The following is a 57,671-nucleotide window of genomic DNA, read 5'->3' on the forward strand; positions in this document are numbered from 1 at the left end:
TTGAGTGACCACGATGCACCTGTTGATTTAAACGGTCAAGTGATTTACCACTGTGGCCCGGTTATGCTGAAGGATGAAGACGGCGTATGGCACGTGAAAGCTGCCGGCCCAACAACAAGTATCCGTGAGGAGCCTTACCAAGGCGACATTATGAAGAAGTTTGGCATCCGCGCTGTTATCGGAAAAGGCGGAATGGGTCCTAAGACATTGGCCGCTTTGGCCGAGCATGGCGGAGTTTATTTGAACGCCATTGGCGGCGCTGCCCAGTACTATGCTGACTGTATCAAGGGCGTCGAGGGCGTTGATTTAATGCAATTTGGTATTCCTGAAGCGATGTGGCATCTACGTGTCGAAGGCTTCAAAGCGGTTGTTACGATGGATTCCCACGGCAACAGCTTACATGCTGATGTTGACAAATCTTCATTGGAGAAATTGGCGCAGTTTAAGGAGCCGGTTTTTAAATAAGATCTTTGGGATTGGGATAGATTCGCTTATGCGGATCTATCTTTTTTTGTGGGTGCTGAGAGGGGAATTGTAGATATGTTCCGGAAATTGTAGAAATCCTCGGAAATTTTGTAGATATATTTGAAAAATTGTAGATATCATCCGAATTTTTGTAGTTATCCTTTCAAGTGACAAGTTTCGGTTAAAAAATCGGTGTAATTAGTACCAGGATTTTCCTCCGAAAAGGGTCCTTGGGGACGATTTGTAGATATGTTCCGGTAATTTGTAGATATCCTTAATAATTTGGTAGATAAAATTACGAAATTGTAGATATCTCTCCAAAATTTGTAGATATATTTTCAACCACAAAAATAAAATACACAATTACAAAAATTCAGCAGGGATATTGACGTTTTCTGTCGAAAATATCGGGGATAACTTTTAAGGAGGGAACATTTTGTTTGAATTAGAGCTTTATAAACCTATTCCACTGGAACAAACAGAAGCACTAATAAGAAGAATAACGCAAAATCATCCTAAAAAGCCTAAAATTGAGACAGAAATAAGAAATTTAAATTCTGGCTACCATGGTGAAAAAAACTTCGCTATTTTCTTGGATTAATTCCTGACAAAAAATATCACATTTTTCATGGCCTTCGTCTCCCTATTGGAAATACTTACTTTCAAATAGATGCACTTCTTCTTTCCCCTAAACTAACTCTTATTATTGAATCCAAAAACTATGCAGGGACACTTACAATTGAAAAGGACCAATTAATACAGGAGGTGAATGAATCAAAAGAGGTATATGATAATCCGTTAGCACAGGCAATACGTCATAAAATCCTTTTACAATACCTGCTCGAAAAATACCAATTACCAGCAGCTCCAGTTGAGGTTTTAGCTGTAATGACAAGGTCCTCAAGTATAATCAAGATTGCACCAGGATACCATGAAGCAGAAAAAAAGATATTAAAAGTAGGCAATCTTTTAAGAAAGATCGAAGAACTGGAGATCCGTTACACCGCAGAAAGAATTGATCAGAAAACAATTGGAAAAATAAAAAGGCTGGTTTTAAGTAAACACACTCCACTTAAAATTGATGTATTACGAAAATTCGATATTGGAATAAAGGAAATTATTCCGGGAGTTTGTTGTCCACGATGCTTACATATCCCGATGCAATATCGAAGGCAGAAATGGTATTGCCCAGTTTGCGAGCTGCTTTCTCAGGATGCCTACATCGAAGCAATCAATGACCATTTTTTAATTATAAAAAATTCGATAACAAATAGAGAATTACGTGAATTTCTACATATTCCTTCTTCAAGGCAGGCTACCTATTTCTTAAACCTTAAAAAACTCCCATCCACCGGATCTAATAAAGGCCGCATCTACTACCAACCAAAATAAACCCATTTTCCTTTATATGTTAATTATGTTTTCCCCCCGGGAACAAACACTATAAAAAACAATATTGGGGGAAACTTGGATGAAAAAATTATTGTGCTTACTTAGCATAATGGTCCTATTGTTACCGACTCTTACATATGCAGCGCTGCCGAATCGACCGATCCATTGGGGATTTAAAAAAGCAGTCGATGAAGTGCCGCCGGAGGCAGGGGCAGAATATGACGAAATTCTTGCCAAATACGGGGCAGTTTACAAAGGCGACCCGAATAAAAAAATCATCTATCTGACCTTTGACAGCGGCTATGAAAATGGGCACCTTCCTAAGATTCTTAAGGTCCTAAAAAAAGAAAAAGTGCCGGCGACATTTTTTGTGACTGGGCATTTCCTGCTGTCACAGCCGGAACTCTCTAAACAAATTGTCGATGAAGGGCACATCATCGGGAATCATTCCTGGCACCATCCTGACTTTACCCGCGTTAGTGACGAAAGGGTCCGTACAGAACTGCGAAAAGTAAGGGACAAAACCAAGGAGATTACTGGTCAAAAAGAAATGCACTATCTGCGCCCGCCGCGCGGTGTTTTTAGTGAAAGAACAATGCAAATTGCAAAAGAAGAGGGCTTCACGCATATTTTTTGGTCCCTGGCTTTCGTCGATTGGAACGTAAACAGCCAAAAGGGCTGGCATTACTCATACAACAATATGATGAGGCAAGTTCATCCAGGTGCAATCATTCTTTTACATTCCGTTTCGAAAGACAACGCGGATGCTCTAGAAAAAACCATCCAAGATATGAAAAAGAAAGGATACAAATTCAAAAGTCTTGACCATTTGATGATGAAACCGAAGGAGAAGAAGAAGAAAGTGAAAAAGAAGTAACCGAATTTCATTGAAATTCGGTTTTTTTCTGTTTCATGCTATAATACGGGGAAAATACTAAAGGATGGAGCCCATATGTGGCAAGAAGCCATACGTATTGACGGTCCTTATAATTTTGACCGTGTATTGGAAAGGCATGCGCCGGATCCTTTGAAGGTACTCGACTTAGCCAAACGTACAATTCAAATCCCGATAGTAATCGGGAGCAGCTCCCATGCAGTACAGGTAACGGCAATTGGAACAATCCACGAACCGTCGTTCATCGTTTCAGGAAAAAGTGATGCCGACAAAGATGCAATCATCCAGCGCACAGGGGAAATTTTTCAATGGAATGTTTCTTTAGCGAAAGTCCATGACCACTTTGAAAAAACAGACTTAAAGGAAATATTTGATGCTTTCGTTGGCACCCCGCTGGTTCTAGATTTCGATTTGTTTGGGTCGCTATTAAAATGCATTATCCACCAGCAGATTAATATGAAGTTTGCCTATACGCTGACCGAGCGATTTGTGAAAACGTTCGGCTATGAGATAGATGGAGTGTGGTTTTTCCCCCAGCCGGAAGCAACCGCTAGGTTAACGGTGGAAGAATTAAGACCACTGCAAATCAGCGGCAGGAAGGCTGAATACATGATTGGGATTGCAAGAGAAATTGTTGAAAATGGTCTCGACCTCGATAATCTAAAAAAGCAGCCGGATGAGGAAATTTTCGAAAGGCTGATGAAAATTCGAGGCGTTGGCAGGTGGACGGTGGAGAATTTTCTCCTTTTCGGACTAGGCCGACCTAATCTTTTTCCAATGGCTGACATTGGTATTCAAAATGCCATCAAAAAACTATACCAGCTTGAAAAAAAGCCGACTTATGAAGAAATGGAACAATACAAACAAGGCTGGGTACCGTATCTAAGCTACGCTTCCCTATACTTATGGAGAAGCATTGAATAATTTGGAGTGAACTTTATGAAAACAGAACAAAATATCAAAATACAACCAAAGCAGACCTTCCCACTGACCATCAAAAGGCTCGGCATCAATGGAGAAGGTGTCGGTTATTTTAAAAAGCAAGTCGTGTTTGTGCCAGGGGCGCTGCCAGGAGAAGAAGTTGTAGTGGAGGCAACAAAAATTCACCCGAAACATGCTGAAGCCAAGATTAAGAAAATTCGCATCAAATCGCCTCACCGTGTGCAACCGCTTTGTCCTGTGTACGACCTTTGCGGTGGCTGCCAGTTGCAGCATTTGGACTATAATCAGCAGCTTAAGGAAAAGCGCGATATCGTAATTCAATCGCTTGAGCGCCATACAAAGCTCAACATTGAAAAATTGGATATCCGCGAAACGAGTGGAATGGAAAATCCTTGGGGTTACCGCAATAAAGGCAGCTTTCAGGTCGGAGAAAAACAAGGCAAAGTCTTGGCAGGGTTATATGGCCTAAATTCCCATCAGTTAATCAACATCGACCAATGTGCGGTCCAGCACTCACAGACAAACGAAGCAACCGCCAAAGTGAAGCAAATTTTAGAGAGCTTACAAATACCTATCTATAATGAAAAAACAAGAAAAGGGATCGTCAGGACAATCGTTACCCGGGTGGGTGTGCAGACAGGCGAACTTCAAGTTGTTCTTATTACTTCACAAAAGGAACTGCCAAAGAAAGAGCTCGTCCTTCAAGAAATCCAAAAACAGATTCCTAATGTGAAATCGATTGTCCAGAACATTAACGGTGAAAATACTTCGCTTATTTTTGGAGAAGAAACGCTATCGCTTGCTGGCGAAGATTTTATTCAAGAGACTTTGGGTGACCTGCAATTCGAACTTTCCGCTAGAACATTTTTCCAGCTGAATCCGACCCAAACTGTGAGGTTATATGATGAAGTTAAAAAAGCAGCAGCACTAACGGGGAAAGAAAAGGTTGTTGACGCCTATTGTGGTGTAGGCACCATTGGCCTGTGGTTAGCAGACCAAGCAGCGGAAGTCCGTGGTATGGACGTGATTCCTGAATCTATAGAGGATGCTAAGAAAAACGCTAAACGCCATGGATTTACTAACACGAAATACGTCCCAGGAAAAGCGGAGGAAGTTCTTCCGAAATGGGTCAAAAAGGGCTGGAAACCAGATGTTATCGTTGTCGATCCGCCAAGAACCGGTCTTGATAAGCAGCTAATTCAAACAATTCTCCAAGTTGAAGCCAAGAAACTTATCTATGTATCTTGCAATCCATCGACCTTGGCAAAAGACATTCAAACATTAAGTTCCAAATATGATGTAAAATATATACAGCCGGTGGACATGTTCCCGCAGACGGCACATGTGGAGTGTGTGGTTAAGCTTATTTTAAATTAGTTAAAACTTGCCCAGTCTTAAGACTGGGTTTATTTTTATTTGGGAAATTGAACCATCGCCTGAAAGGAACATTTTGTGTTTGATAATAAGTAATAAAGCATGATATAAGTGTAAAAGAAGTGGAACATTTGGCTTTATATTTTTTGGCCGAGTACTGAATATATCCATAATGAGAGGATTTGAGTTTGAATTGATAGAAAATTTTTGGCGTGATTTACCACGACCATTTTTTATACTTGCACCAATGGAAGATGTGACAGATGTTGTTTTTCGTCACGTAGTAAGTGAAGCCGGTCGACCGGATGTATTTTTCACAGAGTTTACAAACTCGGATAGCTATTGTCATCCAGAGGGCATGAAAAGTGTGCGTGGCCGTTTGATTTTTACAGAAGATGAACAGCCAATGGTGGCACATATTTGGGGGGATAATCCCGAATATTTCCGCCAAATGAGTATTGGCATGGCAGAGCTAGGATTTAAAGGCATCGATATTAATATGGGCTGCCCTGTACCGAATGTGGCATCGAGGGGGAAAGGTAGTGGCCTTATTCTGCGTCCAGACGTTGCGGCAGAACTTATTCAAGCAGCAAAGGCGGGCGGACTGCCTGTCAGCGTGAAAACACGACTTGGCTATAAGGAGGTTCAGGAGTGGGAGGAGTGGCTAACGCATATTTTAAAACAGGATATTGCGAACCTTTCTATTCATTTACGTACACGAAAGGAAATGAGCCAAGTAGATGCGCATTGGGAGCTAATTCCGGAAATCAAAAAATTACGTGACCGTATCGCACCGAATACGCTACTAACAATCAATGGAGACATTCCTGACCGTCAAACTGGGCTGCAACTTGCTGAACAATATGGTATTGATGGCGTTATGATCGGGCGAGGTATTTTTAAAAATCCTTTTGCTTTTGAAAAAGAGCCAAAAGAGCATAGCAGTAAAGAATACCTTGATCTTTTAAGACTGCAGCTTGATCTTCAAGATCGATATGCGGAAGTACTGCCGCGTTCAATCACAGGGCTTCATCGCTTTTTCAAAATTTATGTCAAAGGATTCCGTGGAGCTGGTGAATTAAGAAATCAATTAATGAACACGAAATCAACAGATGAAGTGCGTGCATTGCTTGATCACTTTGAGAACAATATTGATGGGACGGGGACAGTGAATGAATCCTAAGGTTGATAAATATTTAATTGATGGTTGTATGCGTTGTCCGCTGGGGGCTACTCCCGACTGTAAAGTCAACAAATGGCCGGAAGAATTAGCGAAATTAAGGAAGATTGTTCTTGACTGCGGGTTGACAGAAGAATTGAAATGGGGAGTTCCTTGTTACACATTTCAGCAAAGTAATGTACTGATATTAAGTGCTTTTAAAGAATACTGTTCACTTAGTTTTTTTAAAGGTGCTCTGTTAAAAGATGCCCATCGGATTCTAGAAAAGCCCGGGGAAAATACGCAGGCGGGACGCCTGGTAAAGTTCACCAATGTTAAGCAAATAGTTGAGCTCGAACTAGTCTTAAAAGAGTATATTTATGAAGCCATTGAAGCGGAAAAAGCCGGTTTGAAAGTGAATACTAAAACGAATCCAGAGCAAATTCCTGAAGAACTTCAAAATAAATTTGATGAAATCCCTGCCTTGAAAACTGCTTTTGATGCATTGACGCCGGGGCGGAAAAGAGCATACATTCTTCATTTTTCAGCACCCAAACAATCCAAAACTCGGGTGTCAAGGATTGAAAAATGTATGGAGAAAATTCTCGATGGAAAGGGATTAAACGATTAGTATATTCGATGAAAAAAAGCCTTTCCAAATGGATGGAAGGGCTTTGTCTTTTATTTAATCCGAAATAATTCATATCCATTCCCTTTGGTAATCCATTTTCGTTTTTTATCTTTATCGCTTAATGCTTGATGAAGCTTAAATAGCGCTAAGTTTTTAGCTGTTTCATGTGTACTGCCATAACAATCATGAACGGTTATTTCGCCATTCGTTACAGAGATAATGTATCTATCTTCGTCAAGCCAAATACGATATCTAACTTTCCCGTGCCGATACCAAATCCCATTCCGAATTTTCTTTATCAACCAAGGCATTAAATTCACCCCACTTTCTCTACTTTTAAAATTCAACAATTGTTATGTGCTTCCTATTGAATGATTTGGATATATTGTGACGTTTTCAAAAAATCTAAAAAGTGAGCCCATAGCCTAAAATAGAAGGCAGCTAACCAATAATGGGTACTGCCTGTTTTCATTTCCCGAAAGGAATTTACAAAACTATATTTGTTATATATAAATAACAAAATCTGAAATTGGTAAAATAAAAGATAATGGAATACTTGAAAAATATTCAATTTACCAAAAACTAATAGTTTTATATGTTTTTTAGGTATGATATATTAATAAAGTGTTAATGTTATTTATATTAAAAATAATCTAAAAAGGGGTACATTGAATGAAAAAGATTGGTTTATTTAGTTTATTTTTAATCCTTACGATCTTTATCGCAGCATGTGGAAGCAAGGAAACATCGGGGGAGAAAACTAGTAGTGAAAAAGTATATAAGGTTGGCGTGGATACCACATATCCTCCATTCGAATATAAAGATGGAAATGATTATAAGGGTATCGATATCGATTTGATTAATGCAATCGCGAAAAATCAGGGCATTAAAATTGAGCTTAATCCAATGGATTTTGGTGGAATTATTCCAGCTATGCAAGCTAACCAGCTTGATGTAGCCATTGCCGGAATGAGTATTACAGATGAAAGAAAAAAGGTAGTAGATTTTTCAACTCCGTATTTTGATGCAGGTTTAACAGTTGTTGTTAAAAAAGACAATTCAACTATTAAATCAGTTAATGACCTTAAAGGAAAAACTGTTGCTGTTAAAAAAGGAACAACAGGTGCTAAATATGCAGAAGATAATGCATCAAAACTAGAAATTAAAGTGGTTCAATTCAACGATAGCCCGGCAATGTTCCAGGAAGTTTCTAATGGAAATGCAGACGCGCTTATCGAAGACTATCCTGTAATTTCTTATGCTATTGCCCAAAAAGACCTTGGATTGAAAATCGTTGGTGACCGCTTAAATGGCGACCAATATGGAATTGCTGTTCTAAAAGGACAAAATCAGGATGTATTAAAGAAGATTAATAAAGGCCTTGAAGAACTCAAAAAAGACGGAACATACGATAAAATTGTAGAAACATACCTTGGCAAAAAATAAATATCAAATATAGGGCGCGCTCACAGCGCGCTTTTTCTTCTAGAAAGGGGATGAAAAAGAGTGGATATTATAACGGCAGCATTACCAATATTATTAAAAGGACTTGAAGTCACGCTTTATATATTTGTTATTGCTATTATTCTAGGGTTTTTAATTGGTTTATTAATGGCCATGTTACGGCTTGCACCTATTAAAATCTTGCAATGGATTGCGAAGGTGTATGTTGACGCCATTCGCGGAACACCATTTATCGTGCAGTTATTTTTTATTTATTTTGGAATAAATTCACTGCATTTGGTTTCCCTAAACAATACGACAGCGGGTATCATCACTGTTGCGATCAATGCGGGGGCATATTTTGCAGAGATTATCAGAGCGGGTATTCAATCAATTGATAAGGGGCAAACAGAGGCAGCTAGGTCAATTGGTTTTACGTCTGCACAAACGATGCGTTTCATTATCCTGCCTCAGGCGTTTAGAAGAATGCTTCCTACTATTACGAACCAATCCATTATTAGTTTAAAGGACACCTCTCTTTTATCCGTTATCGGTATTGCTGACTTAACACAACAGGGTCAAATACAGGCAGCTGCAACCTTTGAAGCCTTTAAAATTTGGCTGACTGTAGGTGTCATTTATTTTATCATTATTTATCTATTAACCATACTTGCTAACTTTATAGAAAGGAGGATCGAGGTGCGATGAGCATTATTACTGTAAAAAACTTAAGAAAGTCCTTCGGGAACCTAGAGGTATTAAAAGATATTAATGCTGAAGTGCAAGAAAAAGAAGTTATCTGTGTAATCGGTCCTTCTGGATCGGGAAAGAGTACATTCCTTCGCTGTCTAAATCGCTTGGAGGAAATCTCAGGCGGCGAAGTGGTGATTAACGGACATAATATCACTGATCCGAAAATTAATATCAATAAAGTCAGACAAGAAGTTGGAATGGTTTTCCAACAATTTAATCTGTTCCCTCATAAAACTGTTTTAGAAAATATCACGTTAGGGCCGATTAAGATTCTTTCTAAAGATAAAGCGGAAGCTGAAAAAAAGGCTCTTGAGTTACTTAATAAGGTAGGACTTAAAGAAAAAGCAGGCAGTTATCCGGGAGAACTGTCCGGCGGACAAAAACAGCGGGTTGCCATCGCAAGGGCATTGGCCATGAATCCAAAAATCATGCTTTTTGACGAACCGACTTCTGCACTTGACCCGGAAATGGTCGGAGATGTTTTAGAAGTTATGAAACAGCTTGCCAAAGAAGGTATGACGATGGTGGTTGTGACGCATGAAATGGGATTTGCCCGAGAAGTTGGAGATCGTGTCATTTTCATGGATGGTGGGTATATTGTCGAAGAAAATGAACCGAATCAGTTATTCGGCAACCCACAGCATGATAGAACGAAGGCTTTCTTAAGCAAGGTGTTATAAACAAAAATAGTGAGCGAATAAGTGGCGAAACCTTAAAAGAAAAATGGGGGTTCGCCCTTTTTGTGTGATCATTACTTTTGAAGCTTAATCCTATATACTTGATGATAGGAGAATAAAACAAATACCATTTGTCAAAAATGAAAAATTAATGGCAGAAATATCATTAGATTTTCAGTTTACAAGTTCTATTAATAAGTAATGGAACGAATTAACAGATTCGGTCGATAAAGACCTTAATACGAGTAAAGGAAGTTATTTTATGACCCAAGAATATATAGAAATCCGTGGCGCTCGGGAAAATAACCTTAAAGATGTGTCTTTACGTATTCCCAAGCGCAAAATCACTATCTTTACTGGAGTATCCGGTTCTGGCAAATCGTCAATCGTTTTCGATACCGTTGCCGCCGAATCCCAGCGTCTGCTGAACGAAAACTTCAGTACATTCGTCCGTACCTTTCTGCCGAGTTTTCCGCAACCGGATGCAGACGCCATTGAAAATCTTAGCATGGCGGTTGTCGTCGACCAGAAACGGTTGGGTGGAGGTTCCCATTCTACAATGGGCACGATTACCGATATCTCGCCTCTTCTCCGTCTTCTCTTCTCGCGAGTGGGTCAGCCTTATGTAGGAAGTGCGTCGAGTTTCTCGTTTAACGATCCGCTAGGTATGTGTCCAGTTTGCAACGGGATTGGCCGCAGTATGTCCGTCGACATAAGTAAGGCACTGGACATGTCAAAATCGTTGAATGAAGGGGCCATCATGCTGCCGGGCTATTCGGTGGACAGCATGGAATGGAACATGATCCTGCAGTCGGGGTCATTCGATCCCGACAAGAAGCTCCAGTGTTATTCGGAGGAGGAGCTGAAACAACTTCTGTACAGCAAGGCGAGGAAAGTGCCGACACAGTTTGGCGGGAAGACCGTTAATATTACAGTGGAAGGCGTCATCGAGAAGTTCACCAACAAGTACATCAAAAAGGATTTAAAGACGTATTCCGAGCGCACACAACAAGCAGTTGCACCGTACATCTCCGAGGGGATTTGTCCCAGCTGCCACGGTGCGAGACTCAGTCAGGCCGCGCTGGACTGCAGGATCAATGGACTTAACATAGCTGAAATGTCTTCTATGGAGGTCGGGCAGCTGATCCGCATCCTTAAAGAGATTAATGCTCCTGCAGCCGCTCCGGTCGTCAAATCACTAAAGGAGCGGCTGCAGCATCTGGTGGATATCGGACTAGACTACTTGACGCTGGACCGTGTGACTGATACATTGTCCGGCGGAGAGTCGCAGCGAGTCAAGATGGTGAAGCATCTGAGCGGCAGTCTGGTGGATGTCACTTACATCTTCGATGAGCCCAGCGTTGGCTTACACCCCCGTGATGTACACCGGTTAAATGGGTTGCTTCAGAAGCTTCGCGACAAGGGCAATACCGTTCTTGTTGTCGAGCATGATCCCGATGTAATTAAGGTGGCAGATCATATCGTCGACGTCGGGCCTCACGCTGGCAGCCACGGCGGTACCATCGTGTATGAAGGAAGCTTCCCAGGACTGCTGGAGTCAGGCACACTGACAGGCACCCATATGAAGCGGCCGCTCCAGCTAAAGCAGACCTCACGGCAGCCATCAGGCAAGCTGTCTATCAAGGATGCCACACTGCACAATCTAAGGAACGTGAGTGTAGATATTCCAACCGGAGTGCTGACAGTCGTTACGGGTGTCGCCGGCTCAGGCAAGAGTACGCTGATTAACGACGTATTCCTTAGCCAGCATCCGGATGCAATCGTCATCGACCAATCATCGATTGGAGTATCAACACGCTCGAATCCCGCGACCTACACAGGCATCATGGATGACGTGCGCAAGGCGTTTGCTTCTGCGAACAAAGTTAACCAAGGATTGTTCAGCTTCAATTCCAAGGGGGCTTGCGAGAACTGTCAAGGACTGGGTGTTGTGTATAAGGACCTTTCATACTTCGACAGTGTAAAGCTGCCATGTGAAGTATGCGAAGGTAGGCGGTTTAAGGAAGAGGTACTCGAGTACAAGCTGAACGGCAAATCAATTGCAGATGTGTTGGAGCTGACCGTGGAGCAGGCGTTGGATTTTTTTCAGCTAAAAGAGGTTGTGAAAAAGCTTCAGGCGATGAGTGATGTGGGGCTGAACTATCTTACACTCGGTCAGCCGCTTAGCACGCTCTCTGGCGGGGAATGTCAGCGGATCAAGCTTGCAAGCGAGCTGCATAAAAAGGGAAGCATTTACGTGATGGACGAGCCGACGACCGGCCTGCATATGTCAGATATCGGTCACCTTTTAGGAATCATGAACCGCCTTGTGGATACCGGCAATACCGTGATTGTCATCGAGCACAACCTCGACGTAATCAGCCAAGCGGATTGGATCATTGATATGGGACCGGACGGAGGCAGCAAGGGCGGCCAGATTGTTGTCGAGGGTACACCATCAAAGATCATCAATTCAGAGCATTCGATCACGGGAAGATACTTGTTGGAACATATTAAAAGTTAAACTTACGTATGGTTAAGGATAATATTCATCATTAAAAAGGAGATAGCCATTTGTTGACTATCTCCTTCTTTACATCATTAAATCCTACCAAAAAAATAATTTTTTCAATAATTTTAAAATTATTTACCAGTGTGTGTTAAACCACACATCTGATATGATAGTGGTATGTTATCTTAGATATATATTACTTTTGGAGGTAATGGAGAATGCAACTTACTTTAGAAAATACTAAAAATACCAAAAGTGACATCCAGCCATTTTCAAGGACTAATCCTTTTCAGGCAAAGGTTCTAAAAAATATTAATTTAAATGGGTCAGGCTCTAGTAAAGAAACAAGGCATATTGAGTTATCATTAAAAGGTTCTGGTCTTTCTTACAATCCAGGTGATGCACTTGGCGTTGTCCCTGCAAATGACCCGGAACTTGTGGCTGCCCTTCTTGAGGAAATGACCTGGGACGAAGAAGCGGAAGTAACGGTTGGCAAGCAGGGTGAGACACTGTCACTTAAGGAAGCGCTGACAAGCTACTTTGAAATTACACTGCTATCGAAGAAAATTTTACAACAGGCAGCAACATTCACAGAAAACGAAGATCTGCAAAAGCTTATTTTGGTTGAAAATGCTGCTCAGTTAAAGGAATATTGCTATGGGCGAGATCTGCTTGATATGTTACGTGATTTTGGCCCATGGAAGGCTTCTGCACAGGAGATCGTTTCTTTATTAAGAAAAATGACGCCGCGACTCTATTCTATTGCAAGCAGTATTGCTGCTAATCCGGATGAAGTTCATCTAACTATTGGTGCTGTTCGCTACACATCACATGGACGTGAGCGAAAAGGAGTTTGCTCTGTTTTGTGTGCGGAACGTGTTCAAGAGGGAGATACTTTACCAGTCTTTGTTCAGGCAAATAAACACTTCCATTTGCCGGAGTCCGCTGATACAGATATTATTATGGTCGGCCCGGGGACTGGCATTGCACCGTTCCGGTCTTTTATCCAGGAACGTGCCGTTAATAAAGCAGCTGGCCGCACATGGTTATTCTTTGGGGACCAGCATGCAGCTTCAGATTTCCTATACCAAGCAGAGTTGGAAACCTATCAAAAAGATGGGGTTCTGACAAAGCTTGATACTGCCTTCTCCCGTGATTCAGATCAAAAAGTTTATGTACAGCATAAAATGCTTGAACATGGCAAAGAATTATTTGAATGGCTGGAAAAAGGCGCTTACTTCTTCGTTTGTGGAGATAAGGAACATATGGCGAAAGACGTCAACGATGCGCTAATTACTGTGATAGAAAAAGAAGGTGCGCTTGACCGTGAGGCAGCCGAGGCATATCTGAAGGAGTTGCAGAAGCAAGGACGTTACCTGCGCGATGTTTATTAGAATAAAATGATGTTAAATACATTTAGAAAGGAACCTTTCGTTCATTGGACGAGGTTCCTTTTTTACTTAATGATAATAAATTGAGGTAAAATAATGATATGAACAAATGAAAGGATTGTGGAAAGTGGCTAATAACGAAGAAGATGTCAAAAAACAAATGGAAGCCTCTGGTCAAAATTATTCCGATGATAAGTTCTGGGATAAATTAAAGAAATTTGCCAAAAAGGCGGGTTCATCCGTTGTATATGCAGTTTTGCTCTTATATTATACACTTCAAAAGCCGGAAGTACCGGCTAAAGCAAAAACCATCATTATAGGCGCTTTGGGATATTTCATCCTGCCATTAGATTTAATTCCTGATGTTGCAGTTGGAGTCGGGTACACGGATGACTTGGGAGCGTTAGGAGTCGCGCTATTACAAGTTGCTATGTATATTGATGAGGATATAAAAAATAAAGCAAAAGAAAAGCTTAAAGATTGGTTTGGCGATCACGTTGACACGTCAGATATTGACAAAAAGCTTGTTTAAAGAGATTTTTAGTGGGAAATTGGGAGGAATTATAGGATGAATCAAAAAGCAGTTGTTGCTGGGGCGACCGGCTTGGTAGGAAAGGAGCTTGTACATCTTTTACTAATCAATCCGGCATACACAGCTGTAACGCTTATTGTCCGGCGGCCAACAGGGATTGCCCATCCAAAACTGCAGGAGAAGATCGTCGATTTCAACCGATTGGAGCAGTCGGATGTAGATTTAGCGGGAGCGGATGTGTTTTGCGCTCTTGGAACGACGATTAAAAAAGCAGGCAGCCAAAAGGCTTTCCGCTTGGTAGACTATGAATATCCGCTGGCACTTGGCCGAATGGCAAAAGCCCAGGGTGCGAAGCAGTTCCTCATTATAACATCAATGGGAGCAAATCCCGCGTCCCGGACATTTTACATTCGCGTAAAGGGAGAGGTTGAGAAGGAATTGCTTGGACTTGGCCTTTCCGCACTACACATTTTCCGGCCATCGCTTTTACTTGGTAACCGGGAGGAGTTTCGATTCGGAGAACGCATTTCGGCAGTCCTTTCTAGTATACTGTCCCCTCTCTTCTTAGGAACACTGAAAAAGTACAAGCCTGTACATGCAGAAACGGTAGCTGGTGCAATGATTCGTATTGCGCAAAAAGGCACTTCAGGAATCCACGTCTACGAATCAAACCAAATTGTACAAGCATAGCTAGGATAGAGGTTTCCGAATATTTTTTTAGACAGTATAATCAGGGATGGGAGATGAGACAAATGAATAAAAAAGACATTGCTAATATCCGCAAGGAATTTAAATTGGACAATTATCGGATGAACATTCATGAAATCTTCAATGTTTATGTAAAGAAAGAATCAGGCGAGATCTACCATCAAGTCAGCCAGCCATTTCAAATGTTAGAACAGGAAACGCAGGAATTGTTTTTGAAAAACTTTAAAAAGGTTTTGACAGGCCATCTTGATGCCAAATTGTTTGAGCTGAAGTTCAGGCGTGATGTGGAAGACAGCACACAATCATTCCTCTACGAAGGATTGCAGGCAGACTCGGAAGACTGGCAGGAATACATGCTGGAAATCGTCACAAAAATGTTTGCGCGTGGGGCTTATGAATTTGATACAGTTGTAACATTTATTCGGGCAGAATACCGAAAACAGACGAAGAAGCGGAACCAGGAGTCCGAAGAAGGCGGGGATGATGAGGTTTATTCCAGCGGAATTATCCTTTGCAGCCTAAATAAAACCGATCAACCGAAAAAGGCATTAATGTTTGATTATATCGAGAAAGAATTCAAATCCTATAATTTTGTGGATCCTATTATTAATTTAGACTCTCCATTATCGGGTTTTCTGTTCCCAGCATTTAATGACAATGCAGCAGATGTGAACCATATTCTTTACTGTGCGGGGAAAGCAAATCAACCTGATTTCACATTTATTGAAGAGGTTCTCAATTGTGAAGACATCATTACCGCTCAGGAAGATAAGGACAGTTTTGATCAGGTCTTAAAAGAAGTAATAGGAGACGAAGTAGATTCCGCGGTTATTTCAAATGTTTACGAGGAAATCGACAGGGTAGTACAAGAGAATATAGAAAACGAGGAAAGTGAAATCCCTACATTAGACTATCGGGACATCGAACGGATTTTGACAGTCAGCGGTGTCGAAAATATCGATACGGCCAAAGTGGAACATGCTTTCAAAAGTGTCGTAGCGGACGAAAAACATGAATTCAAAGCGAGCAGTTTAGTTCCAAAAACGATAAAAATCAGCACCAAGGTTGCTGAGGTAACCATCAACCCGAAAGACTTGAAAAATGTCAAATATATCACCTTCGAAGGAAAACGATGCTTACTGCTCGAAGTTGATGAAGAGGTGGTCGTGGAAGGATTTCGATTGGAATCGACGACACTCTAGTTGGATTGGATAGATTATACACAATAAAAAAACTGCTGGGAGAAGAATCCCAGCAGTTTTTGAAAATTATGTATATCTCGATGAAGATGAAGGTTACAAAGGGGCATTATAGCCCTTTTTCTTTTCATTTGACATGAAACGGGTTTCATAATTTAGACTTATAAATGAATTGAAGCAAACGGTTGTGAATACAAATATTTGGGAATGTTACAAAGAAACGAACTTTTTAAATATTATACTTTGAAAGTGGGACAGAATGTGAAACAAAGCGTGATTTTTTTCGATATAGACGGAACGTTGCTTGACTCAAAAAAAGAGCTTCCTGCAGCGACAAAAGAGGCAGTTTTTAAATTAAAGGAACTGGGACATGTTGTCGCAATTGCTACCGGAAGGGCTCCTTTTATGTTTGAAGATTTGCGAGAAGAATTGGATATAAATACATATGTAAGCTACAACGGTCAATATGTTGTGTTAAACGGGGAAGTTTTATATACCAATCCACTGAATACGATTTCGTTGGAAAAACTAACTGAAACGGCGCTTTTAAATAATCATCCTGTTGTCTTCATGGACCATGAGGATATGAAAGCCAATGTGCCGGACCATGCCTACATTAATGAAAGCATTGGAACATTAAAAATCGATCGAACTCCTACGCACGACCCGCACTATTACAAAGGGCGAGATTTGTTTCAAACGCTCCTGTTTTGTACGGAAGGTGAAGAAAAACAATACGAACGGGATTTCCATGACTTTGATTATATAAGATGGCATCCCCTCGCTGTTGATGTTCTTCCAAAGGGAGGGTCAAAAGCAAAAGGAATTGAAAGAATAGCTGAAAAACTAGGAATTCCTCCGGAACGGCAATATGCCTTTGGCGATGCACTGAATGATATGGAAATGCTCACAACCGTAGAGAATAGTGTGGCAATGGGGAATGCAGAAGAAAAGGTGAAAAAAGCCGCAAAATATGTAACCAAATCCGTTGATGACAATGGAATTTTCCACGGCCTGAAAATGGTCGGGTTACTATAAGGAATGTCAATCTAAAGAAAAGAAACAGTTTCTAAACTAGCGATTAGAAATTGTTTCTTTTTTTATTTAGCAAAAAGCATAAATTCAACTACGCCTCATGAACCGTCCTAACGGACTCGCCAATCGGCGAGTTTTCATTTAATGTAACCTCCTGTTCACCGTCTGTTCACACAGCGATTATAAACTAAGGATGTCATTAAGGAATTGGAGGTATGAACATGAACATTGCTTGGAAAGAAATGAAGAAAAATAAAGCACGGTTTTTGATATTAGGTTCGATCGTTTTTCTCGTCAGTTTTCTCACGTTTATTATATCTGGCTTGGCCAATGGATTATCACAAGATAATGCAGCGTTAATAAAAAAACTGCCCGATGGAACATTTTATATGACCAAAGAAGCAGATAAAAACTACAACCTTTCAAGAATAAATCACAGAGTCCAAGAAAAAGTTTTAAACAAGCAAAAAAACGCTGCAGCAATTTCCATTCAAATGGGATTTTTGAATGACAGTGAGGGGAAGCAGCGGAGCGTAGCCTTTGTTACATCAACCGATTCAATGCTGTTTAAAAATGTGAAAAAGGGAGAAATCATCCTGGACAAGTCGATGAAAGAAGAGGGTATTAAAATAGGCGATACTTTTACAAACAATCAGTATAATGGAAAGTTTGTTGTTAAAGGCTTTGTGGATAACCAAAAATTCAGCCATGCACCAGTTGCCTTTATCAATATGGAGGACTACAAAGAAATGTACCGGGTTAACGATATGCAATTGATTTTTATACCAGGAGGGGATGGAGCACCATCATTCGCAGGCTTACAAGCTTTTTCGAACAATCAGTTTCTAAGTACTATTTCGAGTTATAAAGCGGAACAGATGTCACTTAATATGATCATCTGGTTTTTGGTAGTCATTAGTGGAATGTTGTTTGCCATCTTTTTCTACATGATGAACGTTCAAAAAATTGGATTGTACGGTATTCTTAAAGCAATTGGTGTCAAAACGAGTGCGTTGTTTAAAATGATGTGGACTCAAATGGTTTTTATAACAGCCATTTCGCTTAGTTTATCTGTTGCCCTAAGCCAAATATTTAATATTGCAGCACCTAAAGGATTGCCTTTTCATCTACCCCTTGTAACAACAGTACAATTGTCCGTCATTTTCCTATTGATTGGCTTTATTGGGGCTACACTATCTGGCATTCAAATAAAAAAAGTCGAGCCATTGCAGGCGATTCAACAAGGAGAGGTATAATATGACTATATTTACAATTGATGAAGTACGGAAAACTTTTTCAATCGGTGAAATTAACGAGGAAATCCTAAAGGGAATTAACCTTTCTTTAAAAGAAGGTGAGGTAACCGCCTTAGTGGGTGCTTCGGGCTCCGGGAAAAGCACACTGCTTACGATAGCGGCAGGACTCCAGCCGGCATCAGACGGGCAAGTGATATTTGAAGGGCAAAATATTACTACGATGAGTTCAGAACAGGTGCGAAAAATCCGAGCTAATAATTTCGGGTTCGTCTTTCAATTTGCCCATCTGGTACCTTTTCTGACCGTAGAAGAGCAGTTGATGCTAATGTTGGATGTATCTGAATCTAAACTAAAGAAACGTGAGCAAAAAAAGGAAATTGATAAAATCCTAAAATTAGTCGAAATGGAACATCGGAAAAATGCCTACCCGGCTTCCTTATCCGGAGGAGAAAGGCAGCGAGTTGCCATTGCCCGCGCCATAATCCATAAACCAAAAGTCCTCTTTGCGGATGAACCCACTGCCAGTTTAGATTCAAAAAGGTCTAAAGATGTGATGACGTTAATCAGCAATTTAACAAAAACGCTAAACATAACGACATTAATGGTGACTCACGATGAGGAAATGCTGTCATTTGCTGACCGTATTATTAAAATGAGTGATGGCCAGATTTTGCCAAGTGCAGTTTAATTTTTTAGGATATAGAAAAATAGGAGAACCATGAATGCCAAATATTTTAATTGTTGACGATGATATCAATATATTAAGGCTATTAAATATTCACTTAACTGAACAAGGCTATACGGTATTCCAGGCGAAGAACGGAATGGACGCATTGGAGATGCTGAAAAAGGATGCTTGTGATATAGCAGTAGTGGATGTAATGATGCCATTCATGGATGGCTATCAATTGACAAAAGAGATTCGTAGAGATTACGACATTCCAGTTATTCTTTTGACGGCAAAAAATCAAATCGAAGATAAAGAGCAGGGATTTAAAGCAGGAACAGATGATTATCTCGTTAAGCCCTTTGAACCCAGGGAGTTAACATACCGTATTAAAGCTTTGTTAAGGCGATATGATCATCAAATAGATGAATCGATCGTAAGAGTTGGCAGTACAACAATCAACAAAAAGAGCTATGAAGTTCAGAGTGGAAACCGAACATTACTCTTGCCTTTAAAGGAATTTGAACTTTTATATTATCTCGCATCTAATCCTAAGCAAGTTTTTTCCAGAGAACACCTTATTGAACAAATCTGGGGCTTGGATTATGAAGGGGATGCGCGAACAGTAGATGTTCATATAAAAAGATTGCGAGAACGGTTTTCTAAGCTGACGCATGACTTCCAAATAAAAACAATCCGTGGTATCGGATATCTATTGGAGGTCCAACATTAGTGAAAACACTTTATGTGAAATTTATCGTGATTACGATTGGAATGATGTTGATAAGCTTTATCTTAGCTTTTGTCATATCCAATATCTATTACCAGCAAAAATTGAAGCCTTATAATGACGATAAAAACACAAAGGTGGCATTAGATATTGCTGCCTTTGCTGAGGCGCATCCTGAGATTAGCCTGACAGAGTATCTAAAAAGCATCACTAAAGTCGGTTATCAAATTTACCTTGTAGATAAGGATGGAAACCGAACCTTTTTTGGTGATCCGTTTCGGGATAAAAGTCTTCCAGTTTCCACTCAACAGGATGTATTAAAGGGCGATATTTTTCACGGGATGCTTCATTTTCCACAGGAAACATTTGTTACAGGCTTTTTTGCTGATGAACTAAAGAATACTATCGGTGTTCCATTGCAACATAAAGGAAGAAGCTATGCTCTTTTTATTAGGCCGGATATCAAGTTCCTTTTCAACGAGATGCACATTTTATTTGGTTGGATCCTTGTACTAGCAATTACTTTGACCATCGTAATGGTCCTGATTAATACAAAATATTTGGTGAAGCCAATTTCTAACCTGACAAAAGCCACAAAATCACTGGCAAATGGTGATTTTAATGTGGAATTGGATAGTACCCGCCATGATGAGTTAGGAGAACTATCCGATAGTTTTTCGCGGATGGCGAGAAAATTAGCACAAATGGAAGACATGAGAAAGGAATTTATCTCGAATATTTCTCATGATATCCAGTCGCCGCTTTCCAATATTAAAGGATATACGAACCTATTAGAAAATCAATCGTTAAGTAAAGAAGAAAGAGAACAATATTTATCCATCATTAATGGTGAAATTAGCAGGCTTTCCACCTTAACAAAGCAATTATTGCTTCTCGCCTCGCTAGATCGAAATGAGGATATTTTAAGGAAAAATCCATTTAATGTCGGTGCGCAAATAAAGGAATTGGTGCGAAATCATCAATGGGCAATAAATGAAAAAGAGATAATGCTAAGCTATTCCCTGCCGGATATCGAGATTGTCGGGGACCCCTCCATGCTGAATACGGTCTGGGATAACCTTCTGTCCAATGCCATGAAATATAATAGACCAAATGGGACTATTGATATTTCCATTGAAAAAAGAGGGCAATCCGTATACGTGACTTTTGATGATACAGGAATAGGGATGAATAATTTGGAATTAGACAGGATCTTTGACCGCTTTTATCGGGCAGACAAGGCACGAACAAGAACTATTGAAGGTACAGGGCTCGGTTTGTCAATAGTCAAAACGATCATAGATTTGCATAGCGGCCACATTCAAGTAAGCAGTAAGGAAAATGAAGGGACTACTTTTATAGTTGAATTACCGGTTTGATAATGTTTGATTTAAAACGAGGATAGCTGAATAAAAGCAGCTATCCTCTAAATGTTAGAATGTGTGAATAATCTTTCTTGCTGAATCTATTCCGTTTTCAATGCAATCAGGGATTCCCACGCCATAGTAAGAACAACCGGCAAGGATAACCCCTGGGTAAGCGGCTGCCATTTTGCTTTCTAGTGCTTCGACACTTTTAGGATGGGAAATCAAATAATTCGGCATTTGCTCGGTCCATTTGGTGATTTCACTGTCAGCAGGCTTGGCGGTAATGCCAAGGGCTTTGTTAATATCGCTAAGCGCAACATTGAGTAGTTCTTCTTGGTCCATTTCCTTTAATGAAGCGAAGGATGGGTGGCTGCTTTTATAAAACAATCTGACAAGCAGGTTCCCTGACTTTGATGTATGCTCCCATTTCCGGCTTGTCCAAGTACAGGCGTTGCAGGACAACTCATCTGTATTCGCGGCGATAAACCCTGTTCCATCAGCAGGAAGGACACTGTCAGGCACGTCAAAACCAACATACACACTTATCAATGAACTGTTTTTCAACCCAGCGAAATCTTTTGACAGGTCCGGGTCAGTGATTAAGGATTCAGCAGCCGTATGCGGAATACTAAGGATAACGTAATCCGCTTCGATGATTTCCAGATTGTTTAGAACCACTAGGTAATTACTGCCTTCTTTTTCTATTTTCGTGACATTTGAATTAAGTAAAATTTCCACTTCATCAAGCTTTTCCTCAAACGCATCTATAAGCGAGCCTAAGCCATTTTGGAAAGAAAGAAACTTCCTTTCTCCGCCTGTAAATTTCTGCTTATTGGCTTCGAGGCCTTTGATGATACTTCCGTATTTTTCTTTATAATCAATTAAATATGGAAGGGTGGAGGCGATAGTTAAGTCACTAAGTTTTCCGGAATAGACGCCGGAAAGGACAGGGGCAATTTGTTTTTCAACCAATTCCTTTCCAAGAAAATGCTCCAGAAAGGAACCGATAGAGTCATTCTTGGTGAATGTTTCATTTTTTGAATAAAAATCCTTCAGTGCAGCCACTTTTCCTTCAGCTGAAACGAGCGTGCTTTTTGCCAGCGATTCAATGCTTGCTGGAATTCCGAACACTGCATCCACCGGAATGGGCTTCAATTCTCCATCTGCATAAATAAACGAACGGCCTGTTGCATTGTAGACAATTTCTTTCTCCAGACCAAGTTCCTCTAAGATAGGCATGGACTCCATTTTACGGGCCACGATGGAATCTGCTCCTGCCTCCATGATAAAGCCATCTTGTTTGACAGTACGGATTTTTCCGCCCAACTGATTGGACGCTTCAACCAGAACAAGCTTCATATCTGCTTGATTCGCCTTTTTCCATTTTTGCAATTCATACATGGCTGATAGCCCCGTAATACCGCCGCCAATTACTACGACTGTTTTCACTGCTGCCACCTCTTAATTATTTCAAACTTCTTCACTTTTTAAGTGTACCATACCTGGGTAGGGGGAAAAATAGCTCAGGTAACTTTCTCCCTTATGGCTGCAAGCACTCAGAATATATAAAAAAGAGTAAATTTCAAAAATCTAGAAATAATGATTGGTAATGATTTTAAAACATTATTTCTTCTTAAAAAGGGGCCCAACATAATGGTGGAGTTTTTTCAGGAATTCAATCCTATAATGCAAGCTTTCATAGCTACTCTATTTACTTGGGGAATGACTGCAATTGGGGCTGCCCTGGTTTTTGCCACGAAAGCAATCAACCAAAGATTAATGGATAGTATGTTAGGATTTGCGGGCGGTGTCATGATTGCGGCCAGCTATTGGTCATTACTGGCTCCGGCCATCGAAATGTCGGGAAATCATCCTATAGGAACTTGGTTTCCGGCAGCCTTTGGATTTTTAATAGGAGGCATTTTTTTATGGGGTATTGATAAAATTTTACCCCATCTTCATCCGAATGCGCCGATTGGTAAAGCGGAGGGTTATCATCCGAAAGGAAGAAAAAGGAGTACACTGTTGGTACTCGCGATCACATTGCATAATATCCCAGAGGGGCTGGCTGTCGGGATTGCCTTTGGTGCGCTTGCAAATGGGGGTACAGAAGCCTCTTTAGCGGGAGCTTTGACGCTGGCCCTTGGGATCGGTATTCAAAACTTTCCAGAAGGCGTTGCGGTTTCCATGCCATTAAGAAGAGAGGGAATGTCTCGAAGAAAGAGCTTCTTGTACGGGCAATTCTCGGGCATGGTCGAACCGATTGCTGCTCTCCTTGGTGCATTTGCTGTCTCATTTATTGAAACATTATTACCCTATGCATTAAGTTTTGCGGCTGGGGCCATGATCTTTGTGGTGACGGAAGAAGTGATTCCAGGTTCACAAGAAAATGGCAATAAAGATTTGGCTTCGATGAGTTTAATGGTTGGTTTCGTGCTGATGATGATTCTAGATGTGGCATTAGGTTAGCACTTATACAACAACAGCCGCAGCATATTTCTGAAGCTTGGAACATGAATGATAATTGGATATTTTTCCAAAAATTCCACGATAATATAGAGGGAATTACAAGATGACAGACGAATAGATTTAAAGGAAAATTTTTTATAATATTAGGAGGTTTATCATGGGAAGATTAGTTCATTTTGAAATTCATGTGAATGATATGGAACGGGCAAAGATGTTTTATGGAGAGGTATTCGGATGGACATTCCAAGATTGGAGTGACTATGCTGGAATGCCTTACTTTGGAGCAGTGACAGGGAATGAAGACGAACCTGGAATTAATGGTGCCTTGATGCAACGCCAAAGTGCTCCGCCGGAAACAAACCAAGCTTTAAATGCTTTTGCTTGTACAATGGGAGTGGAAAATTACGACGTAACCGAAGCTAAAATTCTTGAGCATGGCGGCAAGGTTGCTATGCCCAAATATGCCCTGCCTGGGATGGCCTGGCAAGGATACTATCTGGATACCGAAGGGAATATTTTTGGGATTCATCAACCGGATGTGAATGCAAAATAGGTTGCAATGAATAGATGTCAAGCAAGTTGACATTTTATAACGGAATTTTGTATAGTAAGTGGCGAAGATGATGATTGGAGTGAATCGTTTGAATTCCGCCTCTGGATTACAAAATTTAGACCTTATAGATTTATTAAGCGAGCGTCATACTTTGGTCAGAAGAATTTCGGAGAAAGCATGGAATGACCAAAGTGATATATATATTTCAAATTCTGAGTGGTATATCATGGCCAGGATTTATAAAAAGAGACCTACCATCTCGTATGTTACGAAAAATGTAGAAATTTCCCGCCAGGCGACCCATAAATTTATGAAAAACCTTGCTGCAAAAGGATTAGTGGAGATTAGCAATGCAGAAAACAACAAGAAAGAGAAGTGTATCCAGTTAACAGTCTTAGGGGAAGAATGCTACGAAAAAAACGCGGCTCTTAAAGAACAGTTTGAGAATAAAATTGCAGAAAAAATAGGTGCTGAACAAGTGAAAATCCTTAAGGAGCTATTAAAGTTAGATTGGGGAATAGAATAAACATTGCTAGGTTAAATAGAAACCTCCTCTTGTGATAAACAAGAGGAGGTTTTTATTACGTTAAAAACACTTTTTTATTTATTTTCAGTTATCAAATCAATGATCATTTCATTTATCTCACCAGAAGTGGTATTCAACGAAATAGCTAATTCTTTAAATAAGATGCTTTGTACAGTGTCCAAAAGTTTGCGGTCTTGTTCGTAAAGTTTTCTTCCGAGTAGATCGACTTCAATTTTTTGCCTCATAAGCGTATTTACCAATTTAGCAATTTCTTTTCGTTCACCTGTATTTACAATGTTGGAATATAACTGGTGCCGTACGTTAGGTTTGTCATTCCATTTTACCCCCGGATATTTAAAGGACTCAATTATTTCATTTGCTTCCTCTCTATCAGGAAGTTCGTGCATAACTACTTTACTATTATGAACTGGAGTACTAATTGTTAAATGATTATTGCCTTCCGTAGGATGTAATACATAATACAGGCTTGTTTTACCCGATACTGTTTTTTCACAAATATCATCAATTTTGCATATGCCATGTACGGAATAGATGACCATATCTCCAATACTAAACATTTAATCACTTCCAATTCAAATTGATGTCAACTAAGTTGATAATACCATATTAACATTAAAAAAAATTTTTGTCAACTTGGTTGACGTTAGAAAAAATTTTTTGATATAGTTAGCTGGTCCGTTGGTATGTGGGGGTGTGCAACGGGAATGGAACACAAGCTGATTGGAATGATTGAAAATAATCAGCTGAATTTGGGTGAAAAAGATACAATTACTGGCCCGTGAATCACTAACAATTATTTCCGGGTTTTACAAGATTGGTCTTATTAATTTACGAAGGAGAGTTTTATGAAAACGCAAATACAAGTAAAAAGTCCTAAGGTCATGGCAGCGATCTTAATGCTAGGTGCCTTTATTGGATTATTTGGTGAAACAGCCTTAAATATGGCATTAACAAATGTCATGGATCAATTTGCTGTTAAAGCGGCTACTGCACAGTGGCTGACAACAGGATATTTATTAACATTAGCTATATTAGTGCCTATTTCAGCCCTTTTAATGAAATGGTTTAGTACTCGTAAATTAGTTATTGGGGGAATTGTTATTTCGCTAGTAGGAGCGATTCTAGCAGCCATTTCTCCAAGTTTTGCAATTTTAGAAACTGGCCGTATCGTTCAAGCAATCGGCACAGGTATTATCATGCCGGTCATGGTAAGTGTACTTTTAGTGATTTTCCCTATTCATAAACGCGGAGTAGTCATGGGAATTATGGGTCTGGTGATTACATTAGGTCCAGCTTTAGGACCAACACTTTCAGGGGTCGTTATTAGCACTTTAGGCTGGCATTATATTTTCTGGATTAGCGCCGCTTTTTATGTACTACTGACTCTTACTGCTGTAGCGAAAATAGAAAATGTAGGGGAAATTACGAAACCTAAAATCGATGCGTTATCCATTGTTTTATCCACAATCGGTTTTGGCGGATTAATCTATGGTCTGGCTTCTATGGCAGGTGCACCTTTTACTGCTCCATTAGTATGGGCACCTTTACTAGTAGGGATTATTGCCCTTGTATTATTTGGAATTCGTCAAAATACAATGGATAAGCCGATGATTAATTTAGGGGTATTCAAGTATCCCATGTTCACATTAGGAACAGCGATGATGTTCCTAAGTATTTTAGTCATTTTATCAACATCTATTTTATTGCCAATGTATTTAAAGGGATCTTTATTATTTAGTGCTGCAGTGGCTGGTCTATTATTACTGCCAGGTAATGCTGTCAATGTTATTCTGTCACCGATTGTTGGAACGATGTTTGATAAAATTGGACCGCGTAAATTAGCATTAGTAGGATCCATTATTGTATTGATTGGTAATATTATTTTCGCTGCTTCTATTTCAGCGACAACACCTGCTTGGCAAATTGTCATAGCATTTATGGTTTTATTCTTTGGGTTAACGATGGTAACGATCCCATCACAAACAAATGGACTTAATGCATTGCCGCGTGAGTTTTATGCAGATGGCTCAGCTGCTATGAATACATTGAACCAAGTTGCTGGTGCATCAGGTACAGCGATTGCCATTACTTTGCTTACTGCAGGTCAAACTAGCTTTGCCAGCGATGTTCCCGCTGCCTCGCAAGCAGAAATATTAGCGGCAGGTGTAAAATATGCCTTCTACTTTGTTACAGGAATTTCAGTCTTTTTGTTCATCTGTTCATTATTTGTCAACAAACCAAGTGAAGAAAACGTACAATCTCAAGTTTTGGTGTGCTCAACAGAAACCGTACGCAACTAGCAAAAGCTAAAATTTTTTAGAAACCATTCGTAAAAGTGTTCTTTACGAATGGTTTTATTTTTTATAGGCAAAGTTAAGGATGATTTTATTAGAAAGAGTAATTATAAGAAGAAGTACCCGCTGTAAAGTTCTTACTATAGGAACAATTGATAACGTAAATTTCAATCAAGGAGATCATAAATGTGAACGCGATTAATACTTCGAGAGATGTTGCTGAAGAAAAACAAGAAACGGTCATGAATAAAATATTAGGAGTAATCAGTGGAAGTTTCGCGCCTATTCTAGGGGTTCTTGCTGGATCCGGATTAATTTCAGCGTTATTATCAATTTTAATGACATTAGGGTGGATATCTCCTAAAAGCGGAACCTTTGCCATTCTTTCTGCAGCTGGACATGCTATTTTTTACTTCTTCCCAGTTTTTCTCGGCATCACATTAGCCACAAAACTTGGAGCTAATGGCTACGTTGGTGGTGCGATCGGTGCTGCACTATTGGAACCCCATTATACGGATTTAGTTGCATCAAAAGCTCAAAACGTAGATTTCTTAGGGATTCCGGTTATATTGGCGAACTATTCCTCAACCGTTTTTCCTATATTAATTGCTGTTTCCATTTATGCCGTTTTAGATAAGTTTTTGAAAAAAGTGATATATAAAGACTTACAAATGTTTTTGAATCCTCTTATTTCATTAGCTATTATTGTTCCCTTGACCGTACTTGTTTTTGGCCCTTTTGGTACATATGTGGGAGGGGGCTTAGCATTGGTGATCAAATTTCTAAGTGCAAAAAGCGGCATTCTGACTGGAGCAGTGCTGGGGGCTGGATGGTCATTCTTGACCATATTAGGTCTTCACTGGGCAGTTGTTCCAATCATGATTGCGAATTTAGCAACTGGCGGTGACCCGATTAGCCCGATGGTAGCTGCTGCTCCATTTGCGCAAATTGGGATGGGCCTTGGGGTTCTCTTAAAAACTAGGGATAGGGACTTGAAAACACTCGCTGGATCTGGGCTTATTCCTAGTGCCTTAGCTGGGACAACTGAAATCATTACATATGGTATCCTTGTACGGTACAAACGAACGATGGTAATTGTGGCAATAGCCGGAGCAATTGGTGGAGCTATTAATGGGGCATTTGGAGTAAAAGGGACTGCCTTTGCTCTCCCGAGTTTCTTGTCTATTCCTGTCTTTACACCAATCGGACTCTATTTAATTGGGACTATTGCAGCGTTAATACTTGCACTGGTTCTTACATTAGTGATTGGCTATGAAGGAAAAAATAACGCTGAATCGGCTAAAACGATTAAAGAATTTGGACTAGCGGGTGTAAAACGAGAAACCATTTTTAGCCCATTAAGCGGAGGAATTATTCCTTTAACCAAAATTGAAGATCCGTTATTTTCAACTGAAGTGGTAGGAAAAGGCATTGTCATTGATCCATCCAAGGGAGAAGTGGTTTCTCCGGTGGATGGTATGGTTACCACTCTTTTTCCAACTGATCACGCTATTGGTATTACATCAGAAGATGGGGCTGAAATCTTAATTTATGTTGGGGTAGATACCATTAATCTGAACGGTCAATTTTTTACTGCGCATGTTAAACAATGGGATACCGTTAAAAAGGGAGACTTGCTGATTCAATTTGACATTGAAAGAATTAAAGCAGCAGGCTACGATGTTAAAACTCCGGTAGTCATTACCAATTCCGGTCAATATTTAGATGTGATTCCAAGCAAAGATGTGAGTGTCGAAATGAAAGATGAATTAATTAGACTTATTGTATAAAGTAAAAGGTGAGGGAAAGTTCCTCACCTTTGTCATTAGGATTAAATAATCTTCTTCGAAATATTATCATTAATGTCTCCTCCAACAAGATTGGAAGAAAACAACATATAATCCAGCAAAAGCTTGATTTGAATTTCTACAATAATCAAGTCATTGATTACCGTTTGTACCTTGCCAAAGACCAAACAGGAAAATGGCTATGTACTGGTTGGGTGGCAAAAAACGGCGTGCCGGGGAGCATTGTTAGTAATCATAGTAATGGCGGTACCGTTCAACCGGCTTTTTATACTTTACAGGAAAGCTTAGGATTGACATCGGAAACAACTGAGGACCTGAAACAGCAATTCTTCACTGTTGCCTGTCGTGCGGCTGAATGTTTAGAGAAGCAATCAGGGAAGCTGTTTGGCGATTTAGGAGTGGATATGGCTGTTGATAAAAATAAACATATTTGGATTATTGAGTTGAGTCATCGCTTTGTGGATGATACCCTTCCCCCTTGGTATAAATGATACGAAGTTGTACAGAGATATTCAAAATTCGTATTATCTCTGCTTAAAGCACCTGGCTGGATTTTAAAAAGGGGATTTTTCCTGAGGGATTAGTAAATATTCTTTAACACAATCTCAAGCAGCTCCTATTAGCTTTCTAAATTCCACCCGAATAAATAGATTTATTTGGGTTTTTTTTGTCTTTAAAAAGTAAAAAACAGGGGGATGTCGAAATTTTTGTAATATTTTTCTACATAAAATTACAATTACATTACAAATCCGACAGTTTCATTGTTTTTAGTCTAATGGGAATATAAACTAATAATAGATTAAGAATTTGAAATAATAATAGGTAGTTAGAGGAGATTTGTGATGATAAAAAAATTTTTTACATATACAGTATCGGCTGTCGTCCTCGCATCTTTGATACAAGCAACACCTGCTTTTGCAGAACCAGGACAAGTCACACAAAGTCAAATAAATGCGACTCAAGGGCATGTCGATGACCTTGAAACACAAGTTCAACAATTAGATAACCGAATTAACTTAGCGATAGAGAAAAGTCAAAAATTGAACGACCAAATTCAAACTCAACAAGGGGAAATCGAAAAATCCAAGGTTGAAATTGAAACAGCAAAAAATGACTTGGAAGCTTACAAACAGGCTTATACCGAGCGGTTAAAAAGTATTCAGTCAGAGGGTAAAATCTCGGTCGCCGCTTACGCAGAGGTTTTGCTTTCTTCTAATAATCTATCTGAGTTTTTAACACGCTTTTCAGCGATTTCGCAAATTATTCAAAATGACACTGATAAACTAAACGGGTTAAAGGAAAAACAACAAGCATTAACAGATGCAGAAGATAAACTTCAAAATGAGCTAGCTAATTTAAAAAAGAGCCAGGTAGAATTAGCTGCTGAACAGAAACAGATTGAAGAAGATAAGGCTTCAGTTGGGCAGGCATTGGCGGCAGCTCAAACCCAATTACAAGGCCAACAGGACCAATTCGCTGCTCAACAAGAGGCTGAGCGTCAGGCTCAAATAGCAGCAAGGGAAGAGGCAGAGCGCCAAGCTCGTTTGGCCCAGCAGCAACAGCCAGCGCAGGTGCAGCAGTCTTCTGTCAAAACTGCTTCAAACCCAGCGCCAGCACCAACGGTTGCAGCTGCTAATCCATCTGACCCTGATGCGGCAAATAAGGTTATTTCTTATGCAAAACAATTCTTAGGTGTTCCTTACGTTTGGGGCGGTTCAACGCCGAGTGGATTTGATTGTTCTGGATTTACTTCGTACGTGTTCAGAAATGCAGTTGGGATCAATCTTCCACGAGTGTCCAGTTCCCAGCAAGGTGTTGGAACAAGAATTTCACCAAGCCAAGTGCAGCCAGGAGATTTAGTATTTAGGGGTAGCCCTGCTTATCATGTCGGTATTTATATTGGCGGCGGTCAGTATATCCATGCGCCGCAAACGGGTGATGTGGTGAAGATTGCATCTTATGACCCATCCAAATTCTCAAGTGCAGCGAGAGTATTGCGGTAAAAGAAGTATACAATAGTAACGGTGAAAATATGGAGAAAAAACGCTTAGAGTAATTCTGCTCTAGGCGTTTTTTTGTTCATTACAATATATTCGGAAAATTTGTTTGTTTACTGAATAAATTATTGATTTGATAAAAAAGGATATGCTAGGATAGAAGTAAACCTGCAAACGATTCCAATATACTGAAGGTTTAATATTCCGGCTAATAAGAAGTATAAACTTTCTGCCGAAAGCTTTATACTTTCTTAATGCATAAGTGCAACTACGCCTCATGAACCGCCCTTAGGGGCTCGCCAATCGGCGAGTTTTCTTTAGAAAAAGCTTTTAATGGACAAGGATGCTGACTACTCGGCATCCTTTCTCTAATAAACTATTAGGAAAGCCCTTTGATGATTATAGGGTGACTATCAAACGGTGTAGCAGGAGGGAAAAAAACAACAGGGATTACAGTTCATGTTGCCGGTGTTTTATGGCCTACTTTGGTGTTTAATTCTAAAATATAAAGGATGATTTGAAATGAAAAAGGTTCGTTGGGGTATTTTAAGTACTGCAAAAATTGCCCAAAGAGAGTTAATCCCCGCATTTGGCCGAGCGCAAAATGCGGAAGTGGCCGCTATCGCCAGCGGAAGCGGAAAAGCGGAGGAAGTAGCGGCGAAGTTTGACATTCCCAAATGCTACGGCAGCTACGAAGAACTTCTTCAAGACCCCGAGATAGATGCCGTCTATATACCGCTGCCAAATCATTTACATAAACAATGGACGATGGAAGCGGCAAAGCATGGCAAGCATGTTCTTTGCGAAAAACCAGCGTCGATGACTCCTGATGAAACACGGGAAATGGCGGAGTTTTGCCGGGAGAAAAACGTGAAATTTATGGAAGCATTTATGTATCAGTTTCATCCGCAGCATGATCGGGTCCGAGAAATTATTGCCTCAGGTGAAATCGGTGAAGTGAAATACATGCGCGCCAGTTTTTCATTCTCACTCGCCCAGCGGGAAGGGAATATCAAAATGGATAAGCAAAAAGGCGGCGGAAGTATTTATGACGTGGGTTGCTACTGTGTCCATGCGATTCGCAATGTATTGCAAACAGAACCTGTCGAAGTCCATGTTCATGCCAACATCGACCCGGATCATCAGGTGGATACTTCAGCCTTTGTCTACATGAAACTAGAAAATGGAATGGCTGGTTATTTTGATTGCAGCTTTGATATGACATTTAGAGCTGAGTATGAAATTATCGGAACGGAAGGAAAAATTCAAGTCCCACGAGCATTCCGCCCAGACCATCAAGGCGGGGAAGGCCTAGTCATTGTTCAGAAGGAATTCGTTAAAAGAGAAGAAAAAATTACCGGCGATATTTATAAATTAGAGGTCGAACATATTTCAAATGTCATTTTAGAGGATGGGGAACCATCCTACACCGCAGAAAGTTCAATCAATAACACAAGGGCTATTCAGGCTTGCTATGAATCCATTCGAACTGGAATGCTTGTACGGCTGGATTCTTAGGATTGATGGTACGAAGAAATATAAAAGACTTGTCATCCATTGACATAAAAAAAGTCGAGACTGATCTCGGCTTTTTTTATTTAAATACGATGGATCTAAATTTAAACTTTATAATACCGGCGAAGTAAATAGGAGATCCATTTACAATGGGGATGATTCCGAATATTCTCTAGCAGCCCCTTCACAATTGCCTGACTAAAGGTCGGCTCTACAAGCTGCTGCTTTAACAGAATCAACGATTCTTTCTCAATTGGCTCTTCTATTTCTGCTATTTTTTGTTCTAGAGTGTCAAGTATTTGTTCCTTCGTTATTTCTACATTCATAGGCTGCATCATATGGTGAAGCTCCACAGAAACAAATGGCATGGTGGCGTTGTTAGCCAGCAGATTTGTTTTTTCCTCAAGGGAGTTAGCAAGTAACTTCAAATCTACTGGAATACTGTAGAATACAAATAAATGAGAATACATATTCATAAAGCTTTTTATTGAATACATTAAGTCATACTTTATCTCTTGCACTCTATCTCCGTATAAACGTTCAATCATCGATAGGATAATGTTCTCTAATAATTTGTCATAATATCTCATCTTTTGAATGAGTTCTTTATTCAGTGTTTGCGAATGCTCCTTCATGAGGACCTTGGCAAAGTCTGAATGCTTGTGAAAAGACTGATAAATAGAATAATAAAATTCATATAAAAGCTGCTCATCACAAGTATCTCTGACTATGCGGTCAATGTCAGTAACAACCTGCATCATAAATTGGTCGATTAAAGCAATAATCAATTCGTCCTTTGACTTAAAAGACAGGTAAAAAGCTCCTTTAGATATTCCGCAATGCTCCGTAATTTGCTGTACCGAAGTGGCCTCAAACCCTTGCTCCGCAAAAAGCTCCAGCGCTTTTTCCATAATTAATTGTTTTTTAATCATCTATTGACCTCGCTCCTATGGTCTTTAATTGACAAATGACTGATTGGTCATTATTATAAGGAATTGAGTTCATTAAGTCAATTTAGGGCAGGTGTAATAGTGAAAGGGTTAGTCAATTTTGTCTTGAGAAATAAATTAGCAGTTTGGTTATTGACTATCATCATTACGGTATCGGGTATATATTCGGGATTACGAATGAAAACCGAGATGATTCCCGATATTTCCATTCCGTATTTAATGGTAACGGACGTTTATCCTGGTGCCACCCCAGAACAGGTCATGAACGACATCTCCATGCCAATTGAAAAAGCGGCGGAGGGCCTTGACCACGTAAAAGCCGTTTATTCCAATTCCTATTCAAATATGGCGAGCATCCAGGTGGAATACGAATATGGTATCGATATGGATGAGGCGAAGCGTGAATTAAAATCGGCATTGGATTCCTTGAAATTGCCGGAAGGGGCGCAGAAACCAACGACAACGGCGATCAGCATGAACATGATGCCTGTCGTTGCACTAAGTGTCAGCAGTTCAAAAGAGGATATTGTTGAGCTTACGTCAACCGTTGAGGAAAGCTTGGTTCCTAAAATCGAGAAACTCGATGGTGTAGCATCTGCAACCATTACCGGTCAGCATATTGACGAAGTAGACCTTACGTACAATAAGGCCAAAATGGCTGAGTTAGGTTTAACTGAAGATAAAGTAAAGCAAATGATTCAAGCAAGCAACATGGCCGTTTCCTTAGGACTTTACCAGTTTAAAGAAGGGGAGCAGGCTGTTGCGATTGATGGAAAGTTCATGACGGTGGATGAATTAAATAATATGCTAATTCCTGTTACACCATCAGCAGCTAATCCATCACCTATTGTGAAACTTGGCGATATTGCTGAGGTTAAGACAATTGGTAAGGTGCAATCAATTTCCCGAACAAACGGCAAAGACGCGATTGCTATTCAAATTGTCAAAGCCCAGCAGGCTAATACTGTTGATGTCGTTAATAAGGTAAAGAAACTAATAAAAGATGAAAAGGCCAAATATGAGGGGCTTACTATCGATGTAACCCTTGACCAGGGAAAACCAATTCAGGAATCTGTGAACACGATGGTAGAAAAGGCCGTGTTTGGCGGTTTGATAGCCGTTTTAATCATTCTTTTGTTCTTACGTGATTTTAAATCGACGATTATTTCTATCATATCGATTCCAGTGTCAATTCTTATGGCCCTGCTGATTCTGAACTGGATGGATATAACCTTGAATATCATGACGCTCGGCGCGGTAACAGTCGCGATCGGCCGGGTTATCGATGACTCAATAGTAGTCGTGGAAAATATTTATCGACGCCTGCATCTAAAGGAAGAGAAGTTAACTGGGCGCGCCTTGGTCCGCGAAGCGACCATTGAAATGTTCAAACCGATTATGTCCTCGACATTGGTAACGGTCGCCGTTTTTGCACCGCTGATCTTCGTAGGCGGTATGGTTGGTGAATTGTTCACACCGTTTGCCTTAACGATGGCATTTTCACTCGGGGCTTCCTTACTCATAGCAATTACCATCGTGCCAGCTCTTTCGCATTTCCTATTTAGGAAAAAATTATACAGCGAGAAGACGGCCATTCGTCATAAAGATGCCGGGGAGCTCGCCGAATGGTATAAATGGTTTTTGGAAAAAGCACTTAACCACAAAGTCATCGCTTCTATTTTGGCTGTACTGTTATTAGCCGGCAGCTTAGCATTAACGCCATTAATTGGTTTCAGCTTTATGGGGAGCGAAGAAGATAAGGTCATGTACTTAACCTACACACCAAAAGCTGGCGAACTTCACGAGCAGACATTGGAAAATGTTAAAGCGGTTGAAGAAAAAATGATGAAACGTAAAGATATTGATATTGTTCAAATATCCATTACAGAAGAAGGCGACCCGCAGCGGGCGATGATGGGCGGCGGCTCCAAAGGAGGATTAATGTACCTGATTTTTGATCCGGATACGAAGAACTTCCCTTCCGTTAAGGAGAAGATTGAAAAGTATGTAACAGGTATTGGCCAATCAGGAACATGGAAGAGCCAGAACTTCTCGTCCATGTCGGGATCGACCAATGAAGTAAGCTATACGTTCTACAGTGAAAATTTAAACAAATTAAACGATTCGGTGAAAAAAGTCGAGTCAGTACTGAAGAAACATAAAGATTTAAAAGATGTGACTTCAACTGCCGAGGATGCTTATGTCGAATATACCTTCCGGGTTGAACAAGCCCATCTGCTAAAGTATGGATTAACAACAGGCCAGCTTGTGATGATGTTAAATCCGCAGAAAACGAAGGATGTTTTAACAACTGTTGAAAAAGACGGGAAGGCTTTAGATGTCATTGTTCAACAGGAACAAACGGCCCAGCCGGAATCTATCGATGAGATGCTTTCTAAACAGGTACCGACGGCAGTGGGGGCGAATGTGCCGCTTTCTGAGTTAGTTACTGTTAAGAAGGGGACCACGATGAATACGTTGGCGCGTAGTAAAGGTGAATACTTTGCGACCGTTTCAGCCACAATCAAAGGCGAGGATATTTCGAAAGTAACCGCTAAGATTGGTAAAGAAGTAGATAAATTGGATCTCCCTAAAGGAGTGACAGTTGGCGTTGCCGGTGTCCAAGCGGATATGACGGAAACCTTCACCCAGCTTGGAGCGGCCATGGCTGCAGCGATTGCTATCGTCTACTTCATCCTTGTTGTTACTTTCCGTGAAGGTGTTGCACCGTTTGCAATCCTATTCTCGCTTCCGTTTGCAGTAATTGGTTCCTTTGTAGGTTTGTTAATTGCTGGGGAAACCATTTCCGTTTCAGTCATGATGGGGCTGCTGATGCTGATTGGTATTGTTGTTACGAACGCCATCGTCTTGGTGGACCGGATTATTCATATGGAACGCGATGGCTTGAGTATGAGGAAAGCTGTTTTGGAGGCCGGAGCGACACGTCTTCGTCCAATCCTCATGACCGCTATTGCTACCATTGGAGCGTTAATCCCATTGGCACTTGGTGAAGGCGGTGGAGGATTAATCTCGAAAGGTCTTGCCATTACTGTTATCGGCGGCTTAGCAAGTTCAACGCTATTAACCTTAATCGTTGTTCCAATCGTGTATGAAGTATTATCGAAGATGTTCAAGAAAAACCGAAGAGAAATAGAAGAAAATTAAAAATCCGGCCTTTGCTGGATGTCATCCAAGATCTTAAGAAGGAATAGAAATACGCAAAGACAAATACCCAAGATCCTGGTAGACAAAATATAAAAAAGCCGAGAGCATTCTCGGCTTTTTTTATTTGGGCTGTTCTTATTGAACAGTTGTCGTAGAGAACTCGGCTGCCGCTTTTAAATCTTTATCAGAAATGCTGACATCAGCCTTTTTGAACTCGTCTTTTAACACTTTAACAATCTGGTCCTGTGTGACTTTTGATTGCTTTACCTGTTCGGTAAGGGTTTTTTTCATTTCCTCGAATGATTTTTTCTCCTTTTTATCTGTTACCTGGATGATATGGTATCCGTAAGAGGTTTTAATCGGGTCGCTGATTTGATTTTTTTCTAAAGCATAGGCTGCTTTTTCAAAATCAGGGTCCATGACGCCGGTGCCAAACCAGCCAAGGTCGCCGCCTTTGGAGGCAGTGGCGGTATCCTCTGATTCCTTCGCTAAATCTTCAAACTTAGCTCCAGACTTAAGTTTCGCAGCAATTTCATTTGCTTTTGCTTCGTCGCTCACTAAAATATGACGGGCACGAATTTCCGGTGTGTAATCATCGTATGCCTGCTTCAGTTCTTTATCCGTTACCTTAATGGTTTTAAACACTGCCTTTTGTTCCAGCAGATTTAGTTTTACAGAGCTTCGGTAGTCGTTTTCGTCTTTAAAGCCATATTGCTGAAGGGTGGAGAGAAATGAATCACCAATCTGCTCCTTTGTTTTATTCACTTGGGCGTCCACTTCAGACTTAGAAACGGAATAGTTTTTTGCCAGCACTTTTTCCACTGCAAGCTGCTGAAGGGTTTGTGTTCCATATTTGTCTTTCATCGCTTGATATAATTCATCCTGAGAGATATTTCCTGCATCGGATTTCATGATGGCACCGCTGCTACAGCCTGCCAAAGCCAAAGCGCCAACCATTAATCCTGAAAGAATCCATTTTTTCAATTATTTCACTCCTAAATTTTTAGCTAATAAGAAAGTATAAATTCAACTACGCCTCTGTCTTCGTCCTAACGGACTCGCCAATCGGCGAGTTTTCATTTATAAAATCTATGGTACAGAATGAATATGAATAAAAAATGAACAAGCTAAGAACAATTGTAGAAAAAATGGAAAGCGGCCGGAAGAAACGATAAAATATATTTTATTTCCGCTAATTAAGAAAGGATGTCACATGTGTCAATTTTGTCTTCAATTCTTTATACGCTAATAGTCGGCGCCATTTTCGTGTATGTATTCATTTTTTTATATGATGTGTTTTATGGAGAAAAACAAGAGAAGCAGGAAAAGAAAATACGGAAATATTATAAAAACGAACAAATCCAAAAAATTGATTTGGTTGAACAGCAGCCGCGTAAATATACGATTTATCAACTTAAAACAGATAAGGAAACAAGGAGGGTTAAATTAAAGCCTGGGTATAAAGTGGTGAAATTAGTACCGAAGAAAAAAGGAGAATAGTCAAAAAAGGACCGGCTCAGGAAGAGCCAGTCCTAATTTTTTTGCTTTTAAATTAAGAAGCGATGGAAGTTTTTTGAGATTTTGTTTGGGTTACACCACTTGGGTTAAATTCTTTTTCCGTTTTTGAAATAACGACTGTAGCGACACCATTACCGATTAGGTTTGTAATGGCACGTGCTTCTGACATAAAGCGGTCTACCCCAAGAATAAGTGCCATTCCTTCTACCGGAATCATTGGGAAAGCTGCTAAAGTTGCTGCTAAAGTGATAAATCCTGAACCAGTAACACCAGCAGCCCCTTTAGAAGTAAGCATTAATACGCCAAGCAGGGTTACTAGCTGCCAAATGGTTAATTCGACTCCATAGGCTTGGGCAATAAAGACTGCAGCCATGGATAGGTAGATGGAGGTTCCATCAAGATTGAAAGAATAACCTGTTGGAACAACAAGACCTACAACTGATTTTGAACAGCCATACTTTTCTAGTCTCTCCATCATCTTTGGAAGAGCAGATTCTGAAGATGATGTTCCTAAAACAAGCAGGATTTCTTCTTTAATATATTTTAAGAAACTAAAGATATTGAAGTTATAGAATTTAGCAATAGTGCCAAGAACGAACACGATAAACAGGAACATCGTAATATAAACGGAACCCATTAATTTACCTAATGAGATAAGAGAGCCAATACCGAAGTTACCGATGGTAAAAGCCATTGCGCCGAATGCTGCAATTGGAGATACCTTCATGACCATATTTACAATAGCGAAGAAAATTTCCGAAACCTTTTCAAGGAATGAAATGACTGGTGCTGCTTTTTCCCCCAAAGAAGCAGCGGCAATTCCGAATATCACTGCAAAGAATAGAACCGGCAGTAAAGTTCCACCAGATAGAGCTGCCAGCGCATTATCAGGAACGATTCCTAAGATAAAGTCCATCACACCATGGCTAGTTTCGGCAGCAGCCTTTGTGTACTGTGAAACGTCTGCCCCTTCAGCAGCTTTCGTGTTAAAGCCATGCCCTGGTTTAATAATAGAAACTACTAGAATACCAATCGCTAAGGCAAATGTAGTGACAATTTCAAAATAAAGCAGTGCCTTACCGCCGATACGGCCAACCTTCTTTAAATCTCCCATATTTCCAATACCGATGACGATAGTAAAGAAGATGATTGGTGCGATGACCATTTTTATTAGTTTAATAAAGATATCTGCTAATACCTTTAATTTTGCCCCAAACTCTGGAAACAGAAATCCGACAGCAATACCTAGAATAATACCGATAATAACTTGAACCGTTAAATTGCGAAAATTAATTTTCATTCCTTTTACCCCCTTTGTTTGATAACGTTTTCATTTCTCCTTGTATTCATATTAATTGATAATTTAAAATTTTAATATTTTAGGTGATAATGGTCTTTTTGGTCTTTTTGGTCTTAGAATGGGGACAAAGTAGATTTAGTGTTAATAATAAGAAAAGGGACTGCCTGCCTAGGCAATCCCAATTTCAACTATTTTCTAGCTATCTTATTTTCCCCTTTTTATCTCTGAAAACTAACCAAACGCTTAGGGTAAGTATAATGGTAAGTACTTCTAGTGAAAGAATATAGTATGGGTAAGGGCCCAAGACGTCTAATAAACTGGCATGTTTGGGTTTATGATTTAGGTACATATAATTTCCATCTACAAGATGATTGATTAGGAAGACAGTCGGCGCCAAAACATTCATGAATACAAACAGCTTTACACAGGACCAAAACGTTGGGCGGTACCCCTTTGCCCATGTGAAATAAAGCGGTACCCAAACGATCACCATATGGGTAATAAAGAAATGAAAAAAGCGGAAATGTGGGAAGTCGTAGTTTAATGATGGGGTGAAAATAGCTTGCGTGGCACCTAGCAGGCCTGTGAACAACAAAATTTCATAAAGAAGTTTCTTTCTGGAAAATAAGAAAATAATCGTTAATAGCAAACTAATATTGCACAATTCAAGTGGGAGAGAATGACTTGCTTTCCAGTTTCCATTTGCATACATCCATAAATGGTTAATCAATTCTAGTATAATCAATGAGATGGCTAAGCCTATTTCTGCGTGTCTCCATTTTTCGTCCTTTAACCGGCCTCGCATATAATAAAGTCCCGCTGTAAAACCCAAGAAGATACCCATAATGATAAAATGACTTGATGAAAACATTTCAAAATCGAACTTAGCATATTGATCCCCAAACCACTCCACTCAGTTTCACCATCCTTTCATTACCTAATGGGTGGACCGAACAATTTATGTTGAGCCTTTGTAGTAACATATGCTAGTACTGTACCGCATGTTCGACATTCCTCTGTTCTAAAAACATCAACAAAAAAAGCCTTAAAAAAATCAAGGCTCTAATGGTCATATTAGAATTCTTCAATAGGGGACACTTTAGTGTGTCTCAAGGTGGTCCATCCTTTTCTTTACAAATTCTTTCATTTCCTTGTCATTTGTAGTTTGCAGAAACTTTTGGTAAACAGGTCTTAATGCTTGATACCACTCCATTTTTTCCTGCTCCGTTAATCGATAAATTTGGATGGAGGATTCCCGCGCTATTAGATTGAGCTGCTCTTCATTTACCCGTTGTGATTCGGAAATCATCCACGAGGTGGTTTCGGACATTGCCTCTTGAATATCCCTCTGGACCTCTTTAGGCAGCTTGTCCCAAAACTCTTTGTTCATTAGAACCGCATAACCCAAAAATCCATGATTACTGACCGTCATATACTTTTGCATACCATAAATGCGTCTGGAATAAATATTTGAAATCGTATTTTCTTGACCGTCAAATTGGTCTTCCTGAAGCGATGTATATAATTGGTTAAAAGGAACCTCGACAGGCTTAGCGCCTAATGCCTTGAATTGTTCAGCTATAATAGGACTGGGCATAATTCGAAATCTTTGACCTTTAAAATCATCTGGGTACAAAAGGGGATTAAGATTGCTCGACATTTGCTTAAAGCCATTGCTCCATAAGGCCAGCCCTTTGATTCCTTTATTCTCATTTAATGATAAAAACCTATGACCAAGCTCGCTTGAAAGTGTCTCTTCAATATCCTGATCATTATCAAACAAAAACGGCAAGTCAAACAGTCCCCATTCTGGTGCCAGGTTTGTCAGTTTGGATACGGAGGGGGCAATCATTTGGACATCGTTATCAATAAGAGCGTCGAGCTCATCTTCGTCAGTATGCAAACTTCCATTTGGATACACTTCTACTTTGACTAAGCCATCTGTTTTTTCCTCCACCAGCCGGGCGAACTTTTGCGCGGCCAGCCCCTTAGGAGTATTTTCAGCAACAACGTGGCTGAAACGGATGACGATTTGTTTGGACAATCCGTCCTGTTCATCGTCATAGGGGATTTCCTTCCCACTTAGGAAGCTTTCGGGCAAGAAGAAGAAACCAATTATTAAGGTGATGACAAGCACGCTTGATGCAATTAAATACTTCATCAGAACTTCCTCCTTGTTTTCCTTATTATTTTAACATGTTAAAATTATTTTAGTAGATTTCATCTGAAAGGAATTCTTCTATGAATCGTCTCTCTATACAAACCAAGATTACGGCGCTGATCTTTTTTATTGTTTCATTCTCTTTGTTACTTGCCGGAATTATCGTTATAAGTAATTTCATCAATACTGAAGAGGCTGAATTACAAAAAAGGGCTCTACTTTCGGCACAAACCATTGCAGAGGATGTAGGAATCAAGTCCAATATTACGGGAAGCATGGAGGACAGGGTAAAGATTCGCAAACGAGTAGAAACACTACGAATCATCCATCACGCGGACTATATAGTTGTAATGGATATGAATCATATCCGTCTATCCCACCCCCTTCCAAGCTTGATCGGAAAAAGGTCGAATGGGAGCGATGAGGGACCGGCATTTGCCGAACTTACCTACACGACGAAAGCAAAAGGTGAAGTAGGCACGATGATTCGAGCCTTTGTGCCGATTATGAATGAGGAGCATCAGCAAGTTGGGGTAGTCCTGGCAGGTTATAAACTTCCTACTTTTTTTGAAATGATTTGGGATTTAAGGATGGAAATTCTATTTGCCGGCTTTATCTCATTATTGTTTGGCGGCTGGGGGTCCTGGCTGTTTGCTTCTAAAATGAAAAAGCAAATGTTTAATTTGGAACCGCATGAGATTGCTCAATTAGTACAGGAGCGGACGGAAACCTTTAATGCCATGCATGAAGGGATTATCGCCATTGACAAAGACGAAAAGATTACAATTTTTAATGATAAAGCAAAGACAATGATGGGGATTTCAGGAGATGTAATTGGCAGGTCTATTGCCGAGGTAGTACCGGACACAAGATTGCCGGAAATTCTCGAGCTCAAGAAGCCAATTTATAACAAAGAGCTGACCGTTCGAAATTTAAATATACACAGTAATCGCATTCCGATTAAAGCAAATAATGAAATCATTGGAGCTCTTGCCATATTCCAAGACCGGACCGAAGTAAAAAAACTGGCCGAAGAGTTAACCGGCTTTAAAGCTTTTGTCAGTGCCTTAAGGGTGCAAAATCACGAACATATGAACAAGCTCCATACAATTGCTGGCCTGTTGCAGCTTGGGAACCCGAAAAAAGCGCTTGAATATGTATTTCAAACAGCAGAAGAGCAAGAAGAACTGACACAATTTTTGTCGAAGAATATTAAGAGTGAAAGTCTTTCAGGTCTGATGATTAGTAAGGTTAGTCGTGCCAAGGAATTGGGCATTCATTTACATATTGACCGCAACAGCCGGCTGCATTCGTTCCCAGAACCACTGGATGAACATGATTTTGTGATTATTATCGGAAACCTCATTGAAAATGCGTTTGATTCCTATAGGAACAAGGAAATAGATGAGAAAAATATTTATGTTAGTATCGAACATGATGAGGAGATTTTATCGATTCTGGTTGAAGACAACGGGAGCGGCATTCCTGAAAACGTTCTGCCGCATATTTTTACAAAGGGCTTTTCAACCAAGGACAGCTTGGATCATGGAATTGGGCTTTATTTAATAAAAGAAATCGTTGATCGGGCGGGGGGAACAATTCAGGTAGAATCTGACCTTGGAAAAGGGACGACCTTTATTGTAACGATTTAACAAGGGGGATTGTTATATGGCTGAAGGGCTAATTCGGGTTCTATTAATAGAGGATGATCCGATGGTTCAAGAAATAAACAGGCAGTTTGTGGAGAGGGTAGAAGGGTATAAGGTCATTGGTATTGCCTCAAATGGAAAAGAGGGGATTGAGCTTATCAAAAAAGAAAAGCCGGACCTCGTTTTTATCGATATTTATATGCCCAACCAAAATGGAATTACGACAATCAAACAAATTCGGTCAGAGGAACTCGGAACGGATGTAATTGCGGTAACGGCCGCAAGTGATATTGAAACGGTCCGTGATGTTCTGCAGCATGGGGCCGTTGATTATATCATGAAGCCCTTTAAATTTGAGAGGATCCAGCAAGCTTTGATGAATTACCGGAATTATCATAGCAGTCTTTTGAAAAAAGATGCGATTTCCCAGCAGGAATTGGATCATTTGTTATTTCAGCGAGGCAAGCAGGACAAAAGCGAGCTGCCAAAAGGACTGAATATGTTGACACTTGAAAAGGTAATCGAATATTTAAAAGGGCGGGACCAGGCCATCTCTGCAGAAGCAGTCGCCGAAGGCATCGGCCTCGCCCGTGTCACCGCGAGAAGGTACCTAGAATATCTCGAACAAAGCGGAAAAGTGGAAATCATCATCGAATATGGCGGAATTGGCCGGCCTGTTAACCAATATAAGATTTTGTGATGCATGGGGACGGTTCTTTTGCCTCATTTAGTGAGGCAAAAGAACCGTCCCTATGTTTCAATGTAAATTAGGAGGGGTAGAGTTGAAACCAAAAGTGATAGTTTATAAAAAAGTAGATCCTAAAATATTGGAATTTGTACAGCAAACCTGTGAGGTCGTTTATTTTGAGGAACTAGATTCAAATACATATCCTGCATTTTTTCAGGAGTTGGTAAATGCGGATGGGATATTGGGTTCTAGGTTGAAAGTGTACGCCGATTTATTGGACAAGGCTCCCCAGTTAAAAATTGTAAGCAATATGTCAGTTGGGTACGATAATCTGGATATAGCGGCATTGACAGCTCGTGGAGTCATGGCAACGAATACCCCAGAAGTATTGAATGATACGGTAGCGGATACGATTATGGGATTAATATTGGCTTCGGCCAGGAGGATTCCGGAATTGGACCAATGGGTGAGAGCCGGGCAGTGGAAATCCGAACTGAAAGAACAGTGGTATGGGGTAGATGTCCATCATAAGGTATTAGGAATCATTGGCATGGGGGGAGTCGGCACTACCGTGGCCAAAAGGGCGCACTGTGGCTTTGATATGGAAATTCTATACCACAATCGGTCTAGAAATATGGCTGCAGAAGAGAAGTATGGCGCTACCTATTGTTCAATGGAAGAATTGTTGAAGAACTCCGATTTTGTCTGCCTCCTGACGCCGCTAACGCCGGAAACCGAAAACTTAATCGGAAAAAGAGAGTTTGGGCTGATGAAAAAGTCGGCGATTTTTATCAATGCGTCAAGAGGGAAAACCGTTGACGAAGAAGAGTTAATTAAGGCCCTGCAAACTGGTGAAATTGCCGGTGCCGGCTTGGATGTGTTTGTTCAGGAACCAATCAATATGGACAATCCGCTACTTTCAATGAAGAACGTCGTAACTCTGCCGCATATCGGCTCAGCCACCTATGAAACCCGCTTTCAAATGGCAATGACAGCGGCAACTAACCTCGTTTCCGGCCTAAAAGGCGATACTCCAGCAAATCTAATCAAGTGAAGCATGGGGACGTTCTTTTGCATCGTTTAGTGATGCAAAAGAACCGTCCCCGTTAATCATTTAAGTCCAATCGTTTATGGTAATAAAAGCCGAGGCTTCACTATATATGGACGAACGTTCCACATCCGTATCCAGGTGCTTGCATCCCAACAAATTCTACCGATTTTACCGATTTTTATAATATACTTAGAGATAATGGCCTTATATTAAAAGTGATCTGCTTTTCTAGATCATTGGGAAAGATTAAATAAATCCGAGACAACAAAGAAGAAGGAGACCTATGACCATGAAATTCAAAAAGGTTCGTTGGGGTATTATTGGCTGCGGTAATGTTACTGAGGTAAAGAGCGGGCCAGCTTTTCAAAAAGTTAAAAATTCAGAGTTAGTTGCTGTTATGAGAAGAACCGGTGAACTAGCGAAAGACTATGCGGAGAGGCACCATGTCCCGAAATGGTACGATAATGCCGATTCACTTATAAACGACCCGGATGTGGATGCTGTGTACATTGCGACACCACCCGGTTCACACAAAGAATATACCCTTAAAGCTGCACAGGCGGGAAAACCTGTCTATGTAGAAAAGCCAATGGCGCTCAACTTTGCCGAATGCCAGGAAATGATTGCTGCCTGCAAGGCCGCCGGCGTTCCATTATTTGTTGCCTACTACCGCAGGGCAATGCCTCGATTTTTAAAAATTAAAGAGTTGTTGGAGAACAACGCAATCGGAGATGTCCGTTTTGTTTCAACAGCGCAGTATCAAAAAGCTTCAGATGACGTAAAGGACCCCGAAAAACTCTCATGGAGAGTACAACCTGAAATTTCAGGCGGCGGGCTGTATTACGACCTCGCCAGCCACACCCTTGATTTATTTGATTTCCTGCTGGGGCCGATAAAGGACGTTAACGGATTTGCCTCCAACCAGGGGGGTTTTTACCGGGCGGAAGATATTGTGACTGGTACATACATGTTCGAATCAGGAATCCATGGCACAGGAACTTGGTGCTTTTCCGCTTTTGAAAATGTCGATGTCAACGAAATCGTTGGTAGTAAAGGGAAAATTACCTTTTCCACTTTTGGGTCGGAACCTATTGTTTTGACAACTTCTAAAGGCGCGGAGCAATGGAGTTTTGAACCGCCGCAGCATGTTCATCAGCCTCTTGTGGAAACAATAGTGGAAGAATTGACTGGAGATGGCAACAAGTGCCCTAGTACTGGAGAGTCAGGTGCGCGGACAAATTGGGTCATGGGGGAAATGACCAATTTGTAAATTGAGTTTAACCTAGAATACAAGATAATAATGAAAGGAAAAAACACCTCAATAGACTTGGGGTGTTTTTTAGAAAAATTATCTTTCGTATGCGATATGACGGTAGCCATTAGGGGCTTCATAAACTTCATACCAATGATATGTAGGCGCTTTGAGCCACTCGTACTTCGGCAAATACACCAGATATCTAATGTTTCCTTCGCTATCAAGCAATGTTTTGAAAACTTTAAATCTACCAATACCAAAAGTCTGGTCCATATAACCCTCCAAACCATCTCTTACAAAATGGTTCTTATCCTCCTGCTCCTGCCTATTCAACTCAATCAGCCCATCCACAAAAATACTCAGCAAAACCAAAGTAACCGCAATCAACACAAAAACCAAAATATTTAACAAAAAAATAACCTCCTAAATCAAGATAAGTGATGCATGGGGACGGTTCTTTTGCCTCATTCAGAATTGAAGCAAGAGAACCGTCCCCGGGCTTCAAAATCCGCAAAGATGCATCATCTCCTTTGTTTTTGTTAAAATCATTTCGATTGTACTTTTGGAAAGTATAAGAAGGTGTGATTCAGATAACTTTGTTTTGAGATAAATAAGAACATTTTTTGAAAATTTAGGAGGGTAAATAAAATGTCTAATAAGAAAATCCTTAATATACAGAAGTTGGGCTTTCCATGGGTGACGGAGGATCCATTTTTAATGACCGTGCATCATAATGATGCTTATCCAGCGGGAAATGATGAACAGGGGCCTAGCACATCATTGGCTGGCAGGAATCTCGGTCAGGATTTTATGATTAAAGATGGTTTTCGGATGTATCATGGCACAACGGTACCAGGATTTCCGGCGCACCCGCACAAGGGATTTGAAACAGTAACGATTGTTTTGGAAGGATTGGTTGATCATTTTGATTCTACAGGAGCAAGAGGGCGGTATGGAAATGGGGATGTGCAGTGGCTGACAACCGGGAAAGGCTGCCTGCATACGGAAATGTTTCCGCTTGTCCATAAGGACAAAGGCAACCCGCTGGAGCTTTTTCAAATTTGGCTGAATCTTGCCGCTAAGGATAAAACAGCAAATCCAGATTATAAAATGCTGTGGGCTGAAGATATTCCTGAAATAGAATCCGCAGATGCAAATGGGAAGAAAACGACAGTCCGGCTGATTGCAGGAAAACTTCAGGGAAAAAACAGCTTAGATCCGGCTGCTGCTTCATGGGCAAATGACCCTAATAATCATGTCGGAATCTATCTTATTCGGATGGAACCGGGAGCGGTGTTTACAATGCCGGCGGTATCCAAAACATTGAATCGTAACATTTATTTTTACGAAGGAGAAGAAATCTATCTGGAGGGGACAACTGTCCAAGCTTATCATCGTGCCAAGCTTACAGGGGACCAGGAAATCGAAATCACCAATGGCGAAAAAGAGGCATATATTCTCGTTCTTGAAGGTGAACCGATTGGCGAACCAGTCGTGCAGCATGGCCCGTTCGTCATGAATTCAGAACAGGAAATCCGAGAAGCCTTCAACGACTATCGCAGAACACAATTCGGCGGCTGGCCATGGGGCCGGATGGACCCTGTCAATGAACCAAGTGATGGCAGATTTGCACGTCATGGGGATGGAAGAATAGAGGAAAGATAGTGCATGGAGTGCATGGGGACGGTTCTTATACATCATTTAGAATTGATGCATAAGAACCGTCCCTTTGTCTCACATCTGTTTCCCTGAAGCCTTTTCCTTTTCAAATAGTACAATAAGTCCCGGCAGGAGGATGCCCCTTACCAAAAAGGTATCCAGCAGGATCCCAATGGCGACGATGAAGCCGAAAACGAATAGGAGTTGAATTGGCTGTGTCATCAGAACGGCAAAGGTAGCCGCGAGAATTAGTCCTGCGGAAGAAATGACTCCGCCCGTGCTGGCGACTGCAATTTGGACTGCCTCTCGAACCGAGTACTTAGCTCTTTCTTCTTGATAACGGGAAATCAACATGATATTGTAATCAATCCCAAGTGCAATTAAGAACACAAACGAATACAGCGGAACGCGGTTGCTGATGGTATCGATATCAAAGAACAGATTGCTTAGAAACATTCCCAGCCCCAGGGCGGCAAGGAATGAAATCAAGATGGTCCCAATCATATAAACCGACATCTTGATTGACCTGGTCAAACTTATTAGCATCACGAAAATCAAAAGCGTCTCAAGCGCCACAATGACGATTAGGTCTCGGTCATTAATAGAGCGGTCATCGACTTTCGTGGCTGTTTCGCCGGCAAAATAAATGTCCCCGTTCACACCAGCCGAGGCAGCGATTTTATCAGCGCTGTCCCGCATATCCTCCAAAGCATCCATCGTTTTGGCGGAGTATGGATTTTCTGCAAAAGTTAAACTGTATTGAACGACTTTACCTTCTTCTGCGGTACCATTGACACTTACGGAGCTTACCAAGTCCTGTTCAGCAAGTTTGTTTTTCAATGCATCCTGTTGTTCGGCAGATAGTGGCTCTGAACCTTCAAATAAAACGGTCGTTGGGGCGAGGTCGCCTTTTTCAAATTTCTCCTCAAGAATTTCATAGCCCATTCGGGACGGCATATCTTTCGGAAATGATTTCATCGTATCAAATTCAAATTTCATGTTCACCATATTGCTTGCTGACACGATTAGAATCAATCCGAGCACCGCAACAGAAAGCCCCGGTTTTCTAGCAACAAAGTGCCCGATCCGGCTCCATAACGAATTAGTTTTGATAGCATCCTGGCCCACCTTAGGAATCATCGGCCAAAAGGATTTTCTGCCAAAAAGTGCAAACAAGGCTGGAACCAAAGTCACCGATGCAATCATGATAATCAGCATGGTGGTGGCAAATGTTGGAGCAAAGTTCCGGTAATCACCAAATCTTGCAAAAAATAATACCAACATGGCCGCAAGAACGGTACCGCCGGAATAAAACACAGGGGTTCCGACTTCCCGCATCGCCTGCCTCATCGCATCAAATTTATTCTCATGTTTTTTCAATTCTTCTCTAAACCGCGAGAATACAAATAAAGAATAATCAATCACGGCCGCAAACAGAAGAATAGTCATGATAGACAGCGTTTGGCTGCTCATTACCAGCCCTGCCTTGCCCATCAGGCCAAGTGTCTGCATCACCACTTCATACACAAAGGCGGCAGCCAGTAGCGGAATTAACGCCAAAAGCGGTGAGCGGTAAATCACAATCAATAGCACAAGGATTAGGCCGACTGTTGATAATAAAAGGACAATATCTGCTCTTGAAAATAGATCCAGGGTATCGGTGGCAATACCTGCAGGACCAGTTACGTAAAAGGTTAAATCGGAGTTTTTCTTGACGATTTCCTGAATCGCTTCCTCCACCTTTTTAATTTCCTTTGTCTCTAAGGATGAATCAATGGTTAAAGGAAGAATAGCTGTGGTTTTATCGTCAGAAAAGAAATCTGCGGCAGCCTGCGGAGGCAGTTTCGATAGTGGCACCATCTGATCGACACCATCGATTTTTTCCTTCTCTATGCTGTCGACGATGCTGGCTAGCTGAGGAAAAGTGATTTCACTTTTCTTCGCTTGAAAAACTAGAATAGCAGGAATTCCTTCATTGTCTTTAAAGTATTTATCCACTTTCTTTTGGGCGATGACCGACTGGGCATCTTCCGGAATAGACTTTATGCTTGACACTTCGTAGTCCTTGGCGCCTGGAGCCAAGACTGCCAGCAGCATCGCGGCCGCAAACCAGATTCCAAGCGTAATCCACATTCCTTTTTTGGTCGAGACACGGTCTGTGAGAGATTGCAAGAATGATTTCATATTGGTACTCCTTTGCACTAGTTTATAAGGGGCTATTTTTCAAAAGTCGACTAAAAGTGACACTCGTGTCACTTTTGGCAAAAAATAATTGACACTATTGTCACTAACATTATCTTTTAAAGGTGACACATGTGTCAATTATTTATTTGTGAACATTCCGTGACTAATAATTTCTTTGATCGACTGAACCCATAAATCTTGAGGAATGCCGAAGTGATTAGGAATGGCAATGGTCTGAAAAATTATTCCGAGCACCAATACGTCCGGAATATGGGGCTTCAGCTTGTTCTCGCCTTTTCCTAGTGTTACAAAGTTCTGCATATAACTGTACATTTCCAAGTGCATTTTTTCTAGGTTTTGCGTATTGTTCCGAACCTTTTCATTGAGGGAGGAGGGAATTTGTCTGCCTATCTCAATGAGTTGGTGGATTTCTCTATTTCTAAAAATAAGTTCAAAAAGGAATTCAAATTGCCTGTCAAAGTCATTTAATTCGGCTATTTCCTTTAATTCTGCGAGGAAATACTTCATCTCAAATAACATAAAATCGGTGATTAATTCTTCCTTGTTCTCGAAATATTTGTAAATCGCGCCACGGGAAATCTCCAATCGTTCTGCTAATAGACTGAAAGTAAAACCCTCATATCCATGTTCAAGCAGCAGCTGCTTGGTGTACTGAAATAATTCCTCCGTCGAAAACTTGCGCTCCCGTGCCATAATGCCACCTCCATCCATTAATGTAACACGGGGACGGTTCTTTTGCATCATTATTATTGATGCGAAAGAACCGTCCCTGTGCATCAAATTTTTCCGTTCCGAATAACCTGTTTCATCATATCCTTATTGGGATAGTTTACTTCCTCATAAAGCTGGATGACTTTTTCTAGATTATAGTTGACCCGCTGGATGGAGGTGTTGATATTTCCTTGATTGATTTCCACCAGTCCGTAGGAGGCCTTTGTTAGACCATCAAATGGGAGGCCGACGCTGCCAATGTTCATGACTACTTTTCCATTAATATATCGGATATAGGGCCGATGAATATGGGCATATACAAAAACATCTGCATCGGAGGGCTTCATCAAGCTAGTCTTGATCGTTTCGTCATCGGCATCGGGAAGAGTGATTTCGAATAAACTATCCGGTGTTGCATGGAAGGCAGCAATTGTAATTCCGTCCACGTTTGTGTCCAAGTGGGTTTGCAGATTTTCAAGGTATTGGAGATCGGCCGAATCCAGTTTCCCAACTGTCCATTGTCGTTCAGTATTCATCAACTCCAACGCATGATCCGGAACTTCTCCTGCACGAACACCGCGAACCACCCACTCATCGGCATTTCCTTTGATGACATCGGTATTTAACGACTGAATCAATTCAAGGGAGCGCTTTGGCTCCGGTCCTCGATAGCAAATGTCACCAAGAACGTAAATTTTGTCTACATCTTTTTGCTTAATATCAGCAAGGACCGCATCTAAAGCAACTGCATTCCCATGAATATCAGAAATAAAGGCTATTTTCACCATTTAATCAACTCCCCACATCTCCGCTTTTTAAAAAAATAATACCACTAAATGGATACGTGTTTCCATCTTTGGTTTGACCTGATAACTTTGATATATGTTTGAATTACCTTTTGAAGAATGGGGCCTAGTGTTAAAATTAATTGAAGGAAGGTATTTTTAACAAAAGGAGAAATCCATGGACAAGAATAAAGCTACAATTCAATCGATAGATGACTATATTATACAATTTCCACCTGATATTCAGGAAAAATTAAATAGTATTAGAAACTTTATTAAAGAGATGGTTCCAAATGCAGAAGAAAAGATAAGTTATCAAATGCCCGCGTTTTTTTTGTATGGCAATCTAGTATATTTCGCAGCTTTTAAAAAGCATATAGGTTTTTTCCCAACTTCAAGTGGTATTGCTGCTTTTCAACATGAATTATCGGAATATAAAACGTCAAAAGGTACCGTTCAGTTTCCTCTAGAAAAGCCTATTCCATATGAATTAATCGGCAAAATTGTTAAATTTAGAGTTGCTGAGAATTTAAAGAAGGCGGAAGACAAAGTGAAAAAGAAAAAGTAAATTTTGTGTTCATGGTTCTATAAGAAAGGTAATATCCTGTCATATTTGCCCATGTTGTACATCTCTTATAAAGAGGTGTATTTTTGTGAAAAGGAAACTGATTCGAACGCTTATTGTATTGGTAGTGCTGATCTTAATATATGATTTTAATTTTCGACCAAAAACAGTAACGTATTTGGGTGAAGATGCGAATTGGTCTATTAAAATAAACTCAAAGTTAGTGGGCTTTAATGGTAGTTACAGTATTAAAGTTCGCTATAAAGGTAACAAATCAATCGAGTATGTGGATTTTAATATCCATCCACCACATTATGAAGTAGGTATCCCTTCCATGAAAGAAAAAGGCTTTTACCACTGGGAATGCAAGGATGACTGTGGGTTTTATGATAAAGAGGATGAACTTCTCTTTTTTATCGTTTGGAAAGAAGACAACCGTTCCGAAGAAAAAATGAGGTTTATTAATTTAAAAAAGATTCCGACTAATTGGTGGAAGTAGAGGAACAACTAAAGGAAAATTGATAAAATAGTGTCGTGGAGGTGGAATATAAAATGATTGCAACCCAATACAAGATTACACTGCCGAGCGATTACAATATGAATATAATCAGAGACAGAGTGAGGAATAATGGCTATAAAACTGACGGGTTTGAAGATTTGAAGTTTAAACTCTATTTGACCACCGAAAGAGGAATCCATAATAATTTGCAAAACAGTTATAGCCCATTATATCTTTGGAAAGGGAATAATGGACTGAACAAGTTTTTATTTAATGGGTTTTATGACAATATCTTAAACTCCTTTGGTTGGCAGCAAGTTGATGTCGGAATACCCCTGATTGATACCACTACATCTAAAATCATTGAGATTAAGTACTTATTTCAAATCACATCAGAAATACCACCGCAAGAAAGTCTAAACAACCTAAAGGATAAAATTGCAGAAAGCATTCCCATCATAGAAGAGACGGAATATCTCGTTACTTATAGTCCGGAGAGATGGAAGTACGATGTTTTTTATTTCTTAAAAGATTTAAGCCATGTAAAAGATATGAGTGGAGTCGTTTATTCGATTTTGCATATATCACAAGGGTAATACCTATGCCTATTCTGTATCATAAATGGTCAAAAATAAGCCTAGTCCTTTTTCGGGACTGGGCTTTTTGCTTTTTTCTCTCTTTAGTGAGGCTTCTAATCGAATTCCTATGGGGATTACTAATACATAGCATGAGCTTTAATTGGCTATACCGTATTTTTCAGAATGATGCAAAAGAACCGTCCCCATGCACCACCCTTTTGCATCAGTTTTAAGGAATGATGCATGAGAACCGTCACCGTGTTATATTTTGTGGTGTATTTCAAAATAGAGTGCCTGAATAAATTTTTTCATGTTGATTCGAATGGGGGCTGGTGTGACATTTTTTTTGTCTTGTAGTTCTTTCATTTTTTGACGGACGGTTGTGAAATCGAAAAATTTGGATGAGTAATTTTCGAATTTTGGGTGGGAAAAGTCTGTCAGCCCTAGTGAGGCGAGGCCGTTTAAGGATTGATAAATCGCCCTTCGGACACGCTGTTCGGATGCTTTGATTTCTCTTTGAAGATCAGCCTCGCTGGCTGCTTCACCAAGCTTCTTCAAAGCTATGATTCTAAAAGTCTCCTTTAGTGAAGGAAATCCATTAGTGAATGTTTGCATCTGTTCGTAGTCATGGAAAAACTGCATAATCTCCATAAGGTCTTTACTGCCGCTTTCCCCGGCAATGCCCAGTTCCGAAAGAAGAAACCGCCCGGCGTCCGAGAATGTTTTCCCTTTTTCCCGATGTAAATTGCCCTCTGTTTTATGAAAGCTAATATTCATCGCATTTTGGATAGACCTTTGGATATCCTGGATAGATTGCTCTAATCGGGCATGCTCGATAACCTTCTTTACAACCGAAACGACCTCGATTTTATTAATCGGCTTTGTTATGTAATGATCAATCCCCTTTAAGTAAGCTTGTCCAATCAGGTCCTTAGATTCCACTTGAGAAATCATGATGACCTTTCCTTTAAAAACCGGCTTGATTTTTTGGACCGTTTCGATGCCGTCTTGACCCGGCATTAACAGGTCAATTAGTAAAATATCAACCTTCTTCATATCTAAAAGTTCTCCGCTAACCTCGAAACCGTCGGCAGCCTCGCCCACGACTTCGCCAAGGTCATCATCTTCAATAATATGGCTAAGCATCGTACGAATCGATATATCATCATCAATAATAAAAAATCGCATGAAATCACTCTTTTCTCGTTATTTTTGCCATTGGCAGGTGAACAGTGAAAGCTGCCCCTTTGCCATCTTCCGAATTATTCAGCAGAACATTGCCATCATGCATTTCTACCACTTCCTTTACGTAGGTCAACCCAATCCCAGTGGAAGATTTGCCAGTGCTGTCAAACTTTAAAGTGAATCCAGGTTTAAAAATGACATCTTTATATTGGCTGGGAATTCCGGGTCCAGTATCCTTAACGCGGATTGTCAGCCAATCTTGATTTTGTTCAGCCAATAGCTCAATTTTACCCGTTTCATTGATCGCCTCGACGGAATTGGAAACAAGGTTGTTGACAATGGAGGTAAATGTGTACGCATGATAATCGGGGTGTGTTCCGCTAATTGAAAAGACGAACTCAATTTTTTTCCCCAACAGCTCAGCATACTTTTTATTTGTCCTTACAATAATTGAAAAAAGGGAGTCAATGTCAATATAATCAAGCAAACTTTCCTCGGTAATCAGTTTGGAAAGCCCTGATAAAATTCGTTGATTATCCTTTTTAATCTCATGAACTTCACCAGCAATCCTTAAGGCTTGCTGAGGTATCCCTTCCAATGAGAAGTTTCTCTGTCCCTCCTTGATTTCGTGCAAATCCTTGTATAGATTGTAGGATTGTTTGGTGACCTTCTCGGCAAACTGAAGGGTTTTTTTCAAAAGGATGGTCTCTTCATAAAGATTCGAAACGACCATGATCATATGTTCATTTCGCTTTTGGATTTCCGTTTCCTTCAGCTTTGATTCATGGTATTTAAGAGTACTAAATAGACCAACTACAAAAAAGCTTCGAAATACAGCGAAAATAAAAATTTTATGGACGGCATCAATAGTTGTTAATTCTTCAAATAAAAGCCTTTCGAAAAACAACTCTGACATTCCAGCAGCAAATTCTGTTACAATTCCCAATAGGCCTATCACCCAAGGCCGCTGGTTAAACTGGTGGATTTTCAATAAGAAAAAGACCAAAGCATAGGCGAAATAGTAGACAAAGGATGGTAGGTTAGCATGAATGGATACCAGCCAATCAAACGGTTCGAGAAAAACAGCATCAAGAAGGATTCGAAAAGCTAGCACGGAAACCCCTGCAAGCGTGCCGCACAAAATAGCGGGTACTTTTCTTAGCCCCAATAAAAAGAGAAAAAGGGCAGGGGGTCCAAAGCTCACCCGATAGACCTCATTAAATGGATAAAATTTTACCTCCCCAGCAAGCGGAACCAAAATGGCCATTGCCGCCAGTAAGGTAAGTTCATTTTTTGAAAAAAATTTAATGTACAATTTCCGCCACAACCTCTTATCCTAACAATCTCTCATTTAATGCAAAAAAAATTTGTAGGTTTTTGTAGATTTCTTGTTATATTGTGTAGTTACTATTTTACATTAAGAGCAGCCCCGCTGAAAACGCTCTCAGGAAATCGCTGCCTCAAATTATAGTTTTATTTTAGCTAGAAATCCATTGGAAAAAAACTCTTCTAAGACCAAATCGTAAAAAAATTAAAAAGAGGTGCTTGAATGAAAAAATTAGGTTTAGCTTGGCAAATCTTAATCGGACTAATCCTTGGTATTGTGATTGGTGCCATTTTCTATGGTAATCCTGATGTTGCAAAGTACTTACAGCCAATCGGGGATATCTTCTTAAGACTAATCAAAATGATTGTCATTCCAATCGTTATCTCCAGTTTAATTGTAGGGGTTTCCAGTGTAGGTGATACAAAGAAGCTCGGGAAAATTGGCGGCAAAACAATTATCTACTTTGAAATTATTACTACTATCGCGATTATTATTGGACTATTATCAGCGAATATTTTTCAGCCGGGCTCTGGGGTTGATATGAGTTCATTGCAAAAAACAGATATTGGCAGTTACGTAGATACTGCTGAAACTGTTGAAAGCCATGGGATGGCAGAAACATTTGTGAACGTAGTCCCGCCAAATTTTATTAAGGCAATTGTTGATGGAAACATGCTAGCCATCATTTTCTTCTCAATTTTATTTGGACTAGGCGTTACTGCCATCGGAGATAAAGGAAAACCGGTAATTGCCTTTTTCCAAGGGACAGCGGAAACGATGTTCTGGGTAACGAATCAAGTGATGAAATTTGCCCCTTTCGGTGTGTTCGCATTAATAGGCGTGACGGTATCTAAGTTCGGTATTGAATCATTACTGCCATTGGGCAAATTAGTCATTATTGGCTATGCGACGATGCTGTTCTTTGTATTAGTTATCCTGGGGGCAGTTGGCAAATTAGCAGGCGTGAATATTTTTAATATCATCCGTCTGCTAAAAGATGAGTTAATTTTGGCCTATTCCACGTCAAGTTCTGAAACGGTAATGCCAAGATTAATGGAGAAAATGGAGAAGTTCGGTTGTCCAAAGGCGATTACCTCCTTTGTTATTCCTACGGGTTATTCCTTTAACCTTGATGGCTCAACACTGTACCAAGCATTAGCAGCACTGTTTATTGCCCAAATGTATGGCATCGATTTATCCATTGCTGACCAAATTTCTTTGATGCTTGTCTTAATGGTAACATCAAAAGGAATTGCCGGTGTTCCGGGGGTTTCGTTCGTGGTTCTCTTGGCCACGCTCGGAACAGTAGGAATTCCGTTGGAAGGACTTGCGTTTATTGCTGGTATCGACCGTATTCTCGATATGGCCAGAACCGTTGTCAATGTCATTGGAAACTCATTGGCTGTAGTGGTTATGTCTAAATGGGAAGGCCAGTTTGATAAAGAAAAAGCAAGTTCGTACTTACAAACCTTGAATGATACAAAGCAGCAGGCAGCCTAATGGAATAGCTGATTTAGTAGAGGAACCCTGTAAAGTTTGGGTTCCTTTATTGGTGTAATGCCAAGGTATGAAAATTTAAATAATTGATAGATAGACCTAATGTGCAATAGAATGAAGTCATTCATTTTATTTAATTCTATTGACCGGGAGAAAGCACGTTTATTTTGGTAGTTTCAAGTTTTGAAACATGAGAACAGTCCCCGTGTTCCTTTCCCAAAAAAATATATTGCTAGGACTTTCTAATAGATTTAAAATGAGAGTGGAAAATGATAGGGAAGAAGGTTTCAGCATGTGGATTGCTGCAGCATTGGTAACAACCTTAAGCTTCGGTACAAATAATACGATTTTTAAATGGAGTACAAGCCGTGGTTTGTCCAAAGTGCATATCCAGTTTTTCTTTTATTTTGTAGCGTTTATCTTAACACTTGCTTATGGAATTTATGTTGGGGATTTACGGTTTAACCTTTATGCCATCATTTTGGGCGGCCTGATTGGCATCTTAAATGCGAATGGCAATATTCAGATGTCCAAGGCCTTCGAAAAGGGTCCTGCCAGCCTAACGTCGCCTTTAATTGGCGCCAATGCAATCATGCCGATTCTTGGGGCAGC

General features: G+C 40.3%; 55 protein-coding genes (2 of these 55 cut by a window edge). 41 read left to right on the top strand and 14 right to left on the bottom strand.

Annotated elements, in window-relative coordinates; genetic code table 11:
• The 8 genes from QNN06_RS07065 to QNN06_RS07100 form a co-directional block, all read left to right on the top strand.
• Window positions 1–465, top strand: partial view of a fumarate hydratase gene (locus tag QNN06_RS07065; protein ID WP_284037318.1) — the final stretch only. Its footprint begins 1,080 nt before the window's first position; the window shows 465 of its 1,545 coding nt (coding positions 1,081–1,545); the start codon falls outside the window, past its left edge; the stop codon is at window positions 463–465.
• Window positions 466–901: 436 nt separating this feature from the next.
• The gene (locus QNN06_RS07070) at window positions 902–1,066 is read left to right on the top strand and encodes a hypothetical protein (RefSeq protein WP_284037319.1); all 165 of its coding nucleotides are present in this window, start codon (window positions 902–904) and stop codon (window positions 1,064–1,066) included.
• A 44-nt stretch (window positions 1,067–1,110) separates the two neighbouring features.
• On the top strand, window positions 1,111–1,857 hold the full coding sequence (locus tag QNN06_RS07075; RefSeq protein WP_284037906.1) for a nuclease-related domain-containing protein: 747 nt from the start codon (window positions 1,111–1,113) through the stop codon (window positions 1,855–1,857).
• A 79-nt stretch (window positions 1,858–1,936) separates the two neighbouring features.
• Window positions 1,937–2,734 (top strand): delta-lactam-biosynthetic de-N-acetylase, encoded by a 798-nt coding sequence (gene pdaA / locus QNN06_RS07080; RefSeq protein WP_213118140.1) that lies wholly within the window; start codon window positions 1,937–1,939, stop codon window positions 2,732–2,734.
• A 75-nt stretch (window positions 2,735–2,809) separates the two neighbouring features.
• Window positions 2,810–3,676 (top strand): DNA-3-methyladenine glycosylase family protein, encoded by an 867-nt coding sequence (locus QNN06_RS07085; protein WP_217035586.1) that lies wholly within the window; start codon window positions 2,810–2,812, stop codon window positions 3,674–3,676.
• A gap of 15 nt (window positions 3,677–3,691) precedes the next feature.
• Window positions 3,692–5,071 carry a 23S rRNA (uracil(1939)-C(5))-methyltransferase RlmD gene (gene rlmD, locus QNN06_RS07090; protein ID WP_284037320.1) on the top strand — a complete coding sequence of 460 codons (1,380 nt, stop codon included), beginning with the start codon at window positions 3,692–3,694 and terminating at the stop codon, window positions 5,069–5,071.
• A gap of 169 nt (window positions 5,072–5,240) precedes the next feature.
• The gene (locus tag QNN06_RS07095) at window positions 5,241–6,251 is read left to right on the top strand and encodes a tRNA dihydrouridine synthase (protein WP_284037321.1); all 1,011 of its coding nucleotides are present in this window, start codon (window positions 5,241–5,243) and stop codon (window positions 6,249–6,251) included.
• Entirely contained in the window at window positions 6,241–6,858 is a 618-nt protein-coding gene (locus QNN06_RS07100; RefSeq protein WP_481819244.1) for a YdeI/OmpD-associated family protein, read from the top strand. Before QNN06_RS07095 ends, QNN06_RS07100 begins: the two co-directional genes overlap by 11 nt.
• Before the next feature lie 50 nt (window positions 6,859–6,908).
• Here QNN06_RS07100 and QNN06_RS07105 read toward each other — a convergent pair whose 3' ends face one another.
• The gene (locus QNN06_RS07105; RefSeq protein WP_249366683.1) at window positions 6,909–7,169 is read right to left on the bottom strand and encodes a hypothetical protein; all 261 of its coding nucleotides are present in this window, start codon (window positions 7,167–7,169) and stop codon (window positions 6,909–6,911) included.
• 361 nt (window positions 7,170–7,530) lie between these two features.
• Here QNN06_RS07105 and QNN06_RS07110 point away from each other — a divergent pair, with 361 nt between their 5' ends.
• From QNN06_RS07110 to QNN06_RS07170, 13 genes are all read left to right on the top strand, one after another.
• On the top strand, window positions 7,531–8,304 hold the full coding sequence (locus QNN06_RS07110; RefSeq protein WP_213118136.1) for a transporter substrate-binding domain-containing protein: 774 nt from the start codon (window positions 7,531–7,533) through the stop codon (window positions 8,302–8,304).
• A gap of 60 nt (window positions 8,305–8,364) precedes the next feature.
• On the top strand, window positions 8,365–9,009 hold the full coding sequence (locus tag QNN06_RS07115; RefSeq protein ID WP_213118135.1) for an amino acid ABC transporter permease: 645 nt from the start codon (window positions 8,365–8,367) through the stop codon (window positions 9,007–9,009).
• Window positions 9,006–9,734, top strand: a complete 729-nt coding sequence (locus QNN06_RS07120; protein ID WP_254124673.1) for an amino acid ABC transporter ATP-binding protein — start codon at window positions 9,006–9,008, stop codon at window positions 9,732–9,734. The genes QNN06_RS07115 and QNN06_RS07120 overlap by 4 nt, the downstream gene beginning before the upstream one ends.
• Window positions 9,735–9,993: 259 nt before the next feature.
• The gene (locus QNN06_RS07125) at window positions 9,994–12,255 is read left to right on the top strand and encodes an ATP-binding cassette domain-containing protein (RefSeq protein ID WP_284037322.1); all 2,262 of its coding nucleotides are present in this window, start codon (window positions 9,994–9,996) and stop codon (window positions 12,253–12,255) included.
• Window positions 12,256–12,461: 206 nt separating this feature from the next.
• Window positions 12,462–13,637, top strand: coding sequence for a sulfite reductase subunit alpha (locus tag QNN06_RS07130; protein WP_213118133.1), 1,176 nt, complete (start codon window positions 12,462–12,464; stop codon window positions 13,635–13,637).
• 157 nt (window positions 13,638–13,794) lie between these two features.
• The gene (locus tag QNN06_RS07135) at window positions 13,795–14,166 is read left to right on the top strand and encodes a YkvA family protein (protein ID WP_213118864.1); all 372 of its coding nucleotides are present in this window, start codon (window positions 13,795–13,797) and stop codon (window positions 14,164–14,166) included.
• A gap of 36 nt (window positions 14,167–14,202) precedes the next feature.
• Complete coding sequence (locus QNN06_RS07140; protein ID WP_213118132.1) at window positions 14,203–14,856, top strand: oxidoreductase; 654 nt, start codon at window positions 14,203–14,205, stop codon at window positions 14,854–14,856.
• A 62-nt stretch (window positions 14,857–14,918) separates the two neighbouring features.
• The gene (locus tag QNN06_RS07145; RefSeq protein WP_213118131.1) at window positions 14,919–16,076 is read left to right on the top strand and encodes a DUF4317 domain-containing protein; all 1,158 of its coding nucleotides are present in this window, start codon (window positions 14,919–14,921) and stop codon (window positions 16,074–16,076) included.
• A gap of 204 nt (window positions 16,077–16,280) precedes the next feature.
• Entirely contained in the window at window positions 16,281–17,111 is an 831-nt protein-coding gene (locus tag QNN06_RS07150) for a Cof-type HAD-IIB family hydrolase (protein ID WP_213118130.1), read from the top strand.
• A gap of 218 nt (window positions 17,112–17,329) precedes the next feature.
• Window positions 17,330–18,364, top strand: coding sequence for an ABC transporter permease (locus QNN06_RS07155; RefSeq protein ID WP_284037323.1), 1,035 nt, complete (start codon window positions 17,330–17,332; stop codon window positions 18,362–18,364).
• A gap of 1 nt (window position 18,365) precedes the next feature.
• Window positions 18,366–19,052 (top strand): ABC transporter ATP-binding protein, encoded by a 687-nt coding sequence (locus QNN06_RS07160; RefSeq protein WP_284037324.1) that lies wholly within the window; start codon window positions 18,366–18,368, stop codon window positions 19,050–19,052.
• Window positions 19,053–19,086: 34 nt separating this feature from the next.
• On the top strand, window positions 19,087–19,764 hold the full coding sequence (locus tag QNN06_RS07165) for a response regulator transcription factor (RefSeq protein WP_213118127.1): 678 nt from the start codon (window positions 19,087–19,089) through the stop codon (window positions 19,762–19,764).
• A complete protein-coding gene (locus QNN06_RS07170; protein WP_213118126.1) occupies window positions 19,764–21,140 on the top strand; it encodes a HAMP domain-containing sensor histidine kinase in 1,377 nt (458 codons plus the stop codon). The genes QNN06_RS07165 and QNN06_RS07170 overlap by 1 nt, the downstream gene beginning before the upstream one ends.
• A 54-nt stretch (window positions 21,141–21,194) precedes the next feature.
• Here the strand turns inward: QNN06_RS07170 and hemG are convergent, their stop codons facing one another.
• Window positions 21,195–22,577 (bottom strand): protoporphyrinogen oxidase, encoded by a 1,383-nt coding sequence (gene hemG / locus QNN06_RS07175; protein WP_213118125.1) that lies wholly within the window; start codon window positions 22,575–22,577, stop codon window positions 21,195–21,197.
• Between the two features lie 204 nt (window positions 22,578–22,781).
• Between hemG and QNN06_RS07180 the strand changes: the two genes are divergently transcribed.
• From QNN06_RS07180 to QNN06_RS07190, 3 genes are all read left to right on the top strand, one after another.
• Window positions 22,782–23,597 (top strand): ZIP family metal transporter, encoded by an 816-nt coding sequence (locus QNN06_RS07180; RefSeq protein ID WP_284037325.1) that lies wholly within the window; start codon window positions 22,782–22,784, stop codon window positions 23,595–23,597.
• A 157-nt stretch (window positions 23,598–23,754) separates the two neighbouring features.
• Window positions 23,755–24,150 carry a VOC family protein gene (locus QNN06_RS07185; protein WP_284037326.1) on the top strand — a complete coding sequence of 132 codons (396 nt, stop codon included), beginning with the start codon at window positions 23,755–23,757 and terminating at the stop codon, window positions 24,148–24,150.
• Window positions 24,151–24,220: 70 nt separating this feature from the next.
• Window positions 24,221–24,676: a MarR family winged helix-turn-helix transcriptional regulator gene (locus QNN06_RS07190; protein WP_213118122.1), complete on the top strand. Its 456-nt coding sequence runs from the start codon at window positions 24,221–24,223 to the stop codon at window positions 24,674–24,676.
• A gap of 74 nt (window positions 24,677–24,750) precedes the next feature.
• Here QNN06_RS07190 and QNN06_RS07195 read toward each other — a convergent pair whose 3' ends face one another.
• The gene (locus QNN06_RS07195; protein ID WP_284037327.1) at window positions 24,751–25,254 is read right to left on the bottom strand and encodes a CarD family transcriptional regulator; all 504 of its coding nucleotides are present in this window, start codon (window positions 25,252–25,254) and stop codon (window positions 24,751–24,753) included.
• 288 nt (window positions 25,255–25,542) lie between these two features.
• Here QNN06_RS07195 and QNN06_RS07200 point away from each other — a divergent pair, with 288 nt between their 5' ends.
• The 5 genes from QNN06_RS07200 (at window position 25,543) to QNN06_RS07220 (ending at window position 32,314) form a co-directional block, all read left to right on the top strand.
• Complete coding sequence (locus QNN06_RS07200; RefSeq protein ID WP_284037328.1) at window positions 25,543–26,997, top strand: MDR family MFS transporter; 1,455 nt, start codon at window positions 25,543–25,545, stop codon at window positions 26,995–26,997.
• Window positions 26,998–27,179: 182 nt separating this feature from the next.
• Window positions 27,180–28,781: a glucose PTS transporter subunit IIA gene (locus QNN06_RS07205; protein WP_213118119.1), complete on the top strand. Its 1,602-nt coding sequence runs from the start codon at window positions 27,180–27,182 to the stop codon at window positions 28,779–28,781.
• A 29-nt stretch (window positions 28,782–28,810) separates the two neighbouring features.
• A complete protein-coding gene (locus QNN06_RS07210) occupies window positions 28,811–29,290 on the top strand; it encodes a YheC/YheD family protein (protein ID WP_217035620.1) in 480 nt (159 codons plus the stop codon).
• Window positions 29,291–29,641: 351 nt separating this feature from the next.
• Complete coding sequence (locus QNN06_RS07215) at window positions 29,642–30,802, top strand: C40 family peptidase (protein ID WP_213118117.1); 1,161 nt, start codon at window positions 29,642–29,644, stop codon at window positions 30,800–30,802.
• 516 nt (window positions 30,803–31,318) lie between these two features.
• Window positions 31,319–32,314: a Gfo/Idh/MocA family protein gene (locus QNN06_RS07220; protein ID WP_284037329.1), complete on the top strand. Its 996-nt coding sequence runs from the start codon at window positions 31,319–31,321 to the stop codon at window positions 32,312–32,314.
• 101 nt (window positions 32,315–32,415) lie between these two features.
• On the opposite strand, the gene QNN06_RS07225 is transcribed toward QNN06_RS07220, so the two are convergent.
• On the bottom strand, window positions 32,416–33,243 hold the full coding sequence (locus QNN06_RS07225) for a TetR/AcrR family transcriptional regulator (protein WP_217035629.1): 828 nt from the start codon (window positions 33,241–33,243) through the stop codon (window positions 32,416–32,418).
• Between the two features lie 99 nt (window positions 33,244–33,342).
• Between QNN06_RS07225 and QNN06_RS07230 the strand changes: the two genes are divergently transcribed.
• Window positions 33,343–36,426, top strand: coding sequence for an efflux RND transporter permease subunit (locus tag QNN06_RS07230; RefSeq protein ID WP_213118114.1), 3,084 nt, complete (start codon window positions 33,343–33,345; stop codon window positions 36,424–36,426).
• A gap of 135 nt (window positions 36,427–36,561) precedes the next feature.
• Here the strand turns inward: QNN06_RS07230 and QNN06_RS07235 are convergent, their stop codons facing one another.
• Window positions 36,562–37,410, bottom strand: a complete 849-nt coding sequence (locus QNN06_RS07235) for a peptidylprolyl isomerase (RefSeq protein WP_213118113.1) — start codon at window positions 37,408–37,410, stop codon at window positions 36,562–36,564.
• 231 nt (window positions 37,411–37,641) lie between these two features.
• Here QNN06_RS07235 and QNN06_RS07240 point away from each other — a divergent pair, with 231 nt between their 5' ends.
• Window positions 37,642–37,926: a hypothetical protein gene (locus QNN06_RS07240; protein WP_213118112.1), complete on the top strand. Its 285-nt coding sequence runs from the start codon at window positions 37,642–37,644 to the stop codon at window positions 37,924–37,926.
• A gap of 52 nt (window positions 37,927–37,978) precedes the next feature.
• Here QNN06_RS07240 and QNN06_RS07245 read toward each other — a convergent pair whose 3' ends face one another.
• From QNN06_RS07245 to QNN06_RS07255, 3 genes are all read right to left on the bottom strand, one after another.
• A complete protein-coding gene (locus QNN06_RS07245) occupies window positions 37,979–39,244 on the bottom strand; it encodes a dicarboxylate/amino acid:cation symporter (protein WP_213118111.1) in 1,266 nt (421 codons plus the stop codon).
• A gap of 199 nt (window positions 39,245–39,443) precedes the next feature.
• Window positions 39,444–40,157, bottom strand: coding sequence for a YwaF family protein (locus QNN06_RS07250; RefSeq protein WP_213118110.1), 714 nt, complete (start codon window positions 40,155–40,157; stop codon window positions 39,444–39,446).
• Between the two features lie 186 nt (window positions 40,158–40,343).
• Entirely contained in the window at window positions 40,344–41,405 is a 1,062-nt protein-coding gene (locus QNN06_RS07255) for a DctP family TRAP transporter solute-binding subunit (RefSeq protein ID WP_213118109.1), read from the bottom strand.
• 80 nt (window positions 41,406–41,485) lie between these two features.
• Here QNN06_RS07255 and QNN06_RS07260 point away from each other — a divergent pair, with 80 nt between their 5' ends.
• The 4 genes from QNN06_RS07260 to QNN06_RS07275 all read left to right on the top strand — a co-directional run bounded on the left by QNN06_RS07260 (window position 41,486) and on the right by QNN06_RS07275 (window position 46,063).
• A complete protein-coding gene (locus tag QNN06_RS07260; protein ID WP_213118108.1) occupies window positions 41,486–43,057 on the top strand; it encodes an ATP-binding protein in 1,572 nt (523 codons plus the stop codon).
• Window positions 43,058–43,073: 16 nt separating this feature from the next.
• A complete protein-coding gene (locus QNN06_RS07265; RefSeq protein ID WP_213118107.1) occupies window positions 43,074–43,754 on the top strand; it encodes a response regulator in 681 nt (226 codons plus the stop codon).
• Between the two features lie 82 nt (window positions 43,755–43,836).
• A complete protein-coding gene (locus QNN06_RS07270) occupies window positions 43,837–44,796 on the top strand; it encodes a 2-hydroxyacid dehydrogenase (protein WP_213118106.1) in 960 nt (319 codons plus the stop codon).
• Between the two features lie 286 nt (window positions 44,797–45,082).
• The gene (locus tag QNN06_RS07275; protein WP_284037330.1) at window positions 45,083–46,063 is read left to right on the top strand and encodes a Gfo/Idh/MocA family protein; all 981 of its coding nucleotides are present in this window, start codon (window positions 45,083–45,085) and stop codon (window positions 46,061–46,063) included.
• 78 nt (window positions 46,064–46,141) lie between these two features.
• On the opposite strand, the gene QNN06_RS07280 is transcribed toward QNN06_RS07275, so the two are convergent.
• The gene (locus QNN06_RS07280; RefSeq protein ID WP_213118104.1) at window positions 46,142–46,459 is read right to left on the bottom strand and encodes a hypothetical protein; all 318 of its coding nucleotides are present in this window, start codon (window positions 46,457–46,459) and stop codon (window positions 46,142–46,144) included.
• Between the two features lie 237 nt (window positions 46,460–46,696).
• On the opposite strand from QNN06_RS07280, the gene QNN06_RS07285 reads away from it, so the two are divergent.
• Complete coding sequence (locus tag QNN06_RS07285; protein ID WP_217035636.1) at window positions 46,697–47,713, top strand: pirin family protein; 1,017 nt, start codon at window positions 46,697–46,699, stop codon at window positions 47,711–47,713.
• A gap of 69 nt (window positions 47,714–47,782) precedes the next feature.
• Here QNN06_RS07285 and QNN06_RS07290 read toward each other — a convergent pair whose 3' ends face one another.
• The 3 genes from QNN06_RS07290 to QNN06_RS07300 form a co-directional block, all read right to left on the bottom strand.
• Window positions 47,783–49,891 carry an MMPL family transporter gene (locus tag QNN06_RS07290; RefSeq protein ID WP_284037331.1) on the bottom strand — a complete coding sequence of 703 codons (2,109 nt, stop codon included), beginning with the start codon at window positions 49,889–49,891 and terminating at the stop codon, window positions 47,783–47,785.
• Window positions 49,892–50,029: 138 nt separating this feature from the next.
• Window positions 50,030–50,605, bottom strand: coding sequence for a TetR/AcrR family transcriptional regulator (locus QNN06_RS07295; protein ID WP_217035651.1), 576 nt, complete (start codon window positions 50,603–50,605; stop codon window positions 50,030–50,032).
• Between the two features lie 83 nt (window positions 50,606–50,688).
• Entirely contained in the window at window positions 50,689–51,408 is a 720-nt protein-coding gene (locus QNN06_RS07300; RefSeq protein ID WP_284037908.1) for a metallophosphoesterase family protein, read from the bottom strand.
• Between the two features lie 178 nt (window positions 51,409–51,586).
• Here QNN06_RS07300 and QNN06_RS07305 point away from each other — a divergent pair, with 178 nt between their 5' ends.
• From QNN06_RS07305 to QNN06_RS07315, 3 genes are all read left to right on the top strand, one after another.
• A complete protein-coding gene (locus tag QNN06_RS07305) occupies window positions 51,587–51,976 on the top strand; it encodes an iron chaperone (RefSeq protein ID WP_213118100.1) in 390 nt (129 codons plus the stop codon).
• 85 nt (window positions 51,977–52,061) lie between these two features.
• Entirely contained in the window at window positions 52,062–52,472 is a 411-nt protein-coding gene (locus tag QNN06_RS07310; RefSeq protein WP_284037332.1) for a hypothetical protein, read from the top strand.
• 53 nt (window positions 52,473–52,525) lie between these two features.
• The gene (locus QNN06_RS07315) at window positions 52,526–53,068 is read left to right on the top strand and encodes a DUF4865 family protein (protein WP_213118099.1); all 543 of its coding nucleotides are present in this window, start codon (window positions 52,526–52,528) and stop codon (window positions 53,066–53,068) included.
• A gap of 243 nt (window positions 53,069–53,311) precedes the next feature.
• Here the strand turns inward: QNN06_RS07315 and QNN06_RS07320 are convergent, their stop codons facing one another.
• Both QNN06_RS07320 and QNN06_RS07325 read right to left on the bottom strand, forming a co-directional pair.
• A complete protein-coding gene (locus QNN06_RS07320) occupies window positions 53,312–54,238 on the bottom strand; it encodes a response regulator (protein WP_213118098.1) in 927 nt (308 codons plus the stop codon).
• Window positions 54,239–54,242: 4 nt separating this feature from the next.
• On the bottom strand, window positions 54,243–55,550 hold the full coding sequence (locus QNN06_RS07325) for a sensor histidine kinase (protein WP_284037333.1): 1,308 nt from the start codon (window positions 55,548–55,550) through the stop codon (window positions 54,243–54,245).
• 234 nt (window positions 55,551–55,784) lie between these two features.
• Here QNN06_RS07325 and QNN06_RS07330 point away from each other — a divergent pair, with 234 nt between their 5' ends.
• Both QNN06_RS07330 and QNN06_RS07335 read left to right on the top strand, forming a co-directional pair.
• The gene (locus QNN06_RS07330; RefSeq protein ID WP_213118096.1) at window positions 55,785–57,062 is read left to right on the top strand and encodes a cation:dicarboxylate symporter family transporter; all 1,278 of its coding nucleotides are present in this window, start codon (window positions 55,785–55,787) and stop codon (window positions 57,060–57,062) included.
• Window positions 57,063–57,351: 289 nt separating this feature from the next.
• Window positions 57,352–57,671, top strand: partial view of a DMT family transporter gene (locus tag QNN06_RS07335; protein ID WP_213118095.1) — the start only. The gene runs 517 nt beyond the window's last position; the window shows 320 of its 837 coding nt (coding positions 1–320); its start codon is at window positions 57,352–57,354; its stop codon lies off the right edge, out of view.

The sequence above is a fragment of the Neobacillus sp. 114 genome (genome assembly GCF_030127045.1).
Taxonomy (GTDB): Bacteria; Bacillota; Bacilli; order Bacillales; family Cytobacillaceae; genus Neobacillus; species Neobacillus rhizophilus.

Bases quoted from the DNA above. Each gene is read 5' to 3' on its own strand.
- QNN06_RS07095 (WP_284037321.1), top strand. From the start codon at position 5,241: ATGAGAGGATTTGAGTTTGAATTGATAGAAAATTTTTGGCGTGATTTA.
- QNN06_RS07290 (WP_284037331.1), bottom strand. From the start codon at position 49,891: ATGAAATCATTCTTGCAATCTCTCACAGACCGTGTCTCGACCAAAAAA.
- QNN06_RS07200 (WP_284037328.1), top strand. From the start codon at position 25,543: ATGAAAACGCAAATACAAGTAAAAAGTCCTAAGGTCATGGCAGCGATC.
- QNN06_RS07135 (WP_213118864.1), top strand. From the start codon at position 13,795: ATGGAAGCCTCTGGTCAAAATTATTCCGATGATAAGTTCTGGGATAAA.
- QNN06_RS07100 (WP_481819244.1), top strand. From the start codon at position 6,241: ATGAATCCTAAGGTTGATAAATATTTAATTGATGGTTGTATGCGTTGT.
- QNN06_RS07295 (WP_217035651.1), bottom strand. From the start codon at position 50,605: ATGGCACGGGAGCGCAAGTTTTCGACGGAGGAATTATTTCAGTACACC.
- QNN06_RS07160 (WP_284037324.1), top strand. From the start codon at position 18,366: ATGACTATATTTACAATTGATGAAGTACGGAAAACTTTTTCAATCGGT.
- QNN06_RS07155 (WP_284037323.1), top strand. From the start codon at position 17,330: ATGAACATTGCTTGGAAAGAAATGAAGAAAAATAAAGCACGGTTTTTG.
- QNN06_RS07110 (WP_213118136.1), top strand. From the start codon at position 7,531: ATGAAAAAGATTGGTTTATTTAGTTTATTTTTAATCCTTACGATCTTT.
- QNN06_RS07215 (WP_213118117.1), top strand. From the start codon at position 29,642: ATGATAAAAAAATTTTTTACATATACAGTATCGGCTGTCGTCCTCGCA.
- QNN06_RS07145 (WP_213118131.1), top strand. From the start codon at position 14,919: ATGAATAAAAAAGACATTGCTAATATCCGCAAGGAATTTAAATTGGAC.
- QNN06_RS07285 (WP_217035636.1), top strand. From the start codon at position 46,697: ATGTCTAATAAGAAAATCCTTAATATACAGAAGTTGGGCTTTCCATGG.
- QNN06_RS07185 (WP_284037326.1), top strand. From the start codon at position 23,755: ATGGGAAGATTAGTTCATTTTGAAATTCATGTGAATGATATGGAACGG.
- QNN06_RS07255 (WP_213118109.1), bottom strand. From the start codon at position 41,405: ATGAAGTATTTAATTGCATCAAGCGTGCTTGTCATCACCTTAATAATT.
- QNN06_RS07105 (WP_249366683.1), bottom strand. From the start codon at position 7,169: ATGCCTTGGTTGATAAAGAAAATTCGGAATGGGATTTGGTATCGGCAC.
- QNN06_RS07220 (WP_284037329.1), top strand. From the start codon at position 31,319: ATGAAAAAGGTTCGTTGGGGTATTTTAAGTACTGCAAAAATTGCCCAA.
- QNN06_RS07315 (WP_213118099.1), top strand. From the start codon at position 52,526: ATGATTGCAACCCAATACAAGATTACACTGCCGAGCGATTACAATATG.
- rlmD (WP_284037320.1), top strand. From the start codon at position 3,692: ATGAAAACAGAACAAAATATCAAAATACAACCAAAGCAGACCTTCCCA.
- QNN06_RS07245 (WP_213118111.1), bottom strand. From the start codon at position 39,244: ATGAAAATTAATTTTCGCAATTTAACGGTTCAAGTTATTATCGGTATT.
- QNN06_RS07305 (WP_213118100.1), top strand. From the start codon at position 51,587: ATGGACAAGAATAAAGCTACAATTCAATCGATAGATGACTATATTATA.
- pdaA (WP_213118140.1), top strand. From the start codon at position 1,937: ATGAAAAAATTATTGTGCTTACTTAGCATAATGGTCCTATTGTTACCG.
- QNN06_RS07320 (WP_213118098.1), bottom strand. From the start codon at position 54,238: ATGCGATTTTTTATTATTGATGATGATATATCGATTCGTACGATGCTT.
- QNN06_RS07275 (WP_284037330.1), top strand. From the start codon at position 45,083: ATGAAATTCAAAAAGGTTCGTTGGGGTATTATTGGCTGCGGTAATGTT.
- QNN06_RS07150 (WP_213118130.1), top strand. From the start codon at position 16,281: ATGTTACAAAGAAACGAACTTTTTAAATATTATACTTTGAAAGTGGGA.
- QNN06_RS07225 (WP_217035629.1), bottom strand. From the start codon at position 33,243: ATGATTAAAAAACAATTAATTATGGAAAAAGCGCTGGAGCTTTTTGCG.
- QNN06_RS07125 (WP_284037322.1), top strand. From the start codon at position 9,994: ATGACCCAAGAATATATAGAAATCCGTGGCGCTCGGGAAAATAACCTT.
- QNN06_RS07195 (WP_284037327.1), bottom strand. From the start codon at position 25,254: ATGTTTAGTATTGGAGATATGGTCATCTATTCCGTACATGGCATATGC.
- QNN06_RS07140 (WP_213118132.1), top strand. From the start codon at position 14,203: ATGAATCAAAAAGCAGTTGTTGCTGGGGCGACCGGCTTGGTAGGAAAG.
- QNN06_RS07180 (WP_284037325.1), top strand. From the start codon at position 22,782: ATGGTGGAGTTTTTTCAGGAATTCAATCCTATAATGCAAGCTTTCATA.
- QNN06_RS07085 (WP_217035586.1), top strand. From the start codon at position 2,810: ATGTGGCAAGAAGCCATACGTATTGACGGTCCTTATAATTTTGACCGT.
- QNN06_RS07265 (WP_213118107.1), top strand. From the start codon at position 43,074: ATGGCTGAAGGGCTAATTCGGGTTCTATTAATAGAGGATGATCCGATG.
- QNN06_RS07330 (WP_213118096.1), top strand. From the start codon at position 55,785: ATGAAAAAATTAGGTTTAGCTTGGCAAATCTTAATCGGACTAATCCTT.
- QNN06_RS07260 (WP_213118108.1), top strand. From the start codon at position 41,486: ATGAATCGTCTCTCTATACAAACCAAGATTACGGCGCTGATCTTTTTT.
- QNN06_RS07190 (WP_213118122.1), top strand. From the start codon at position 24,221: ATGATTGGAGTGAATCGTTTGAATTCCGCCTCTGGATTACAAAATTTA.
- QNN06_RS07120 (WP_254124673.1), top strand. From the start codon at position 9,006: ATGAGCATTATTACTGTAAAAAACTTAAGAAAGTCCTTCGGGAACCTA.
- QNN06_RS07165 (WP_213118127.1), top strand. From the start codon at position 19,087: ATGCCAAATATTTTAATTGTTGACGATGATATCAATATATTAAGGCTA.
- QNN06_RS07130 (WP_213118133.1), top strand. From the start codon at position 12,462: ATGCAACTTACTTTAGAAAATACTAAAAATACCAAAAGTGACATCCAG.